The sequence below is a fragment of the Flavobacterium psychroterrae genome (genome assembly GCF_018380615.1).
GTDB classification, from domain to species: Bacteria; Bacteroidota; Bacteroidia; order Flavobacteriales; family Flavobacteriaceae; genus Flavobacterium; species Flavobacterium psychroterrae.
On the sequence record NZ_JAGYVZ010000025.1, the window covers coordinates 1 to 56,362 of the forward strand.

Sequence of the window (56,362 nt, forward strand, 5' to 3'; positions counted from 1 at the left end):
TTTTAAAACAAGAATATTAGCAAAAATAGCAGCACTTACATTGGTTCAATATATTAACAAATTTATATTTGACAGACCAATTAATAATATTAAAAATCAAATAATTTAATTTCACCCAACGGGTTAATATTAATATTATCCATAAAGTTTTTTTCATAATTAATTCGTTTAAGTTCTACTATTGTTTTAGTGTCAAATATAGAAGCTTAAAGTATTGTAGTATTACGGAAATCCATAATATAAATTAAAGTGACTAATCTTTGTCAAAGTTTAAAACTTTGACAAAGATCTACACGAACAGCTTTGTGTCCCGATAGCTATCGGGATTGCATTTTAAATCTCACATAAAATTAAATCTTAGCGAACTTTGCGGTAAAAAAAAACTACAAAACCCTATAAACAGGATATTGCAAATGCGCCTTTTCATAATGTGCTGAATTTTTATAAATCCAGTTTAATTGCGCTTCAGAATTCTTAGCAAATTCGCGGTCATTTTGTTTTTTAGATTCTAATTCGGCTTTTAATGCTTGATTATCTTTTAAAAGTTTCGCCGCTGTATCTTCAAAAATATATTCTGAATAATGTTCTTTTTGCTGTAAAATAGGATCGAAGAAATTCCAGTTAAAGAACGAATCAACACCTTCCGGTTCAAAAGCTTCTACTAAATATTTTACGCCTTTTTGGTTTGTTGGAACTAAGTAATCACCTTTGGCGAAAGCCATTTTGATAATCTTAGAAGTTACAGTTGTATTTTGGTGTAAATAATGTCCTTCATAAGCATTCGGAACCGTTTTAAAACTCGCAATTTTATAACTTTCAACCTCAATAATCGTATCTTTTTTAAGTTGAGAATAGGTAATATTGTTATTCTTTAAAAGGTCAATAATATTCCAATAACCACGCGGAATGATATAAGCAGATGGAATCAAAACATCTTTTACAGATTTGAATTCCTTAATGTACGGAACGTCTTTTTTATACGGTTTGCTTCGGTCGTAATACAAACGATTTCCTGTTGTTGCTTCACTTTTTTTATAACCCGCTTCATATCCTAAAAACGAAAAAGTAGTGGCTTTTGTGCTGTCTAATTCCCATTTAAGGGTATACGGTTTTTTGGGTTGAAATTGCTCCAGATTTTTCACACGAAGCTCTTTGATTTTTTTATAATTCGCATCAGTAAAATCCAATGTTGATTTTGTGTATTCGTAAGTCATTTTTACACGTTCGGCATATTTTTTCAGCATATGCGTTTCAACTACAAAACCAATCGTATTAAACAACGAAGTATAACCCGTTGTATATCGCGGACTATCAACAAACTGACCAAAACCTTTGTCCGGAGTATCTTTAAATGAATCTACATAAGGCGTTGTTTCGATTTTCTTTTGCTGTAAATCTTTAACCAAAGCCGGCATCATTTCGTTATTCAAAAAATCGCCTAAAACAGTTCCTAACTTGTTATGCTGCGTCATAATATACGTTAGTTTATATTGATAATCAGATCCGTTGCTTACATGATTGTCAATGAAAACATCCGCATTTATCTTTTGGAAAATCTCCACAAAACTCTTCGTATTTCTGGTATCAGATTTCATTAAATCACGATTCAAATCATAGTTTCTGGCATTTCCTCTAAAACCATAAATTTCGGGTCCGTCCTGATTCGCTCTTGTGGTTGAATTTCGGTTTAATGCACCGCCAATATTATAAACCGGAATCGTAACCAAAACGGTATTTTTAGGCGCTTTTAGTTTTCCAATGGCTAAATCTCTATAAAATTGCATTGTTGCGTCGATTCCGTCCGGTTCTCCGGCGTGAATTCCGTTATTAATAAACAGAACCGCTTTGTTTTTCTGAATCTTTTCAAAATCAAATTCTTTGTCAGGATTGTAAACCACCATATGCAATGGTTCTCCGGAATCTGTCAATCCCATTTCCTTGATTTGAATTGTTGGAAAATCTTGCGCTAAAAGTTTAAAATACGCAATAGTTTCTTCATACGATGCCGATTGATTCCCGTTTCCTTTCTCAAAAAAAGTATCGTATTTTTTATTGTTTTGCCCGAAAATTGTGATTGTGAAAAGTAAAAAGAAAAAGGTAAAAAGCTTCATGGTTTTGGGTTTTTAATAGAAAAGTCAAATATAAAGTTTTATTTGTTTGCTTCGCCTATTCGACTTTCAGTCTCGGGTCAGGTTTCATGTTTCAGGTTGAAATGAGAGTAGAGTTGCTTTGGCATTTTAACGCAGAGAACGCAAAGTTTTTTATTCGTAAGATGGTATAAAAACACAGAGTTCACAAAGCCTTGTCTTTTATATACTTTGAGAGTGAAATTTTCCTATTTCTATTTGTTCGCAAAGCTTTGTGAACTTTGTGTTTTCTCAGCACAATCAAAACACAATCTTTTATAAAAACTTTGCGCGCTCTGTGTTAAAAACATTTCTATTTGTTCGCAAAGCTTTGTGATCTTTGTGTTTGTCAACATGATTTATATTAAAAAACTTTGCGTTCTCTGCGGTAAAATGCCAAAGTTGCTCTATTCTCATTTCAACTTGAAACCTGACCCGAGACTGAAAGTCGAATAGGCGAAGCAAACAAAGAAAACCTGAAACAACTTTTTTTGACTACTTTTGCAAAATGAATAAAAATCACCATTCCAATAACATACTTTCGAACTTAGGAATTGAAACCCTAAACGAAATGCAAGAAGTTGCGCAAGACGCAATTTTAAACGATAATAATGTATTACTGCTTTCTCCAACAGGATCAGGAAAAACATTGGCTTTTTTGTTACCTATTTTAGAATTATTACAGCCTGAAATTCTTTCGGTTCAATGTTTAATTCTAGTACCATCGCGCGAATTAGGTTTGCAGATCGAGCAGGTTTGGAAGAAAATGGGAACGCAATACAAAGTAAATATATGTTACGGAGGTCACTCGATTGATACTGAAATTAAGAATTTGAGTAATCCGCCCGCAGTTTTAATAGGAACTCCTGGAAGAATCGCTGATCATATTGACAGAGATACTTTCCGCACAGATAAAATTCAGACTTTAATTCTTGATGAATTCGACAAATCATTGCAATTAGGTTTCCATGAGCAAATGTCTTATATCATTGGAAAATTAACCAAACTAAACAAACGTGTTTTAGTGTCTGCAACTTCAGATATTGAAATTCCGAGATATACAAGAGTTGTAAATCCTACGATTTTAGATTTTATTCCTGAGCACGAAGAAAAAACTAATCTTTCGATGAAAATGGTGGTTTCTCCGGCAAAAGATAAATTAGGAAGTTTATATAATTTGATTTGTTCTTTAAAATCACAATCGGCTATTATTTTTTGTAATCACCGTGATGCGGCAGAACGTATTAGTGATACATTGAACGAAAAAGGAATTTATTCTACTTATTATCATGGCGGAATGGATCAGGACGAACGTGAACGTGCTTTGATTCAGTTTAGAAACGGAAGTATGAGCTATTTAATCACAACTGATTTAGCGGCTCGTGGATTAGATATTCCTGAAATGAAACACGTAATTCATTATCATTTACCTCTTAAAGAAGACGAATTTACACATCGTAACGGACGTACTGCACGTATGCAAGCTTCCGGAACCGCATATATTATCACTCACGAAAGTGAAAAACAACTCGATTATATTGACTACGGAATGGAAGTTTTGAAAGTCGAAAATTCAACTACTTTACCAAAACCACCAGAATACCAAACTATTTATATTAGCGGAGGAAAGAAAACTAAACTGAATAAAATTGATATTGTTGGATTCTTTTCTCAAAAAGGAAAATTGGAGAAAGGCGATTTAGGTTTGATTGAGGTTAAAGATTTTATTTCGTTCGCTGCCGTAAGATTTAATAAAGTGAAAGATTTACTGGACAATATTAAAGAAGAGAAAATGAAAGGCAAGAAATTTAAAATTGAAGTTGCCCGAAAAGTGGTTAAGAAAGAAGAAGAGAAGTAAAATTTTTACCATTTTCTGTATCTAAAAGCTTCAAAATACCGAATTTTTGACTGTTTTTTGATAATATGAAAGCTTTTGAGTAAGTTTTAAATATTTGAATTTCAGTATTTTACGTTGTTGTTTTTATGATTTGAACAAGATTCTTAATTTATTGTTAATAAATTAAATGATAAGGCTTTAATTTATCATATTTTCTGCGTTTCTTGCGCCCGTAAATAATAAACCCCAAATTAATTATGAAAAGAATTATTACGATTGCCATTTTGATGTTTAGCTTTGTTTCTTTTGCACAAATTAAAGTTATTGAAACTGTACCAGTTGAAAGATTAGGAAAAGTAAATAACAATTATATTCAAAAAATTGGAGATGAATATACTGTTTATTATACAAGTATCCAGAATGATGATGAATCATCAAGCTTGAGAAAATTTACATTCAAGAATGTAAATAATGATTATAATAGTCTTTATAGTATTATTGTAAATGGTTTTACTGCAAATCCTTTGTATGATATTAAATTAGAATTGCCAAATAACTATATTTGGTTGCATTACACAGGAAGTGTTCTTCCTGAGAAAGCTACAGTTCAGTTTATGGTTTCAAGCAAAGATGCATCTTCTGCTGCAAGCAACGTTTCTGAGCCACTTTTAAAAGATCAGATTAATAAATTATTTCAAAAATAATTTTTTTAGTTTCAGGTTTCAGGTTTTATTTGTTTCAAGTTAAAAATCTGTGGTTAGGAAATTTAAATATATTAAAAAAGGCTATTCAAGAATTTGAATAGCCTTTTTTTAGTTTGCAGCTTTCAGTCACAGTTTTCGGTGAGTAAAATAACTGAAAACTGTGACTGCGACTGAAGCTATATCTTCTTCACGTATTGCGTGATAATCACAATTTGTTGACCATCGACTTTTCCTTCAATATATTCAGCATTTTCATGGTCTAAACGAATGTTACGAACGGCAGTTCCTTGTTTGGCAACCATACTTGATCCTTTTACTTTTAGATCTTTTATTAAAACTACAGAATCTCCGTGTTCTAAAATTACACCATTACTATCACGGTGAATGATTTTATTTTCGTCTTCTTCGCCTTCTCCGGTTGCTTGCGCCCATTCCAGCGTATCTTGGTCTAAATACATCATGTCAAGTAATTCCTGAGGCCAGCCTGCAGAACGTAAACGGCTTAGCATTCTCCACGCTACAACTTGTACAGCAACGTTCTCGTTCCACATGCTGTCGTTTAGACATCTCCAGTGATTTAAATCGACATTATCAGGATTTTCAATCTGGTCAATACAAGTCGCACACGCCATTATGCTTTCGTCAAGTCCGCCTTTTTTAGTTGGTAATACCTCGTATACTTTTAGGTTTTCTTCAGCTGCACAAAGTTCACATTTTGATCCGCTACGTTTGTTTAATTCTCTTTCGATGCTCATTGTTTGGTGTTTATTTAAAATGCGAAATTACTTATAATAAGTCTGGGGTGCAAATTTATATTAAGACTTAAAATTCTAGTTTTTGAATATTATTTGGTCAAGGTTAATAATTGAAGTAGGATATGGAGAATATTCGTAATATTTTACTTCAATGCTGTTTTCAGTAATAAATTTTATTTTTTTATCACAGCCAGTCACGCAAGTTTCAGTATAAATTGGAAAATACATTTTTTTATTTTTATCAAATGCTATGATGTTGCCTCGAAAATAGGATACAATTTTGAAATTATTATTCTCTATACTTTCTGATTCTTCGTAGTTCCCTGTGAATTTGAATAAATTATCTTTATAATAAGTACTATATGTAGTATCCGAAACTTCGGAATGGCCGTTTGCTAAATGATTAGAAACATTATTGTCAGCCTCCCATTTTTGCACATAATTGGTGTAATGATCCTGATCTTCTGAAGTGTGAAATACCCATTTACTTTTATGAGCAAATTGATAAAGAACTTTTTTAATTTCTGGTTTTGAATTTAGGCTTTCATTTTCAATAAATTCTCCATCTATCGCTTCTTTACTGCGCAGAGTTGGTTCACCAGTATAGTCTAGTTTATAAAAATGGAGTGTTTTAATATCCAACATTATAAAAGCTACGTTTTCCTCTGTAACAGCATTTCCCATCTCAGTTTGATTGACAGATAAAAGAAGATATTCTTTATTATCAATGGTTGCTTTTTGGAAGCTTTCGTTGCCAATTCTAGTATAGGTAAACTTATTAGAAAATAAAGTGTCTTTTTTGACAAGTGTAAAATCGTTTCCTTTTTTTAAATATTGTGAAACTAGAATAAAATTCTTATCTCCGGCTAAAAAATATTTATCGTTTTCTATAGAACCGTATGTGGTAATTCTTATTTCCTCTGTGTTGTCTTTATTATTTGTTTTGTAAAGTACAGCCAGACTATCCAATTTGGATTTCTTATCAATTTCAATTTTGTCTTTAACTTTTGTTACTTTTTCTTCTTTTTTACAGGAAACCAGAACTGAAACGGAACAAATTATAAGAATAATAATAGCTTTTATTTTCATCTATGATAATGTCTGTGTACTTTTAAAAACCTTATTTTTTTACTCTTACTGCATCTGGAACCAGCATTTCATATTCTCCGCCATTGCGCAATACATCGCGAACAATACTTGAACTTATATAAGATGTGCTTGCAGCGGTTAATAAAAATACCGTTTCTATTTTAGAAAGTTTTCTGTTGGTATGTGCAATGGCTTTTTCGAATTCGAAATCGGCGGGATTGCGAAGACCTCTTAATATAAAATGGGCTTTTTGTTTTTTTGCTAAATCTATCGTCAAGCCTTCATAAGTGATAACCGAAATTTTTGGTTCGTCTTTAAAAGTTTCTTCTATGAATTGTTTTCTTTCTTCGAGTGAAAACATATATTTTTTTTCGGCATTTACACCAATAGCAATTACGATTTCATCAAATAAAGAAATTCCTCTTTTAATTATATCTTCGTGACCTAAGGTAATTGGATCAAATGATCCCGGGAATATGGCTTTTTTCATTTCTTTTCTTTTTGAGGTTCAAAGGTTCAGAGTGATAAAGGTTCAAAGTTTGAATATTTTGAAGCTTTTTGGGATTTGGAATTTAAATTTTGGAATTTATTTTTACGTTATTCTGAGTGTTTTTAAAGCCGGAACCCATTCGTCTTTTTTGCAGACTTCGCATTTTGCAGTTCCTGATTTTTGTTCTTCGGTATGACCACAAAATGTGCAGGCGTGAATACCATCTGAAGAAATTATTTTACTTTTTTTATTGAATGCTGCGGGTAGAATAGGAAGTCCGTATTTTACTTCATCGTCTTCATAAAAAAATACACTTATTTCTCCGCTGGTTTCTATAAAGGCATGTTTTACTTGACCGAGATGTTCAATAGATTTTATTCGAAGTTCAGAGAAAAATTCGTCTTGTGCTAAACTTTCTTTTTTGAAAGTGGCAATAGAAAATTTTCCGTTATTGATTAAACATTCTGTTTTGCCTTCTATAAATTCTTCAAACTTCTTGCTTTTTCCGGTAAGCCAGGTTACTGATCGGTATAAAATGATAATTACGGTAAAAACGATTGCTGCAGGAACAATACCTACATCTTCATAAAACATAGGGTCTCCGGCAGCAGAACCTAACGCAATAATAATTACAGTTTCGAAAATTGACAATTGTTTTACACCTCGTTTTCCAGCTAATTTTAATGTCAGCAATAAAATGATGAACATAACTGTTGAACGAAATATTACTTCCAATGCAAAGTTTGCGGGAAGATTGTTGTAAAAAAGTCTATTCCATTCAAAGATTTCTTTCATTTTTTTGAGGGACTAAGTTGCTAAGGTTCTGAGTTGCTAAGTTTTTTTTAGGTTAAAGGGCTCAGAGTTGCAAAGGTTTTTGTTTAGGGGCTAAGTTATTGAGTTTGACTCCGCTCAGTCTGATAATATTAATACATTAAAAAAGGCTCTGAGATCTTATTAACTTAACATCTCAGAACCTTAGTAACTTTTTAAGCCAACGCTAACTCAATTGCATTGGTGAATAAATCTTCAAGAGATATTCCGGCGGCTTTGGCTTGTTGCGGAATCAAACTTTCGGTTGTTAGACCTGGAATTGTGTTCATTTCAAGCATATATGGTTCGTTGTCTACAATGATGAATTCACTTCGTGAAAAACCTTTCATTTTCAACACTTCGTAGGCACGTTTTGCCGTTTCTGCTACTTTTTGTGTTAATTCATCAGAGATTCTGGCTGGTGTGATTTCTTGTGATTTTCCTTCGTATTTGGCTTCGTAATCAAAGAAATCATTGTCAGAAACAATTTCGGTGATTGGTAAAACTTTTATTTCTCCCTGGTAATTGATTACTCCAACAGAAACTTCGGTGCCGTCAAGGAAACTTTCTATGATGATTTCATTGTCTTCTTTATAAGCTACTTCAATTGCAATTGGCAATTCAGCTTCTGATTTTACTTTTGAAATTCCGAAACTTGAACCTGCTTTATTTGGTTTTACGAAACATGGTAGCCCTACTTTTTTGACGATTTCGGCTGTATTGATAACGTCACCTTTATTCAGGTAATAAGAGATTGCTGTTTTGATTCCGTATGGTTTTAAAACCGATAATAAATCACGTTTATTAAAGGTAAGTGCCGCTTGGTAATAATCGCATGACGATTGCGGAATACCTAATAATTCAAAATACGCCTGCATTAACCCATCTTCTCCCGGAGTTCCGTGAATTGCATTGAAAACACAGTCAAAAGTAATTTTTTGGTCATTTACGGTTACAGAGAAATCATTTTTATCAATTGAAAATTCGGCGTTGTTTTCGTCTACATAAACCCATTTTTCTTTAAAAATATGAATACGGAATCCGTTGTATTTTGTTTTGTCAAGATATTGGTGAACGACGTTTCCGCTAATAAGTGAAATTTTATATTCGCTTGAATATCCGCCCATTATGATGGCTATGTTTTTCATTGATTTTGATGTTTAATCGTTTATTTGTTTAGTTGCTTAACCGTTTATTTGTTTAGTTGTTTTTTTGCCACGAATTTCACTAATTTCCGCGAATTTAAATCTGTGTCTATCTGCCTTAATCTGTTAGATCTGCGTGCCATTTCGTTCAGTTTGTCATTTCGACGAAGGAGAAATCAAATCCAGAGAGCACGCACTTTGCATGAGTTAATAGTGTGATTTCTTCTTCGAAATGACAAAAAGAAAAATAATTTTTTTATGAAACCTAAAGTCCTAGCCCTGATGGAAGCGGCATCCTTTTTAGGGCTTCTTTAGCCGGGAAAAGATATAGCGTACAGCAGGAAATAGCTCCGGAAAATTTAAATTCCAATTTTGAAATTCCAAATTCCAAAAATCATCCTTGACTTCGCTCAGGATGACAATCAGAATACTTTCTTGTTTAAAACAAAATTATCATTTTTTTTGAAACGAAATAGGTTTATCTTTGCCACAACTAAAAATAAATTTATGACTTTACGTAAGTATTTAACAAGCCGTGTGTTTTTTGTACAAATCTTGATTGCGGCTGCAATTATTGCAGTTTTGGGTTATTTGTTTATGCATTGGCTGACTTTTACAACTGATCATGGACATGAAATTGCTGTTCCTAATTTATCTAAATTGACGGAGGAACAGGTTGAAGCAAAATTAGACGATTTAGACTTGGACTATGTGCTTTTGGATAGTGTAGATTACCGAAGTGAATTTCCTAAATACAGTGTTGTTGAGCAAGATCCGTTGCCGGGAACGATGGTAAAAGTGGGAAGAAAAATATATATTAAAATTAATGCATCAGGATTTTCATCTGTAAAAATTCCTGATTTAATAGAGAAAACGTATCGTGAAGCGGTTCCAACTTTAAAGGCTTTAGGGCTTGAACAGGGAACGATTACTTATATCCCTAATCTTGGAAAAGATATGGTTTTAGAGATGCGTTATAAAGGTAGAAACTTAAAAGTAGGAGACCGCGTGCTGAAAGCGTCTAAAATCGATTTGGTTTTAGGTGACGGAAAAGCAAGTTATGTAGATGAAAGTCAGGCGACAGACAGTACAGCTGCGCCAACTACTGAAACCCCAAAAGATGAACAATAATATTGAAAATTTAGATCTGGAAGACGAATTATACGAACATTTTAGATTTGAAGTCCCTAAAGGTCAGGCGTTTTTGCGTATTGACAAGTATTTAATGAATTTGATTCAAAATGCGACACGAAATAAAATTCAGAATGCCGCTACTGAAGGAAACATTTTTGTAAATGATATTCCTGTAAAATCAAATTATAAGGTAAAACCACTTGATGTTGTGACGGTTATGTTAACGCATCCGCCATTTGAAAACCATATTCTGCCGGAAGATCTTCCGATAAATATTGTGTATGAAGATGATGCTTTGTTGTTGATTAACAAGGAACCGGGAATGGTTGTTCATCCGGGTCACGGAAATTATACTGGAACTCTGGTAAATGCTTTGGCGCATCATTTTGATAATTTGCCAATGAACAGCAGCGAACGCCCAGGTTTGGTTCACCGAATTGATAAGGATACGTCCGGACTTTTGGTTGTGGCAAAAACGGAAGCTGCAATGACGCATTTGGCGAAACAATTTGAAGCTAAAACTTCTGAACGTGAATATATTGCTCTTGTTTGGGGAAATGTTGCCGATGAGGAAGGAACGATCGAAGGAAACCTCGCAAGACACTTAAAAGACCGTATGCAAATGGCTGTTTTTGCTGATCCTGAAATTGGAAAACCGGCAATTACGCATTATAAAGTATTGGAACGTTTTGGTTATGTTACTTTGATTTCCTGCAGATTAGAAACGGGAAGAACACACCAGATTCGTGCGCATTTGAAACACATCGGGCATCCGTTATTTAATGACGAGCGTTATGGCGGTCATTTAATTTTGAAAGGAACTACGTTTACAAAATACAAACAGTTTATCGAAAATTGTTTTAAAGCTTTACCACGTCAGGCTTTGCATGCTAAAACACTTGGTTTTGTGCATCCTACAACTGGCGAAATGATGCGTTTTGATACTGAATTACCGCAAGATTTTCAAAATTGTATTGAGAAATGGCGTAATTACGGAAAGACGCATAATATGGAAGAGGAAGAGAATTAATTAGATAATTTGTCAATTAGATAATTTCTTATAATTAAAAAGCTCCTGTCGGAGCTTTTTTTGTTTTTACCATTAAGATATTAAGCTTTGAACTTATTTTTCTTAATTTCTTAATGGTTTAAAAACTTTTATTAAAGACTTTTAATTGTTAAGTCGGTTATTTTGACTTCGCCGTTTGTGATGAAACCTAGTTTTCCCTGTTGGCTTAAGTTGCTTTTTTCAAGGGAACATTCTAACGTGGTTTCGTTATTTACAGAGAAATGTAATTGGTTATTCAGCACTTTAATTTTTACCGTGTACCATTTGTTATTTTCTAGTTTCATTGGTTTTTTAAATAGAGTAGGACCGCCACGTTTTTCATATTCGTCACTTCCTTTTTTGTAAACTCCTCTGCCAATCACGATATTCTGATCAATTTGATAGAGATAAGTTCTAATATATTGTTCTTTTTCGATGTTCAACATAATCTCGAACAAGGATTCTTTTGTCATGTTTACTTTAAAATCAATTTCATAATTCTCAGGAAGTTCCTTTTTAGATTCTATGACTGCCCAATGCATTGGGCCGCCAATTCCTTTTAATGTATCTTTTTCAAGAAACCATTCTTTTGGATTTGATTTCCATTCTGATTTTAATGTGGCATTTTCGTTTATTTTGTATTCTTTTTTGGTGGTTGAAATTGTCCCGCAACACGAAATAAGTATTAGCGGAAACAATAATAATGCGAGATATTTAATTTTCATTTTTATGTTTTTAATTTAACTCCGAATGGTATTTTATTTTACCAATTGATCCTGTTGCAGTTGGCAAAAGTTCAAAAACCGAAGTAGGAGCAAGACCATTTTCCATGCGATGTGACACATATAAAATAGTAACATTTGTTTCTTGTTTGATGGTATTGATTAGCTGAATGACCAAATCGACATTTTCATCGTCTAAACCTTCTACAGGTTCATCTAAAATCAATAATGGAGGATGTTTTAAAACGGCACGAACAATTAGTGCAACTCTTTGCTGACCAATAGAAAGATCGATAAAACGTTTTTTACGCAAATGGCTCATTTCAATTACTTCAAGCCATTGTGCAACAGTTTGTTTTTGTAAAGTTGTAGGTTAAATATATAAACCTATAGAATCGAAAAATCCTGACAGAATCATTTCTTCTAAAGTATGCCCTTTTTGAAATAAGTCAGTCATGGAAGTCGCGAAAATTCCAATTTGCTTTTTAATATCCCAAACGCTTTCACCGGTTCCTTTTTTTCTTCCGAATAAATGTAAATCCTGTCCGAAACCTTTTGGATTATCTCCTGTAATCAAAGATAGGATTGTACTTTTTCCGGAACCATTTGGACCAATTAACTGCCAGAATTCGCCTTGCTTAATTGTCCAGGAAATAGTATCAACAATTTTGCGATCATCGTAGCTTACCGAAACATTTTCCATTTTGATTAATACACTTTCGTGGAAGGAATGTAGTTCAACCGCTTTTGGAATTGCCGATGTATTTAAGGTTTTAAAATGACTTTCGGTTTTTGAAATAGGATGTAATTCAAATGTATTGTCTTTTATTTGCGCTTTGTTTGGAACAAAATGAAGCACATCTGTAACACGATTTACGATCTGGATAATGGCAATTTCATCTGTTAAATCTTTTAAAGATTCGGCTAAAATTACACGCGAAGCCTGATCTAAATGATCAAACGGATTATCGAAAATAATGAAATCAGGTTTTTGATTAATGCAGTATTTCAGAAATTCTTTTTTGCGTTCGCCGGACGAAAAAGTTCTCAATTGTCTGTGTGATTCCGGTGATGCTTCTACAATATCGTATTGGTATTCTTTTTTGATGAATTTCTCAATTGCAATGTCTGAAAACAGAATTCCTTTCTGGTTATTAAAAACGGCTAATTCTCCTTTGGCTTCGCCGGAAATTAAAGTTTGTATAAAAGCTTTTTTATTTACCTGATTCGATAAAAGTATATCCCAATGCTGCATTTTAAGGTATTTTTAGTTTTGAATTTTTTCTGCCACAGATTAAAAGATTAAAAAGGATTAATCATTCTAATCTGTGAAATCTGTGGCAAAAAAGTATTTTAAGCAGACATATCTTTGAGGTATGTTTTGCTGTTTATTTGGTTTCTTTTGTTGCCATTTCGCGATCATTTCTCGACCATTCGCTCCAGGATCCTACATATAATTTAGGAATAGGAATTCCGGCGTAATCCATCGCTAATAAAGTATGGCAGGCGGTAACTCCGGAACCGCAATGCACGATTATATTTTGTGGTTTTTTATCACCTAAAACTTCAGAATATTTTTTAGCTAAAACTTCTGCTGATTTGAAAAATCCATCTTCATCTAAATTTTCGCTAAACGGAACATTTATTGCGCCCGGAATATGTCCGGCAATTAAATCCAGAGGTTCTGTCAAACCATCAAACCGATTTTTATCTCTAACATCAATCACAATATTTTGGTCATTATTTCGGGCTTTTTCTACTTCATCTATATGTGCCTGAGATAATTTCCATTCTGATATTGGATAATTTTCTGTTGGTTCAAAATCTTCAATTTTTGAACTTACAGGAAAACCAATTTTTATTGCAGCTTGCAAACCTCCATTTAAAACCTGAACTTTTTCGTGACCAACGGCACGCAACATCCACCAAAATCGTGCAGCTGCATTTGATCCGTTTTTGTCGTCGTAAATTATAACGTGACTTGAAGGTGAAATCCCGAGGTTTGAAAGTACATTAGAAAATTTCTTGAATGCTGGCAAAGGATGTCTTCCTCCGCTTGACGGATCATTTTCTACTGCTGCTAAATCCCGATTTAAATCGACATAACGGGCACTTTTTAAATGTTCGTTTTGATAATTTTCTTCAGAATTAATTCCTGCTCTGGCATCCACTAAAATAATTTCAGACGAATCTTTTAATTTTAGTAAATCTTCAGGGTTTATAATTGGTTCCATTATAGTGTAATTGAATTGTTTTGAGAAATTAACCCGGAATTTTCTCGATCAATATTTCGTTATTTGCTTTGTCGAAATAGGTACAAGTCATTTCAAGAATATCAATACGCCATTTTGCAATTCCGGATTGTGCGGCATGATTGCAAAACGTTAAATAATCAGTTTGACCGTCCTGATGCATTACTAAAAATTCGATAAAACGTTCTTTATTAGCGACTGGCGCAATCTGAATTTCAGGATATTTTTCGTCTGATGAAACCGTGTAACCATTTACGCCGTAATATTCTACATTTCCATTATTGACAAATGTGTCATATCCTTTTACGCCCAGAATTATAAGGTCTTGTATATAATTTGGAAAATCTGCACCGCTTTGTACTTTCGCATGTGCTTCTTTTATTTGTTCGATTGTAAACATGTGTTTTAGTTTTTAAGTTAAAGTTTGCCACGAATTTCACGAATTATAACATTATACAAATAAAAATTCGCGTTAATTCGTGAAATTAGTGGCTAAAAAAAATTATTGTTTTAAAAATACGATTAATGGTTTTATAAACTGGTCAAAAGATTCTATATGCGGTAAATGTCCGGTGTTAGGAACTTCGACTAATTTTGAATTCGGGATTGTCTTTTGAGTTTTTTTGCCTAGTTCGAGATAGTTACCCATTGTTTTTCTAACTTCTTCAGATACCAGAGGTTTTCCTATTGCGGTTTTATCTCTTGTTCCGATGATTAAAAGCGTTGGACTCTTGATGTTTTTGAATTCGTATAAAACAGGCTGTGTGAAAATCATGTCATACATCAAAGCCGAATTCCAGGCTACTTTTGCATAATCCGGAGCTGTTGTCCAGCCTGCACCAAGTTCAGCCCATTTTTGAAAATCGGCGTTCCATTTTCCATCATAATAATTCGCCATTTGGTAGCTTTTTATGTTCTGATAATTTTGCTTTAATTCAGATTCGTACCACCAATCTACGGGTTTATAAGGCACAACAAGTTTCCAGTCTTCTAAACCAATTGGGTTTTCAAGAACCAGTTTTTCGGTAGTTTCAGGATACATCAAGGCAAATCTTGTCGCTAACATTCCGCCCATAGAATGCCCTAGAATGGTTGTTTTTTGAATTCCTAAATGGTCGAGTAATTTTTTAGTATTTTCTGCTAATTGCTGAAAAGTATATTGGAAATTATCCGGTTTAGATGATTTTCCAAAACCTATCTGATCCGGAACAATTACTCTGAAACCTTCTTTGGTCAATGCTTTAATTGTAGTTTCCCAATAAGCGCCATTGAAATTTTTACCATGCAGTAAAACGATATTTTTGTTGTTATAATTATCCGGTTTAATATCCATATACGCCATTTTAAGATATTGGCGCTGATTGCTCAATTCTAGAAACTGAACGGGAAACGGATATTCATAATTGGTTAAATTAATATCCAGCGCTTTTACATTTTCCTGCTGCGAAAAGCAAAAAAACGGAAGCAGTAAAAGAATAAGTTTTATATTTTTCATTTTTTGAATGTATTTCGTTTTTCGAGTATTTATAAAATTAAAGTTAACGATTTTAAAATCAAAAAATAAAATCTTAAAATTATCAGAAAATATCTACTGGGAATTATGCCATTACGGCTATAATATTCAAAGCAATTTCAGCTAATTTTCTATCTCCTGAAATTTCAACTTTTTCTTTAGCTTCAGCCGGAGCCATTCCTTTTGAGAATAATAGCCACGCATCAATTGGATCAATTTTAATAGTTGCAGTTGGTTTAATATCAGATTGTTCAAAGAATCGCCAATGATCTTCTTCTTTAATGATATTCCATTGACCGCCAATTTCAGTATTTACAATTAGCGTAACAATGGTCCCTTTTTCTGCTTCTGTATCTTTATAAGTATGTGGTAATGCATACATAAATGTACTGATGAAAGGATGAAATAACTCTTTTGTTAAAAGCGCTTGTTTACCCACGGCATTCCTAATTTGCTGTTGATGAAGGAATTTTTCAGTGTATTCCCTTGCGGTATGAAACCAGTTTAACGACGTTTCTTCACCAGCCCATGCAACTGAAAATAAAGCATTTTCTAAAGGATTTAATGTTTGTAAATGGTCTGAATATTGCTTTCCTGTAGTTTCTAATAACTGTGTCAAAACAATAGGACTAAGTCGTTTTGTTGCATTTGTCCATGTCATATTAAGCTGATTTAAAAAAGCAACTAAATCTTCGTAGGAATTTATATTTTCAGGTTTTTCTCCAAAATAATGATCTTTGGATATCGACAAACCTCTTAAATTTCCGTCGAGTAAATGGGAAGCAATGTCTTTTACGGTCCATTTTCTGGCAACAGTTTGCATATTCCATTCTTCCTCAGTTAATGATTTTAAAAGTTCGATTAACAATTTATCTAATATCGCAAAAAGATGTAAAGTTTTAATAGGTACAATTTGCAAAGCTGCCATAACAGAATTATTTTTTAGAAATGTTTGTGTCGTTATTTTTTATAGTCACGACTTGTTGCGGATACGGAATATCGATCTTGTTTTCGTCAAAACGTTTTTTGATACTTTGTAATAAATCACAATACATTACAAATCCATCTGTAGAATTTTTTGCCCAGGCCCAGGCTTTCAATGTTACGCTTGAATCTGCGAGTGCAACAACACGAGCGATTACTAAAGGCGTTTTTTGCTTTTTATTTTCGGCAGTTCTGGTGTCAATAAAAAACGGATGTTTGGCAACTTCATCTTTCATGATTTCTAATGCATTTTCGACATTAGATTCATAACCAATTCCAATTTCAATTATTTTACAGCATTTTGTATCGTGCATATTCGTATTCACAATAATCTGATTGCTAATAACCGAATTTGGAATTATGATTCGGTTATTTTCAGCATCTTTTAGAACCACTTGTCTTAAATTGATATCTTCAACTGTGCCAACAAAATTGTTGATGGTGATTTTATCATTGATTCTGAAAGGTTTGAAAATTACCAGAAAAATTCCGCTTACAATATTGCTTAAGGCTTGTTGAGAAGCCAAACCCGCCACTAACGAAATAACTCCGGCTCCGGCTAAAAACGAATGTCCAATGATTTTAAATTCAGGAATTTGAATCAAAGCAAAGGCAAATCCTAAAATATAAATTACGGTTATGATTAAGTGTTTTAAAAATCTAAAACCCGTGGCGTCATATTCCTTATTACTTAATTTCCTGTACAAAAAATAACGCAATACTTTATCTGTAATGGCGCCTAAAACTACAGTAATAACCGCTATTATGGCAATGAAAATCCCAATTCTAAAGTCTTTAATGTAATCAATCATACGTTTTAATTTTTAAGAAAAAATCCGAAAATAGCTATTATAATTTTGGATTAGTAATTTATATGAAATGACTCTTTGATTTATAATCTATTTCAAAGTTGGAAAAGCTAATTTACGAAGTTTAGCTGTTTCTAGGATTTATAATTGTTACAATCAGTAAATTATTATGTAATAAGATTTTTTGTTACAATCTTTAAAGTAAAGTATGCAAAAAGACATATTCTCTGATTTTAAATTGATTTGAGTATTTAATGATTCAGTTTCATTGTGGAATGTTTAACGTGTTGATATTTAGAATTGTAAATCAGGATAGGACAGGACGGTCTCTTTTGGGCTTATGGCTAATTTGGTTATAACTATTTAACCATTATAACCGTTTACTATGAAAAGAATTACCTTAAGGTTTAAGCATTTGCTTAAAATTTTTATGATTTTTGGTTTACTCACAACCATTTACGATTTAAAAGCGCAAACGTTAGCTTTTCCTGAAGCTACAGGTTTCGGACGTTTTACTACTGGCGCACGAGGTGCTGCAAATCCACAAATTTATTTAGTGACAAATTTAAACGATAGCGGAGCGGGTTCGTTTCGGGATGCTGTGAGTCAGGAAGGCAGATTTGTGATTTTTAAAGTTGGTGGTATTGTCAATTTGCAAACTCAGATTGCTGTAGCAAGCAACACCACTATTGCGGGTCAAACTGCAACCGGTGAAGGAATTGTATTTTTAGGACCACGCGTTTCATTTTCAGGAGCGAGTAATACAATCGCAAGATATCTCAGGATTCGTTACGGCGGAACTGCTCAAAATCAAGATGCATCAGGAATTTCAAGCGGTGCTAATTTAATTTTGGACCACATGACTTTTACCTGGGGAACTGATGAAGTTTTCTCTATCAATTGGGATAATAAAGGTATAAGTCCGGATAATATTACGATTCAAAATTCAATTATTGGGCAGGGATTGCATCGTCATAATCATTCGGCTGGAGGATTGATGCAGCCTTCCGGCGGAAAAATAAGTTTGATTGGAAATTTGTACATCTGCAATAAAACCCGAAACAACAAAATAAAAGGAATCAATGAGTTTGTAAATAATGTGGTTTACAATTGGGGGAATTACGGCAATACTTACGGACACACTGAATCTGGAGACGCTTATATTATGGGCGGAGATTCCGCAGGAAGTTCTGATGTTAATATCATCAATAATTATTTTATTGGCGGACCAAATACCAGCACAACGATTACGACGCCGTTTAATAGAGGAAATGATAATTTCTCTTTGTACGGTGCCGGAAATTATTTTGATAATAATAAGGACGGAATCTTAAATGGGACTTTGGTTCCGGCAGATTTAACGGGATATCCTACGGGAAGTGCATCGACGATTTTGTCCACGCCATATGATTATCCTATGAAAAATACAACCCTTTCAGCTGTAGATGCTTATAATAAAATTGTGCAAAATGTTGGCGCTTCTTACCCAAGACGAGATCAGGTTGAAGATTTAATGATTACTGATTTAATGTCTAAAGGAACAACTGCGACTTATGTTTACGTTCAAACGGATCTAACGCAGAAATTTGGTTTTATAAACGGTGGCGCAGGACATGTTTATGGCGCTCCGGCTCCTTTAGATACTGATAATGACGGAATTCCTGATGCCTGGGAAGATGCAAATGGTCTTGATAAAAATACTGCCGATGCTTTATTGGTAAGTACAAATCATGCGCCTTATTTGAATATTGAAGTCTATATTAACGGATTGACAAATGAAACTCCTCCTGATTTTATTATTCCGCCATCTGATATTACTTTTACGAATTTGGTTTCTACCGAAATTCCGGCTTCAAGTTCTTTGACTCTGAATTGGGGAGATAATGCCACAAATGAAGAGAATTATGTTTTAGAACGTTCTTCAAACGGAACTGATTTTACTTTAATTGCAACTTTAGGAGCTAATACGACAAGTTATGTCGAAACAAATTTGATCCCCAATACTCCATATTATTATCGTATTAAGGCAACAAATAGTTCAGGATCCTCTGTTTATAATACAATTGCAACGATAACTACACCGCCAATTCCGTCAGCGCCAACAAAAGCAATTTCTCCAACTCCTGCAATGGGATTTAATAATGCTGAATTATCAAACGGAAATGTAACTTTAAAGTGGAGTGGAAGTTCAAATACGATTAATTACGCTGTATATTTTGGAACAGATGTTTCAAATTTAACCAAGTTGGCTGATGTTTCGTATGTCGCTAATCCATCATATCAGGTTACGGGTTTAAATCCGGCAATAAATTATTATTGGAGAATTGACGCTTCAAATACTAAAGGAATTGCAACGGGCGATGTTTGGAGTTTTCGTGCCATAACGCCAAGTCTTGTTGGTCATTGGCCGTTTAAGGAAACAGCATTACAAGGCGAACAAATTGAAGATATTACAAGGTATGCGAATCACGGTTTATTAGATGCAAATTTTGATAATACAACTGTAAGAGTTCCCGGAAAGGCAAATAATGCGATTGATTTTTCGACATCTTTAAATAATAAATCAATGGTCAATATCCCGAATCAGGATTATTTATTATTTGATAAAAATTCGTTTACGGTTTCATTCTGGATGAAAGCTGCTCCGGCTTTATTGCCAGGTTCTTCATCAACGAGTATTTATTTATTATGCAAAGGATCATTTACCAAAAATGCCACAACTGGTGCAACTGGAAAAAGATATAATATAGAAGTTAAAGGCGGTTTATTGCGTTTTGCAATTGATGATGATGTCACAAAAAGAGAATTAACCACGGCTGCAGCAAAATATTTTACGGGAGATTGGGTCAATGTGGTTATTATGAGAGATGTAATTGCACATAAAATGAGAATTTATACTAATGGCATTTTTTCGGCTGAACTTGATGAATCGACAGTTACCGGAATTGCTGAACCAACTGATTTGATAATAGGAAACATTGGTGAACTTGAATTATCATCCGGTACGGCTCCGGCGCCATATAAAGGTCAGTTTGATGAACTTCAACTATTTAATTATCCTTTGAATGCTAGCGAGGTTTTAGGTTTGTACACTCAGGTTTTTTTGAGTACGGATGAATTTAGCCAAAACAAAAACAATGTAATTGTTTATCCTAATCCTGTAAAAGATCAAATTTTCATTAATATCCCGAATCATAATTTATCTTTTGCAACGGCTACTTTGAGCGATATGACAGGAAAAATTATTATTAAGGAAAAAATATATTCTGATGGAAATGGCGTTTTTTCTCTAAATATTGCCAATAAAAAAGTGAGAGGAATTTATATGCTTACTATTTCGGGCGAAGGTTTAAATCGCAGTTTTAAAATTGTGACTGAATAAGAAATAATCTGTTTTTATAAATAAAAAACCGTTACAAATTAATGTAACGGTTTTTGTATTTGTAATCATTTTGATTTAGTTTAAAGCCCTACAAAATCATCACTTTTTGGGAAGATACTCAACGCTTCAATAGCAATTTCAGGAGTGGGAGAAGCTAATTTTCTAAGTTTTGTGTCCATCCATGCTCCGTCAACGGTGATAACGGCACAAAGTGTATCATCTTCTTTTCTAAATTCGTGAATGATGGACCAGCGTGAAGCATCGGCTTTCATTTTTGAAGTTTTAGTGTGAAGAAATATCTTATCAGAAAGTTTTAATTCTTTTCTAAAAATACATTCTTCTCTAAATAAAACAGGTCCAAAGCTTTGTGTTTGCATCACTTTTAAAGTTAAACCTAATTCTTCAAGGATTTCGATACGATGTTGCGCACCAAAATCGTAATAAGCGCTATGACGAACGTGAAAATTTGGGTCAAGATCTGACCAGCGAAATGATAATTCTTTAATAAATGAAGCCATTTTATATTTTGTATTTTAAATTCTTTAGGAGAGATAATTTTCTTCTAATGAAGTATTAATTTTAATAAAAATCGAAATTACAAATAAAAAAGGAAACTGTTTGTTAGAAAACTTGAAAGAGTTATTTAAGTCGGATTGCATTAATATCCTTTTTCAGAATAAATGTTGAATTGCTGAAATGAAATTTCTCCAAAATCCTTAACTGTTTTGAGTTTATCAACATCCGTAATTAAAGCTTCGGCATCTGGTGCAGAACTTGGATTGAGAATATAATTTATAAAATGATCTTTATATAAATACCAGTTATTTTTGGATTTATTGAATTTAAAAGTTGTGATGTGTTCCCAATGATGTCCGCCAGAAATACGATGTTCAATAGAAAAATAGCCGTTTTTGATGGCGATTGCATTAAAAGGATCTCCAAACAAACCACCGCAATCAATGCAATAAGCCGCATTTTCATTTTTGTAAGCGAGTTTAAAACTTCCGTCTTTTTGACCTAATAAAAGCAATACAGGTCTCTTGTCCGGTTTATTTTCATCCATATTTGACGTTGTTTCTTCGGTTGCTTTGCCCAAAACTAAAATACAATCACCTATTTTGTCCAGATTTAAATCACCGTTTTGCTGCGCAATTGCTTCGTAACCTTTTGGAATAAACAATAGGAGTTTTTTATTGGTTATTTTAATTGTTTCGTTGAAAGTATCGTGTTTTCGGATGGCTTTTGCCGATTTATTATTGGTAGTTTTACTGATTGATTTTTGCTGTGAAAAAGTCAAATTTAGACTAAAAAGGAAAAATAAGAATAAGACAGATTTTTTCATTTTGGTTTATTATTGGGTTAGAATATTAGTTTACAGACTTTCTAAATTATCCCATTCATATTCAATTTTGTTTAATCTCATATAATAAGGAATAAGAAGTAAAATTTCTATGCGTAATGAAAAATGACCATTTTCAGTAGTAAAAGGGAGCACAAACATTGAAATAATACAAATTACGACTCCACAAACAGCATCCATTTTGCCAATTGAAATTGCGTTGGGCTTTTCAAACCAAAGGGAATATGCGGCAAATCCTTTTAAAAGCATAACCGCAATTATAAATATTCCAGTTCCTGAGAAAGCAGTATCGCTTGAAAAACCATAAAGCGATACGTTTATATTTGGTACAAAAATGTTTGCGATAACGGCACAAATAGCACAAACGGTCAAAATCATAAATATCCAACAAAAAGTTTTAATCCACCATGGCAAAAGTTGTCTTCTGATTATGAGTTCTTTATCAAATTCATCAAAATGACTTTCTAATTCCTGATTCATATTATTTGTTGGATATTTTGATTGTTTAAAATTCTAAATTATATAATCTGAGTAAAAATCAAAATTAAAATAGTGATTTGTATCCCCAGAATAATCCAGAAAAAGTTTCTGCTTGGTTGTGAAACATTTTTTAAACCTGTTATGATTTTTTCTTTAATAATATCTGAAAAGCTTACTTTTTCATCTGAAAAATCAACATCGTCCAGACTTACTTTTTTAAAACCATAGATAATGATTTTCTTTAACCATTTGTTCTCTTTAGAATCTTTGATTTCCTGTAATACTTTTAGTTTCAGTTTTGTGCTATCAGTTCCTTTTTTTAATAAATCAGGTTGGTTTGTTTTTATTTTGCTGAGAACTTTGTCAATGATTGGATAAAGTAAAACTTCGCCTTTGTCTGAGATTAATTTATTTATGGTTTTTGATATTATGTATTTATTTCCAAGTGAAAACAATAGAAAAGGAAGTGCGAAAATACCAAGAACAACTAAACTAAATCCGATAGGTCTAAGAGCAAATAACACTAATACTACCGCGATTCCGTTTACATGACCCAATCCGGGACCAGAAGATGATTGATAAATAATGGCTGATAGACTTAGGACGGATATTAAAGCAATTAATATTTGTCCGATAATATTAATTTTAATAAAACTAAATGTTGCGGTGCTGAATAGTTTAGTAATGTATTTTAAATTGTCATTCATTGATTGTGGTATTTTTTTGATTGGTTATTATTACGGGTAAAAATATAGAAAAAACATTACAAAAAACGGAATGATTTTATTTATTCAATAATTAAAATAAATGCTTTTTTAGGGAAGTAAATTTTTTGAAGATGAAGATTCTTTTTCTTCTCTAACATTTAGTTTTTTTACAATCCAGGGCAAAGTAAGTCCCTGACCAATTAAGGTTAATAAAACGACGGCTACAGAGATAAATATAATTACGTTTCGTTCCGGAAAGGGAGTTCCGTTTTCTAATTCCTTTGGTATACCAATAGCAATTGCCAGAGAAACTATTCCGCGCATTCCGGACCAGCTAAGAATTACACTGTTATTGAAATCTAATAAAGCATGTTCACTGACTTTTCGCTTTCCTTTTATAAATGCTTTTTGAAGATTTATTTTCTGGATAAAGATTCTCACCATTCTAATAAGCAAAGCGACAATGGTTATGATAATAGCATATCCTATATAGGGTAAAATCATATGGGTATCGATATTTTTTAAGATATATCTAAAGTTGAGTCCGATTAAAATGAAGATTAAACCATTTAACAGAAAAATCAAAATGTCCCATAAACTTCTGGATTGGTTTTTTAGACTTTCGGGAAATATTTTTTTGCTGAAACGAGCAATCGCAAGTCCTAGAATAACTACGGCAATTACGCCGGAAACATGCAGTTGTTCTGCAATTAAATACGTTACAAATGGCATTAATAACATAAAACTAATAGTAACGTTTACATTTTTATGTACTCTGGTTAATATAAAGCTCAGGATTTTTGCCATAACAAAACCGACCAAAAAACCGCCGCCTAATAATAGTAGAAATTGTAAAGTTGCTTTCCAGATTACAAAAGCAGAACCCATTACGGCAGCAACTGCAAAACGATACGCAACTAATGCCGAAGCATCGTTAATTAAACTTTCGCCTTCGAGTATGGTAATGGTTTTATGTGGAATTCCAAGTCCTTTTGTGATACTTATGGCTGCAACAGCATCAGTTGCAGAAAGTATTGCGCCTAATAAAAATGCTAAAGGCCAGGTAATATTAGGGATCATATAATGAGCAACTACGCCAATCCAGAATGTAGTCAGGAAGACCAATGTTATTGCAAGTGTGCTAATTGTATTAATATTGGTTTTGAAATCTTTAGGAGATATATTGAAAGATGCGTCGTATAATAATGGCGGAAGAAATATCAGAAATATAATTTCAGGATTTATTTCTATTTCGCCCATTGTTGGAATAAAACCAATTGCAATTCCTACTATCACAAGTAAAATAGGCTGGGGAAGTTTTATTTTGTCAGCAAAAGCTGAAAGACCAATTACGATGGCAAGTATAAAAATAATGATGCTGTAATTTTCCATTTTGGCTGATATTGAATTTTTAGGAAGTGGCTAATGTAAGTATTTAATTGAAAATTTTGAAAGACATTATGCTATCAAATTAAGATAAACTTATAATGAAACCTAAAAGACTAGCCCTGATAGGAGCGGCATCCTTTTTCTGGCTTCTTTAGCCGGGAAAAGATATAGCGAATAGCAGGAAACAGCTCCTGATAATGACACGTAAAGTGCTGATATGCCACGAATGTCAGGTTTTGAAAATGTCATGTTGTCAGATAGTTTTAAATGTGCGGACAGTAAAACTGACAATTTACTTTGGTTTTTTATATTGGCACAAAGATTGACTTATGCCACGTAAGTTATAAATGTATATCAAAATTAAATATATAAAAAATGGGTAAAATAATCGGAATTGACTTAGGTACGACGAACTCTTGTGTTTCTGTAATGGAAGGTAACGAAGCAGTTGTTATTCCTAACGCAGAAGGAAAAAGAACAACGCCATCTATCATCGCTTTTGTTGAAGGTGGAGAAATTAAAGTAGGTGATCCTGCAAAAAGACAAGCGGTAACGAATCCTACAAAAACGATTGCTTCTATTAAACGTTTTATGGGACACACTTTTGCTGAGACTACAAACGAAGCAAAAAGAGTTTCTTATTCAGTTGTAAAAGGTGACAACAATACTCCGCGTGTGGATATTGACGGTCGTTTATATACTGCTCAGGAATTGTCAGCAATGACTCTTCAAAAAATGAAAAAAACTGCTGAAGACTATTTAGGTCAAACTGTAACTGAAGCGGTTATTACTGTTCCTGCTTACTTTAACGATGCTCAACGTCAAGCTACGAAAGAAGCTGGAGAAATTGCTGGTCTTAAAGTTATGCGTATCATCAATGAGCCTACTGCTGCGGCACTTGCTTACGGATTAGATAAAAAAGGAACTGATCAAAAAATTGCTGTTTACGATTTAGGTGGAGGTACTTTTGATATCTCTGTTCTTGAATTAGGAGACGGTGTATTTGAAGTATTATCTACAAACGGTGATACTCACTTAGGTGGAGATGATTTTGACCACGAAATTATTGACTGGTTAGCTAATGAATTTTTAGCTGAAGAAGGTATTGATTTACGTCTTGACCCAATGTCATTGCAACGTTTGAAAGAAGCTGCAGAGAAAGCAAAAATTGAATTGTCTTCTTCTTCAGAAACTGAAATCAACTTGCCATACGTTACAGCTACTGCTTCAGGACCAAAACACTTAGTGAAAAAATTAACAAGAGCTAAATTTGAGCAATTAACTGATTCATTAGTTAAACGTTCTATGGAGCCAGTTGCTAAAGCATTAAAAGATGCAGGTTTAACTACATCTGATATTGACGAAGTTATTCTTGTTGGAGGTTCTACTCGTATGCCAAGAATTGCTGACGAAGTTGAAAAATTCTTTGGTAAAAAAGCGTCTAAAGGAGTTAATCCTGATGAGGTTGTTGCTATTGGAGCAGCTATTCAAGGTGGAGTTTTATCTGGAGATGTAAAAGATGTATTGTTACTTGACGTTACTCCTTTATCTTTAGGTATCGAAACTATGGGTGGTGTTATGACTATATTAATTGAGTCTAATACAACTATTCCAACTAAAAAATCTCAAGTATTCTCTACTGCTTCTGATTCTCAACCATCTGTTGAGCTTCACGTATTACAAGGAGCAAGAGCAATGGCTGTTGATAACAAAACTATCGGACGTTTCCACTTAGATGGTATTCCACCAGCACCAAGAGGAGTTCCTCAAATTGAAGTTGCTTTTGATATTGATGCTAATGGTATCATCAAAGTAACTGCAACTGATAAAGGAACTGGAAAATCTCACGATATTCGTATCGAAGCTTCTTCTGGATTAACATCTGAAGAAATCGAAAAAATGAAACAAGATGCTGAAGCTAATGCTGAATCTGACAAAATCGCAAGAGAAAGAGCTGAGAAATTAAACGAAGCAGACGGTATGATCTTTCAAACTGAATCTCAGTTGAAAGAGTTAGGAAGCAAATTAGCTGACGACCATAAAGTTGCTGTTGAGTACGCTTTAACTGAATTGAGAATGGCTTACCAATCTCAAGACATTCCAGCTATTCAAACTGCTCTTGACAACATCAATGCAGCTTGGAAAACAGCTACAGAAGCTATGTATGCTCAAGGTGGTGATCAACAAGGTCAACAAGCTGCTCCACAACAAGAGCAATCTGGAGACAATGTTGAAGACGTTGAATTCGAAGAAGTCAAATAAGTACTGATTAACATCAGTTAAGAATAAGTGCTAAAGCGCTGTAAACATTATGTTTACAGCGCTTTTTCTTTTGGCGTCATTTTTAATGGTGCTGTTTTTTATTCGTTTTTTATCATATATTTGTACCATATTTGTACCTGTCACTTAAAAGGAGACAAAGTGGGACTTGTATACCCTTGTGGTACCTTAATTAGGAGACAAAGATGATGAAAAGAGCTAATAAACAATGTCTTAACTGCGGGAAGGAATTTCTGCCTAAAACCGTGACTTCTGTTTACTGCTCGCATGTATGCAGTAAAAAAGCATACAAACAGAAGATGATACGGCTTAAAAGTGAAGGGGAGCTCAAAGCTATTACGGATAAAATACCCGATAGCAGGGTATTTATTTCTGTTCCTGAAGCTGGCATGCTTTTTGGCATTCACATTAAGTCCCTTTACCGGCTTGTCGGTCAGGGAAAAATTCCTTCAGTTAATCTGGGAACCCGCCTTATAAGAATAGACCGCAGAGTTATGGTAGGGATGTTCGGCCCTGCTCGCAGCCTGCCGCAGGCTGCGCACCGAAGAAAAAACTATACAGCCTTGAAAAAGAGGACTGCTATTCAATCGGTGAAATAGCTGATAGATTTCAAATATCTGAAGGTTCTGTCTACAGCCATATCAGGAAATATTCAATTCCGACCAGACAGATTGGAAAGCATGTATATGCTCCAAAAAGTGAAATTGATAACTTGTATAACGGAAATGATTTCATATGAAACAATTAGCAAAAACCAAGGTTACTGTTCGTCTACGAAAGGCACAAGACCGAAAAGAATGGTATGTTTACATAGAAAGTTATCCTGTTGAGGTTTCTGGAAAGAAAACTCCACAGAGAATCCGTGAATATTTGAACAGAATCGTAACAACAGTGGAGTGGGACAAAAAAAGATCTTCCCGCACAGATGCAGAGGGAATAAAATCCTATAAACCCAGACGCAGCGATAACGGAATTATAATGTGCAGAAGCGAAAGCGACCGGGAAATAATGCTGTATGCTGACGGAGTGCGCAAAATCAGGCAGAAAGAATACGATAATACAGATCTGTACAGTGATGTTGAGAACCTATTGGCTGAACAGAAAGAGAAAGGAAAAGAGGATTTTATTAAATACATTGATGCAGTGGCGTCTAAAAGACACGCTCGCAGTTCAAAATCCATTCAGATCCATTGGGAGCGGACTAGAGAATTTTTAAAAAGCTATTCGACAGGCAGCCTAATTTTTTCCCAGATTGACAGCAGAATGGCTGAAGATTTTAAAATGTTTTTACTATCAGCTCCGTGCGGAGGAAGTAAAAAAGGAACCATTTCCCGCAACACTGCAGGAACCTATTTTGCCATATTTAAAGCAGCTTTGAAGCAGGCCTTCATCGATGGATATTTAATAGTTGATTTATCTTCAAAAATAAAAGGCATCCCGGAGCAGGAGTCAAGACGCGAATATCTCACAATTGGAGAATTGAATGTCTTGGCAGCAACGCCTTGTGAAAAAGACGTCCTTAAACGGGCTGCGCTTTTCTCCGCGCTTACAGGTCTGAGGCATTCCGACATTCAGAAGCTCCGATGGAAAGAGATTAGTCTGGAAAATGATATAGCGAAACTACATTTTACGCAGAAAAAGACAAAGGGAGTTGAATATATGCCTATTTCTCAGCAGGCTTTACAGCTCTGCGGAGAGCCGAGGCTTCCCGCGCAGCTTGTTTTTGAGGATCTGCCGGACCCGTCATGGATTTCACGCCCGCTGAAAAAATGGGTTGAATCGGCAGGCATTAAAAAAAATATTACTTTCCACTGCTTCCGCCATACGTTTGCAACGCTGCAGCTATCAAGCGGGACAGATATTTATACGGTCAGTAAAATGCTGGGGCATACCAACATAAAAACTACTCAGATCTATGCAAAAGTAATAGATGAAAAGAAGAACAAAGCATCAGAAGCTATACAATTGGTATCTTTAAAGAAAAAAGAGAAATGAAAATAAAGTACTTCGAATATATTACAGTTTACCTGTCTGTATTTTTAGTCTGTGTCTTTGTCGGCATAATCGGAAGACTAGTGCTGCTGGAAAAAGGTGCTGATGATTATACTGCCGGCGTTTTCTTTTGGATCAGCACTGGATTTGGAGTTTTAATGTTTGCAATTCTAAGTTTATTTCTAAACGAATTGGCCGCCCGCGTACTGAATCGTTTTTTGAAGGTTAAAAAAAATGAATCGGCTGAAAACTATATTCCAAGTGAAGACCTTGAAAAGATGGAAGAGGAGCGGCAGGATGTTTTAATTAAGCCCGAATTGCCTGAGAATAAAAATTTAGCCAGAGATATTGAACAGATAAGGGAGGAGCGGCAAAATGCAGTCAAAAATCAAAAAGAGGCCAGAATTGATGCTGCCATTAGTTATGCGCATCAGGAGTTCGCGCTTTATGCGTCGGATGATGATCTGAAACAATTAGGCAATAATATAATCATATATGCTGAAGAAATGAATTTAGAGAAGATTAAACCGGTAAAAGTAAAGGATCTGTCTAATCTCGATCTGTATCATTTTGGCTGGAATATCTGGAATTGTTTTAAAGTCAGCAGACAGGACAGAGCCGCACAATTTTTAAAACTGACTTTTGCTGACGCTTTAAAAGATGTTGAAGTGAAGAGTATTAAAACGCATCTGAAAGATGACGAACAGAAAGGACTTATAAAGATAATAGAAGATTTTACAGATTTGTAAATACCAAAAGTTATAAAGCACTGTGTTTTTCAAGTGTTTTTGTTGTGAAGAAAGACACAGCAGAAACACTTTTTTCATTTGCACCATAACTATTAAAAACAATAGAAATGGACACAAACGAAATCTCTTTTGAGAACCTGCCCAAAGCAGTAGCACACTTAGTGAAAGAAATTGCTGAGATTAAACTTATGATTCAGAATGTACAGGTATATGAATCTAAAGAAAAAAGTATTCCTATTGGTATTGAAGAAGCAAGCCGGCTGATAGGAAAAGCAAAGCCTACAATTTACGCTCTTGTAAGGCAACGAAAAATTCCGTGCTATAAATATGGTAAAAAGCTGTACTTTTTTGAAGAAGAACTTTTAGAATGGATCTCTAAAGGGAAAAAGAAAACAATACAGGAAATCGAATCAGACGTATTGAATTATAATCAAAATCGAAAAAAATAGAGGAATAACAGCCGGCAAAAATACTAAAGATAAGTAGCTGCCTGTTTGAGAGGAAGGATTACTATAAATTCAGCACCATTATCTTTCTCCCCAATAGCAGTTATAGTACCGTTATGTCTCTTTGCTATTTTTCTGCAAAGTGCAAGACCAAGGCCATTTCCTTCAAACTCGTCCTTGGAATGCAGTCTTTCAAATGCATTAAATATCTTCTCGGCATAAATAGGATCAATTCCAATGCCGTTGTCCTTGATTTTTATTTCAAGTAATTCAATCCCGTTCTCATGATTTATAACTTCAGCAGTAATTATTACGCGTGGTGGCTGATCTGCTTTCGAAAATTTAAGTGCATTATGAATCAGGTTATAAAAAAGCTGATGGATAAGTATGGTAGCTCCTTCTATCTCAGGAAGTTCACTTATAACCAATATAGCGCCTTTTTCATTTATTATGAGTTCCAGATCTGTTTTTATATTTTCTATAATCTCGTCAAGATTTATTTTTTCAACAGGCTGTGTTTTTTTATCCAAAGTTGAATAGGCAAGTATACCTTCTATGATTGTCTGCATTCTTTGGGCGGACTGATCTACTTTACTTAGGTATTTTTTTGAATTTTCATTAAAAATGATTTCAGAGTCATTTCTTAAAAAACTGTTGAAGGTTTTTATTTTTCGCACTGGTTCTTTCAGATCATGACTGACCACATTGGCAAAATGCAGAAGGTCATCATTGGACCTTTGCAATTCCACTGTGCTTTCAGCAACCTGTTTTTTTAATTCCTCCTCAAATTCTTTCTGCTCGTGGATATCCTGTATAATTCCAATAATAGTGATTGGGTTTCCATTTTCGTCTTTGATGATTTTACCGTCAATTTTTACCCAACGAATGGAACTGTCATCATTTACAATTCTTGCCTCATAAGAGATTTTTCCTGTAAGCTGTGCTTCTTCATGTGCTTTTTCCCGCAAAGCATGATCTTCGGGATGAAGTTTTGCAATAAGCTGTTCATTGGATACTTCCCCTTCAATGGACCAGATAGAATTAAAATTTCCGCAGGTTTTTATTTTTTTTGTTGCAAGATCTATTTCGTATGTACCCATACCGGAGGATTCGATTGCCAGTCTAAGCCTGTCATCTGAATTTTGCATCTCTTGTTTGGCCCGATGCAGATCTGTTACATCGGCTCCTGTATTCATTACCCCGTAAATATTTCCTTTTGTATCTGCAAGAGGTATAAAACTATAATTAAAATAATGGGATTTGATCTCACCATTGATCAACAATTCAATTTTTTGGTCCTTGGCGTGAAAAGTAATTCCGGTTTGAAGTACCGCAAGTGCCTGATCAAAAATCTGCTGGTTTTGAATTTCCGGAAGAATATCAAAATAATTTTTCCCTATTACACCTTCTCCTTTTCCCCAAGTCAGGATCATGGCGGGGTTTGCAAATTCAATTTTCAAGTCTGGACCGGTATATACTGCGATAGGTAACGGAGTATTGTCCACTATATTTTTTAAAAGGTTTAAATCGTGGTACATGGCAATTTATTTATTACGCGAAGCTAATTTATTATTTTGTGGATTTAGTTATACTAATATCCGAAAGACTTTCACAATTCCAATTCGTGAATTATCTTTTAGATATTTTATTATTAGTGATGGAACGTTGTAAATTGCATTTAAAGCGTTCAATACCCTGCACACGTGTTGCCGAATGTTTTGTTTTGCAATTCTCAACTCGTTTTCGCCATAATTTATAACTGCTGAATTTTAGTTCCTTTTTCATTAAAACCTTGACATCAGCTTCAGATAAATTAAACTGAAACTTTATGGCGTCAAAGGTTGTTCGGTCTTCCCATGCCATTTCAATAATGCGATCAAGTTCAATATTAGAGAAAATAGTTTTTTCTTTTTTCATAACCATTCGATTTTTCATACTAAAGTAATAATAATTATATTTTCTGTTTAATAATTTTAAGAATTCGTTAAACGGTTTTAAATCTTTAACAGAGATTGCAACAGAAATTGTATTTGCAAATAAATTCTGCTAGCCAATTAAACAATAATAGCAAATTCATTGATGTGATAGGGAATGGGGCGTTTAATTTTAAAAGCATTTGGGAAAAATAGTTAACAAATAAAGAAAATAAGACTAACTACAGCCTCATCTTATAAAGCAACTTTGTACTGTAGCATAAATTAATTATTTAATGGGAGATAATTATGCCAGTAATAACCAATGAACTGAATTATGATAGTCAATAACAATATTGAGATCCAATATTCTTCCCTAGGGGTAAAAGAAATAATAGACAGACTAGAGTCATTGCTTTTGGTAAAAGGAGTCACAATTTATGCGCGAATTGACCAGCAGGCAGAAGCAGCAATGGCAGGATTAGAGTTACCAGAGTTGGAATTTATTTTGTTTGGAAATCCTAAAGTAGGCGGCGCATTAATATCTTTAAATCCTTTGGTAGCACTGGATCTTCCCCTAAAAGTAGTTGCTTGGAAGGAGGATATAGGTAGAACAGCCATTGCATACAATACTCTTGATTTTATATCAAACAGATATGCTTTTGCCAGGGAAGTTTTAGGCGCGGTCGACCTTTCTGGACTCATAAAACAAATATTGTAGGCAGCTTTTGGTCTTATTAAATTACCCAAGGATGCCTGTATTAAGCTTTAAAGTGCTTTTTAATTGACATATTAGATCGTTGAAAGCAGACCAAATGTGTTGCACAAAAACAATTGTTGAGATAGAGGCAAAATTTATAATAGTAAAAGCCAGATGACTTTACAGTATCATCTCCGGATAGAAAAACATATTAAGTAATAATAAGCATTTAATTATGGTAACAGTAGAACACAATCCAGCCCTGTTTAAAGAAGGGGATGTGGTAAGAGTTGACGAGAAGTTTCCGATTGGCCATTATAGGGTGCCCATGTATTTACGAGGGAAAACCGTTACTATTGTCAAGAATTTAGGAAGGCATATTAACCCAGAGCTCGAAGCTTTTGGGAAAAATGCTGGTGATGAAACCTGGTATTACCAGGTAAGGATATTACAAAAATTGCTGTGGCCGGATTATACCGGAGAAGATTGCGATAGTTTGGAAATAGAAGTCTTTGAGCCTTGGTTAAAATCAATTAAAGAAAATGAACATGAGTAAAAATCACCACCACGATCATGCACATGATCATACGCCAATCATAATACAAGAAAAGCCTGGCTACTATGAGATCCTTGAAATTAGTGTTCGTGAATTACTGATCGAAAAGGGCTTGATTGGAGCCGACGAGGTAAGAAAACAGATAGAGCTTTTGGATTCCCGTTCACCAGCTCTGGGATCCAAGCTCGTTGTAAAAGCCTGGCTTGAGCCTGAATTTAGATCCAGACTGTTAAGCAATGGTAATGCAGCGGCAGAGGAAATGGGGATAACTATTTATGATAATACGGAGTTTACGGTATTAGAAGATACTGAAAAATTACATTATGTTATCGTATGCACACTTTGTTCTTGTTATCCAAGACCGATTTTAGGACTTCCGCCCGACTGGTATAAAAGTAAAGAATATCGTTCCCGCACAGTACGTGAGCCGCGGGCCGTTTTAGCTGAATTTGGCACCTTGATCCCTGATGATGTAGAAGTTCTGGTTCAGGATTCAACAGCAAGCCAGCGTTATATGGTACTTCCCCTCAGGCCTTCAGGTACTGAAAGTTTTTCAGAAGAAGAGCTTGAAGCTCTAGTAACAAGAGATACAATGATAGGAGTGTCAATACCTAAAATTAATCAAAACTAAAACCTAAGTTATGTCAAGTGAAAACCTAGTTAAGCATTTGCCCAATGACATCGGTGGTACCGGATGCAGCGGGGATAAAGTAAACATTTTTGAGAGAGATTTATATCCATGGGAGAAGCGTTGTCATGCTTTATTGGATGTTTTGGATTATCATAAAATTGTTAATACTGAAGAAAAAAGAAGAGGGACAGAGAATATTGGAACAGAGATGGCAGGTAAATTATCTTATTATGAAAAATGGATCGTTTCTGCTTCAAATCTTTTGCTTCAAAAGGGATTATTAACGCCGGATGCTATTGCACAAAAAACTAAAGAAGTTGCAGCCAGGTATAATGTAATACTTTAAACTATGGAATTTTCAGGAATTATGCTAATGTTTCTACTAGGGTTGCGGCATGGTTTTGATCCGGATCATATAGCAATAATCGATGCGATGAGCGTAAGGCTTTCTGATTCTCATAAAAAATTAGCGCAATGGACCGGAACTCTTTTTGCCATAGGACATGGTTCGGTAGTGACCACAATAGCAGTTATGATAAGTTTATATAGTCATGCATGGAATTTTTCAAATGATATCTGGAAAATTTTGGACTGGTTACCTGGACTTGTATTGGTTATAGTAGGGCTAATGAACTTGAGAATCTTGCTCAAAGCAAATGATTACAGACCTAGGGGCGTAAAATTTATGTTTATACCAAAACGTCTTAAAAATAGCAGCAGCCCGTTTGCCATTATCCTGATCGGTATTTTATTTGCCATGGTTTTTGATACCAATACACAGGCTGCAGCCTGGGCTTATACAGCCTCCAGCGAGCTAAATGTTTTAAGTGCATTTGCATTGGGCATATCATTTTCAGCGGGAATGATTCTTACCGATACTATGGATAGCAGAATAATGTTTCTTCTTATGAAACGTTCCGTTAATGAAAGTTCTGTATTTGATTACCGCAGAAAGATTGGATGGATAATTGTAATTCTATCATTAATTGTGGGTTCGTATAAGATTCTTTCATTACTTATCCCTGGACTTGCTCTAGGGGAAAATATGCTGACCCTGATTGGTATTGTTTTTTTTACTCTAATAGCGGCATTCTATTTTTACATCTATTTTTCAAAACAAGTACAATTAAATCAGCAGCGAAATGGCAATTAAAGATTTGACTAAAATTAATGTTCACCTTTTTATATGTAATGGGGGAAGCTGTAAACAAAAAGGTGCCGAACAAAGTACTGCTCTTATTCGCTCTGCGCTTGAGGAATTTGGTTTTTCGGAATCCGTATTTACAACCAAAACACTTTGTAACGGCAGATGCAATGATGGGCCTATACTTATAAGCCAACCCTGCGGAATCTGGTTTAAGCAAATTACCGTTGAGAATGCCAGAGAATTTGTAAAATCTTATATTGTGGAAAGGGAAGAACCTAAAGCCAATAGATTGTATGCTTATGGAGAGCAGTCAATAAACAGTATATAAAAAGTGGCTTTTTTTTTTAAGGTTAGCAATATAAGGATTTGCTTGAGCTTCTTAGTATGATAAAATGAATTTGATTTTGTTTAATGAAATTTAATCTAGTGAGTTGAAGCAACATTTAAATGAGTAATACCAAATTCTTTACTGAAGGATCTGGAAAAATTGGGGATATCTTCAAATCCTGCTTCGAGACAGATTAACTATTACGATCAATTGTAACTTTATAGATGCACTAAATTAGCTTTTTCATTCAGATCGATACCAGAAAGATTTAGTTTTTTCAAGAGAGACTTTGTTTTATTTTTTGCATGGTAATTATCACCTGAAAAGAAAATCCTTGATTTTAATTCGTGATTAGTTATTGGAACGTCCGTGATCGTCGGCATTTCACAGTAGAGATTTACAAGGTGTGCTTTTGGAAGAAGTAATGCAGTCTTTTTTGCTGCTGCTGAATTTTCGAATATCTGTGCGTAAGGAGATGATGCGTAAAAAATAGGATTATTGGGCTTCAAGATAATCTTTCCGGTCATATCTGGTAGACTTTTAATGATGTTCTCTAAGTTATCATATGGGACAGAAAATATTATGATTTCAGGAACGACCGCTTCGAGTGGTCCTACCAATTTTATATTCTTTTTTGTGGAAACAACCTCTTTGAGCTGATGATTTCCATAGGGATTATTCATATATACTTTGCAGCCTGAATTTGCTGCATCGATTGCAAAATTTAAAACATTATTTCCAGTTCCTATTATACCAATATTCATAAATTAATAAAATTATATCAGGTTAAAATTTGACGCAAAATCCTATTCAAGAATTAAAGCGGATATTCTAATGAAAACTATTTTGATAAGTTTACTTTATTGTAGTTTTAATTTTATTTAAGTGTTGTTGTGAAATTAATTATTAGGTAAGATTTTACTACAGGTATTTCCGCCTGTTTTATACGCTATTATTTTTTTGCTGACATATGATCATGATTTTTACTGACAATTTACTGAGAATATAAGCAGTTGGAAACTGAGTGTTAGTAGCCATAATCTGTATGAATACTCTAAAATTATTATCATATATGATGCTTACTTTATTACCTTTATTTTATGGATTTGAAAGTATTTTTGAAGGGGCAACCCCAAATTCCTTGCTGAAGGAACGTGAAAAATGAGAAATATCCTCAAATCCGACTTCGAGGTAAACTTCTGATGGCTTTTGGCCTTTTTTAGTTATCAGGAAGTAAGCCTGTTGAAGCCTCTTTTGCAAGAGCCATCTCCCTGGAGAAATTTTAAAAATCTTTTTAAAATCTCGTTTGAAAGTAGTTAAACTTCTGCCGCTCATATAGCCAAAGCGTTCCATTGAGACATTAAATTGAAAATTGCGGTTCATAAAAGCTTCTAGGTCTATTTTTCCAGGTTCGCTGAAATCAAATAATATATTTTTCAATTCGGGATTTGTTTTAAGCAGCAATAAAACAGCTTCCTTTGTTTTTATAAGCAGCATATGATCATTTTTCCCATCAGTAAGATCGAAGTAGGGAGAGAGTGATTGAATATAATTTAGCAAAATTGGCTGCGCGTTTATCTTTATAACGGCATCGTCTGTAGCTGGTGCATCTGCAGTGTATCCATACTCTTTGCTAAAATCCTTTAAAAAAGACTGGTCAAGACGCACTGATATAGTCTTATATTCTCCATTTGGCGGCGGAATCTTGATGTATTTAGCCAGCCGGTTTCTTCTTGCCAGACAGAACTCGCCTGTTTGTACCGAATATTCCTTATTCGCATCATTAATGGTCAGAGATCCTGAAAACTGGTAGAGAAAAATATGTTCAGGAATAAACTGCTCATTGGATAAATTTCGGGTTACATAGCAGGAATACAGTATGTTGGTGCTTATCATTTTTTAAATATTATTTTGTAATGCTAATTTCAGCAGAATTGAAACTTATAATGAGTATCAATTCTGCTTACTACTTAATTTTCTTTTATTATCTCAGCTACCGTTTATCAGACGTTGCACAGTTTGGCAAATGCCTGGTTTGGAAAAAGAAAACTTTTGGTTTATTATAACGCAATGACTTTAGGTTCTACGTATTCTTCAATGCCGTATGACCATGAAGTTCTGCCTATGCCAGATTGTTTAAATCCTCCAAATGGAGATTTTGACTCCCTATTTAAAGCGGTATTAATTAGTACCCGACCTGAGATTACTTTGCGTGCCATCTTTTTCGCCTTTTCTACATCTCCCGAGCTGATATAGGCTGAGAGTCCATAAATTGTATCGTTTGCAATTTCTATGGCTTCATCTTCTGTTTTGTATGTTATAACACAAAGTACAGGACCGAAAATTTCTTCTTTAGCAATGATCATACTCTGATTTACATTCACAAAAACCGTTGGCTTTGCATAGAACCCTCCAAGTCCTTCGGGATGACCCAGTCCTCCTACAAGTATTTCAGCCCCTTGATCCCAGCCAGACTGAATGTAGCGCTGAACAGTATCATATTGTTTTTGGCTTACCATTGGACCAATATAAGACTCGGCATTCCATAAATCACCGATCTTAATATTTTTCACATTTTCTATTATAAGGCTTTTTATTTCTTCCAATTTACTTTCCGGAACTATGATTCTTGTTCCCGCATGGCAGGCTTGTCCGCTGTTGCTGAAACCTATTGCTAAGGCCAACGGTATGGCTTTTTGCAGATCTGCATCTTCCAGTATGATATTAGGGGATTTTCCTCCCAGTTCCAGAGTGACCCTTTTCATAGTTTCTGCAGCTTTGCTTCCTATAACTCTCCCTATCTGAGTAGAGCCTGTAAAGGTTACAACTGCAATATCAGGGTGCGCCGTCATTACAGCCCCAACTACAGGCCCGGTTCCATTGACAATATTAATTACACCATTAGGAACCCCTGCTTGATCAAAACACTCAGTTAGAATCTGTGTCTGGATTGCACTTATTTCACTTGGTTTAATAACAATCGTACAACCTGCTGCAATGGCTGGAGCAAGTTTTCCGCAAATGTGCGTATAATCCGCGTTCCAGGGTGTTATTGCTGCTATAACTCCCAAAGGCTCATTTACAATAGTTGCATATTCCAGCTGTTTTTCAAATTCGAATCCTTCCATGGCAGCTTTGGTATCGAGAAATATCTGTGCCGCATATCTAGTTCTTCCCTTAGTTGCTGAGATTGGAGATCCATATTCTTCCACTGCGGCTTTATTGAGCTCATCTTCATTAGCAAGAATCGCATCATGAAGACGCTGCAGAATTTCGCCGCGTTCCTGTAGTGTAGATTTTGAAAAGGTTACAAAAGCATTTTTTGCAGCTTCTATTGCCTGTTCAGTGTCTACCTGGTCACCTAAGTGCACTAGTCCGATTTTTTCACCAGTTGCAGGATTGAAAAGATCTAAAGTTTCTGTACCGTGCGGTTCTAAAAATGCACCGTCTACGTAGATTTTATCTATTAATTTCATGTTGTATTTTTATTTATTTAACAATGCAAAATTAGATTGAAAATTGTGTTTCAAGTTGACTCAGAAGTCCAAATTAGTTGTCTCTAAGGGGCATCTGCAAACAGGACTCTGCTTAAAAGTATATATGCATCTTATGCTACAAATTTTATAATCTAATTTATGTAATGGTAAAGTTGCATAATTGCTGCTCGTAGAATGTTGGCATCTTTTCCCTAATAGTTAACGATTTTTCCCTTTATACCAAAAAAAGTTTTATTAATTAAAAGTATAGTAGAAGCTTAATGTTTAACAAAATCTCAAATTTCTCATTCCGTTGCAGGAAGTATGAATTTAATGTAGTCAAAATGGCAACTTTAAATTAACGTAAGGATAGATGTTAACAGCCACAGATTCATACGATTATTTCTATAGTTTTAGTAGTTAATCTTTCGCTGATTGCAATTGAACTTTCTGTAATCAGACCTATGATTTTTAATGGTTTAGTTGGAGGTTAGAGAAGGCGCAATTCCAGATTTTTATTCGGAAGTTATGAAAAATATAGCCATTGCAATGATCTGTCCAAGAATGCTTTACTGCTAAAGTATTAAATCTGACCAGTGCTGCTAAAATGTTAATTATATACTATTTTTCAGTTTTGTAAATGCAAAAGCAAAGGAATTACTTCGTAATCGACTCTCAAGAAGGGTATTAAATTTCATTTAAAAAAAAATGATAAATGACCGATAAAACGTATCTTTAATCTTGGCGATATCTTTGCATCGAATTTTTGTAAGAAAAAAACAATTCAGGAAAATAATTTTTGTGTAATCATAAACAATCTGCATTATGGTGTTACAAACTCATAAAGTTTTAAATGGAAATAATGTCAAGGGAAATCCAGCCCTGGAGCAGTTCAGCAAAGATGTCATTCAAGGGCTGCGCGGAACACCAAAAAAACTACAGTCGAAATATTTTTACGATCAGGCGGGTGATGCCCTGTTTCAGAAAATAATGTTCATGCCCGAATATTATATCACAGATTGTGAGATGGATATATTTAAAAATAAAACCCATGATATTGCTGATCTAATAATGGAAGATGGAGCATCGTTTGATCTTATAGAACTCGGGGCGGGAGATGCTACTAAATCTTCCCATCTTTTAGAATATCTTTTAACTCTAAAAGCTGATTTCACTTATATGCCTATTGATATATCAAAAAACATCCTTTCCTATTTGGATAATAAGCTAGGGAATAATTTTCCGCAGCTGGATGTAATTGGTTATGAGGGTGAATATTTTGATATGCTTTCCTTAGCTGTTTGTTCCTCTCCCAAAAGGAAAGTCATTTTGTTTTTAGGAAGTAATATCGGGAATATGGAAAAAGAGGAAGCATATGCTTTTTGCCATACCCTTAGGAATTACCTCCAGCCTGGAGATATTGTCCTGATGGGGTTTGATCTTAAAAAAGATCCACAAGTTATACTGGATGCCTACAATGACAAAGCAGGAATCACTGCAGCATTTAATCTCAATTTGCTTTCGCGCATAAATCGCGAGCTCAATGCGGATTTTATAATTGAAAATTTCACGCATTACCAGACCTATGATCCTATAGAGGGAGCATGCAGAAGTTATCTGATCAGTTCTGAAAAATCAATTGTAACGGTTAGCGGGGAGCCTGTTCATTTTACAAAAGATGAGCCTATTTTTATGGAACTTTCGCAAAAATATTCATTGGGCGAATGTGAGCTGCTAGCCAGGAATTCAGGTTTTACTTCACTAAACTATATAATGGATTCTAAATCATGGTTCACAGATGCGGTATGGCTGGCGGTCTGATCATTAAAAATATATTTTATGCAACAATACACAGCAAAATTGAACCCAGAGGGATTAAAAAGTAAATATAAAGAAGTCAGACAACACTCTCAGACAATATGTAAACCGTTGGAAGTTGAGGATTATGTTGTTCAGCCCGTGGTAGACATCAGCCCTCCCAAATGGCATTTAGGTCATACTACATGGTTCTTTGAAACATTCATCCTCAAGCCATACAGTAGCGGATATGTTGCGTTTAATGAGCAATATGACTATGTGTTTAACAGCTATTATGAAAGTTTAGGTGCTCGGGTAGTCCGAACCGACCGGGGTAATTTAAGCAGGCCTTCCGTCACGGATATCTATCAATACAGAGCCTATGTAGATCGACATATGGACTCTTTTCTTAAGAGTGCTCTTCTGCCGCTTGATGTTATCACTGTACTGGAGCTTGGACTAAACCATGAGCAGCAACATCAGGAATTGCTCTACAGCGATATAAAGTACATACTGGGACATAATCCGCTTTTTCCGGTCTACCAGCCCGATACTGTATTCATAGAAAGGAATAAAACAAATACTGAATTTATTAAGGTGCAGGGTGGGATTTATGAGATAGGGTTTAAGGGTGAGGGATTCTGTTTTGATAATGAACTAAACAGACACAAAATATATCTGGAAGATTACCAAATTGCTGTTGAGACTGTTACAAATCAGGATTATCTTTTATTTATGCTTGATGGAGGATATACCAATTTCAAATACTGGCATTCAGAGGGATGGGAATGGGTAAGACAAAGTGGCGCGAGAGCTCCGCTATACTGGCATTATATCGATCAAAAGTGGATGAATTACACTTTAAGCGGACTGCATGAAATTGATCCTGCTAAGTCTGTATGCCATGTTAATTTTTATGAGGCAGCAGCGTACGCTGCATGGAAAGGTATGCGTCTTCCCACTGAAGCAGAATGGGAAGTGGCCTCATCAGAAATTAACTGGGGAGAACGATGGGAATGGACAAATAGTGCCTATCTTCCATATCCCGGGTTTAAGAAAGCAGATGGCGCTATCGGAGAGTATAACGGAAAGTTTATGATCAACCAAACGGTACTTCGTGGCGCTTCGGTTGCCACTCCCAAGGGGCATAGCCGCAATACGTACCGAAATTTTTTTCATCCTCATCACAAATGGCAGTTTATGGGCATACGTCTTGCCAGATAATTAATATAATTTTTATATGATAAGTTTAAAGGGGGTTTCTAAGAATTTTGGCGAAATTAAAGCTGTCGATTCTATATCCATCGATGCATATGATAAAGAAATCCTGGTTCTGCTTGGAATAAGCGGTTGTGGCAAAACCACAACCCTTAAAATGATAAACAGACTTATTGAAACAGACGGTGGCACTATTACTATTGATGGCAAAAATATTAGAAGTGGTAGACCGGAAGACCTTCGTAAATCTATCGGCTTTGTAATGCAGCACGCAGGCTTATTTCCACATTACACCATTAAAAAAAATATAGCTATTGTTCCAGATCTTTTGGGATGGAACACAAAAAGGATTCATGACAGGACACAGGAGCTGATGCAAAAACTGCGCCTTGATCCATCATTGTTGAATCATTATCCCCATGAACTCAGCGGAGGGCAGCAGCAGCGAGTAGGAATAGCCAGGGCTATAATTGCCAATGCGCCCATACTTTTGATGGACGAACCATTTGGTGCGTTGGATGCCATTACAAAATCAGCAATTCACAGTGAGTTTAAAAATCTTGATGAGCTTCAAAACAAAACTATAATTTTAGTGACACATGATATTATGGAAGCCTTTGAACTAGGACATAGAATTTGTCTTATGGATAAAGGACACATTGTTCAGATAGGCACTCCAAGGGAGATGCTGTATAACCCTGCCAATAATTTTGTGAAAGATTTTTTTGCCCACAATCGTTTACTATTAGAATATAAAATTGCGGATGTTACAGATGTAATTGTTTTTATAAAAGAGCCCCTCTCAGTGGCGGCGCAAGACCAATTAAGCAAGTCTGTAACAGTATTGCAGGCTCTTGAGATTTTTGGTTCGGACAATAAATTTAACAAAGATTATGAGCTGCTTTCGCAGGCTTTTAATCATTACAGAAAATTAAAAAAGGCATGACATAACAACAAAACCTTTGGCAATTTATACTGGAACATCATCAAAAGCTCCTAATTCAGGTTGGGCAGCACCTTTGGCTTACCTTTATGTCACTTTTGTTGGCCATTGCCATAGGAGTTCCTTTAGGAGTGCTTATTGCAAGAAAAAGGGGGCTGGCAAGACCCTTGCTGGGTACTGCCGGTGTCTTGCAGACTGTTCCCAGCATTGCGCTATTGGGCTTTATGATACCAGTTTTTGGTATTGGTGCTACTCCGGCAATTGTGGCGCTGCTTATTTATGCACTGCTGCCTATACTGCGTAATACCTACACCGGAATAACAGAGGTAAATCCTGTCGTTACAGAAGCCGGCAAAGCTATGGGAATGAATAATAACCAATTGCTTTTTAAAGTCGAACTCCCCCTAGCTTTGCCATTTATTGTAGCAGGCATTCGTACTGCAGCGGTTATCAATGTTGGTGTTGCAACACTTGCTTCCTTTGTTGCCGCCGGAGGTCTTGGTGAATTTATTTTCGGAGGCATCTCCCTAAACAACAGCAACATGATTCTGGCCGGTGCAATACCTGCCGCATTACTAGCTATAGCTGTGGGCATGGCTATCGGTTATTTCCAAAAGTCGGCAATTGAGTCACTGCGCAAAGGGATGTAATTTCAGGCATAGTTATCGTTTTTGGTCTGTATTTTCTCTTTGAGCCCAAAACGCAAAACAAGCTTACTGCAGGATTTACCCCTGAATTTATGGGGCGTCAGGATGGTGATCTTGGGCTGAGATCTGTCTATAACCTAAAAATGAATCCACTGGTGGTCTCTGATGCTATAATGTATGATGCAGCTTTTAAAGGCAAGCTTGATGTTATTAGCGGTTATTCGACTGACGGGAGAATTAATGCATTCAGCCTGGTTGTATTAAAAGACGATAAAAAAATATTTCCGCCTTATTATGCAGCTCCAATAATCAAAAGTAAAACTCTGGAAAAATTTCCGGGACTTGAACAGACCCTAAATCTGCTTGCCGGTAAGATTAATGACAGTATTATGACCAAACTGAATTATAAAACAGAGATGCTTCATCAAACACCTGAAAAGGTAGCAGAAGATTTTTTGCTTTCCCAGGGACTTTATAAAAAACCAAGAAGTGGTATTCGGGGAACTGTGCGTATTGGATCCAAGATTTTTGGCGAGCAGTATATATTGGCGCAGCTATATCGAATGCTAATCGAGGGTTTTACAGATTATAAGGTCGTTACCAAAACGGGGCTAGGCGGGACAAAGATCTGCTTTGATGCCTGATGAGCGACGCAATTGATTTTTATCCCGAGTATACCGGGACGGGACTTTTAGTACTGCTTAAGCCTTCAGCCCAATTAGTTGAAAAATTATCTAAAGATGAGATCAAAACTTATAACTATGTCCAGGCAGAGTTTCAAAAACAATATGCACTGCAGTGGCTGAAACCCATTGGCTTTAACAATACTTATGCGCTGATGATGCGAAAAAAACAAGCCCAGGAACTCAATATTACCACAATTTCTGGACTCAAAAAATACATTGATGAAAATCCTTAGCAGCAATTCTCTTTGATACTGCTATTTTTGTCCCTCTACTGTCAAGCCACATAGATAAAGAATAATTATTATCGAACAAAGAAGAGCTTGATAATTTGCTGATTTCAAACTTTAGCTGCTCTTAAATGTAATAGTTGAATCATTGGTGCCCATAATTACCTTTTTAGCCAGATTAATAAATAAACCATGTCCCACAATCCCATCAATCTGATTTAGTTTATCAGAGAGCATAACAGGATTGTCTATTAATCAAAATCAGCATCAATTATATAATTTGCCTGATCGGTCAGAAATGGAATGTTTGAACTTTTTCGTATCTCTGAGGATCCATTTAAAGATTGAATTTCTTTCATAACGTTTTCACATGCAGAACAGCTAACCTCAATGGGGAGCTTAAATTTTCCAAGGGTATCTACCTTTTTTGAAGAATCAGCAATAATTATCAAAAGTGTAGTTATTGAGGCAACCATTTTTTCCTGAAATAAAGCACCGCCGCCACCTTTAATTAATGTCAAATCTTCGGTGAACTCATCCGTACCATCTATCGTTATATCAATTGAACTGACTGACTCAATGTCAAGCAAAGGAATATTTAACGATGCTGCGAGATGCCTGGTTTTGCTGGATGTTGGTACGGCCTTGATTTTTAGGCCAGTATTGATCAGTTTACCAATTTCAATTATTGCATAATAAGCGGTGGAACCTGTCCCCAGTCCGATTATTTGATTATCTGTTATAAACTTAACAGCTTCTTTAGCGGCAAGCTGCTTTTCCATTTCTAAATCTGTTCTCATTTCCCTGCTAGTTTAAAAGTAATCTTACTACTCACTGCATTATATAAAATCAATCTCCACAGTATTAGATTTCTAAATTTAAGAAGAATTGCATATTTGAATACTATTTAAGCCTCCTTACTAAAAAATGCTTTTTAGATAGCATAATCCGCCCTGTTGGAAATGCAATATAAAGATCGTGTCGTTTAATTAAAAATAAAAAAAATAAACGATAAATTTAAAAGTCCGGAGAAAATTTAGTTTAAGCAGCACTTTTATTGCTGTTGAGTTAATTTAGAAAAAAGGTTAACAGCTTTGGAAAATCTGTCTAACTTTTTTCATTTTTATCTCTGCAAATTTGAATTCAGTATTGATCGTACCAATAAAATAAGCTTTTAAACGTAAAAATTCTTAATTTAGTGGAAACAGGTATAATGGTGATCTTCTATTATAATTAAATGCATTTTTTCATCCCAGCCTTGCCGTACTGTTTATTTGAGACTTAAGGTTATTGGCTGTCAAAGCAATTACTCATACCAATTTTAACTATTAAAAATTAGATTATTATGGAAAACTTTGATTACATAGTCATAGGCAGCGGACAAGCAGGTATTCCTTTGGTGTTCAGCTTAGCAAAACAAGGCAAAGTTGCTCTTGTTGAAAAGAGCTTTTTAGGGGGAACCTGTGTTAATAATGGGTGCACTCCAACTAAAGCATATGTCGCCAGTGCACGAAGGATGTGGGATGCTTTGCATGGCGATGAGCTGGGCATTGAGATTCCTTGCGGAGCGAAGGCCAATCTCGAAAAAATAAAAGCAAGGAAAGACAAACTTGTTCACGAATCGCGATCCGGTATTGAAAAGGGCATCAGTAATAATGAACAAATTACTTTGTATAGAGGCGAAGCTCATTTTTTGAGTAATTATCAGGTACAAGTAGGAGAAACAATCCTGACGGCAAAAAATATATTTATCAATGTAGGGGCAAGGGCAGTAGTTCCAAGTGAATATCAGGATATTCCCTTCTATACAAATGAAAATATTTTGGAACTAACCGATCTTCCCGAACATTTGATAATTGTCGGAGGAAGTTACATCGGTTTAGAATTTGGTCAAATGTTCAGCAGGTTTGGCAGTAAAGTCACTATCGTAGAGCGTAATGGAAAATTGATTAACAGAGAAGATCAAACAGTGAGTGATGCAGTAGCTGAAATAATGAGCTCAGATGGTGTAAATCTTCTTTTTAATGCAGTAGATATTAAAGTAAAAGGCAGTGCAGGAGAAATATCTCTCACAGTGGATGGCAGTGAAATTAAGGGATCTCATCTGTTGCTGGCTATTGGTCGCTCTCCAAATACTGATACCTTGCAATTGGGGAATACCAGTATTGAGGTCAATAACAAAAATTATATAAAAGTCAACGATTATTGCCAGACAAATGTAGAGGGTGTTTTCGCAATTGGGGACTGTAATGGAGAAGGGGCTTTTACCCATACCTCTTACAACGATTTTCAAATTGTAGAAAGCTTTTTATTGAAAGAGAATAAACGGAAGATTAGCGACAGGATTTCTACTTACGGGTTATTTATTGACCCGCCATTAGGAAGAATAGGGATGACCAAGAAAGAAGCTATTGATAAAGGATACGAAGTTCTGGTGGCCTATCGTCCCATGTCAAAGATAAGCCGTGCGAAAGAGAAAGGGGAAACCCTGGGTTTCATGGAGGCAGTAATTGATGCCAAAACAAATCTGTTTTTGGGAGCTTGCATTATTGGGGTTGGCGGAGATGAAATTATCAATGGAATAACCAATTTAATGTATGCTAAGAAACCTTATACTATGCTTCGCGATTCTGTTCATATTCATCCTACTGTAAGTGAACTTATTCCAACAATGTTGGAAAATTTAAAACCTATTGATAAATAGCAAGTATTTTGCTTCATAATTTTGAGCGATTTTTACGGCAAGTTTATTGGTTTTTATCAGTCAATGCTACCATAGAATTGAGATATATCAATTGATTTCTTATTATATATCAAGTTAAATAAAGAAGTGACGATGTAATTTTGTATTGTAAAAAAATAAAAACATGACAAATTTCACAAACATCATTTTTGGTTTCAAAAAAACCGCAATGGCAGTATCGATGCTTTTTTTATTTCAAATCAGTATGCAGGCTCAACAAGCAAAGGGGAAGCCAGAAATAACTAAAGATCAGTTAGTACTAAGTATAAAATTTAAAACGACTCCTGAAAATGCCGCAAAATTTAAATCTGTCTTAACTAACCTTTTTGACACTATAAGCCACGAGAAAAATTTCGTAGAAGCGACCCTGCATCAGGAATTGGGAAAACCGGAAGAGTTTTTAGTGTATGAGGTATGGAATGACAATATCGATCACTTTTTGAATGTACAGATGAAAAGCCCATATGCTGTAGAATATGAAAAGGTTTTAAAAGAAATGAATGTAGAACGTTCTCCAGCAGCATATACTGCCTTTGGCCATTGGACAAAAAAATAAAAAAGCTTAAATTTTTATACCTCAGTGCAGTTAAAAAGCGCTGAGGTATAAATCTAAATTATCTACAATAAAAATGGGCACATTTAAAACTCCAAAAGAACTGCTTTTAAGCTATTTGGAAAACATCAATAATCCAGAGATTGCAATAGAGTTATTTGCTGATGATGCAGCTATCGAACTTCCCTATCTCAACAGTCTTGGAATGCCATGGCAATGGCAGGGAAGGGATGCAATATATAATTTTTTAAAGGATGTTCCTGAAATATTTCCCGGCTTTGAATTTCAAAATATAAGAATACTTATTGACACTCCAGATCAGACATTTGGAGAATATGATGTTCGCTGCACTACAGCTGCAACTGGCCTCCCATACCATCAGGCTTATATGGGCAGGCTTGAAGCAGTAAATGGTAAGATAAAATTACTCCGTGAGGCTTTGGATATGGTGGAGGTTGCGAAAAGCTTCTTTCCTCAAGCCGCGGCTAACCTGCCCTTGAAATTACACTAAAGGGAATAATCCTTAAAAATATAAATCCAGATCATCCTCGATAAACGGATGTTTAAAAAACAGAGAAGGATTATTACCGCAGCAATTATAGGAAGGATCCGTGCATCAAAGGTTTCTTTAAAGAACTGATGTGCTATAGCATATGTTATCAAAGATTCAGCAACCGTCAAGCCGTAATTTATAAACATAGCACCAAAAAAATATCCAGGCTCTTTCTCGAAGGTGTAACCACAATTGCTGTAGTGATCATACATTTTAGGGAACCCCATGCTGAAATAAAAGCTTTTATCTTTAAATACTTTGCCTTTATAGCAATTAGGACAATCATTTTTCAATATGTGAACTATTTCTTTTAGCATGATATACTTTTTAAGGTTTGATTTATTTTGGCATATTCATGGAAACTCCCGATTCGCGCACAAAGGAAAGCAGTTTTCTTGCATGGCTGTAAGTCCAGACATCCGATCCTGAGAGTTTGTCTTTCCATTTTAATTCTACTTTATCGGAAGCATATTTTGCTACAGCGTCAAAGTAGGTCTCCATCATTAGATTGATATTGGACGTGTTTACTTTGGAGACGGTGCTGCCGAAATCAACTTTAGCAAAACCTTCCTGCAGTGCTGAAATGATATCATTTATATAATTCATATTATCAGTTATATCCTGTTTTGTGCCGAGTCTTGACCAGTGACCTGCTACAAGTGTATCAAAATCAAGATTTAGTAGGAATTTATGCAGTTCCAGGTATCCATCAATATTCTGTGCATAGGCTACCTGTTCGAATGGGACCCATCCTGGAAATATGATATCAACAGCCATAACAATCTTTTCCTTAGGAAGAAAAATGATTAAATCATCGGCACTATGAGCTGACTGATGAGTGTGCAGAATTTTAATTATCCTATTGCCCGCATTAAGTGTAAAACTGTCTTTAAATACTTTTGTCGGCTGGGGAACCGGCTTGCCTCCTACAAAAGCCCCAAAAGGAATCTGACTTTTGCCTTCATTATGTTTTTTTAATTCATCTGCAGATGTAGTACTGGAAATATACTGTGCGGTTGCAGGATACAATGATGCCGATCCAATATGATCGGGATGACTGTGTGAATAAATAACATATTTTACTGGCTGGTCAGTAACTTCTTTTATGGCAAGCAATATGTTATTTCCAATGGAAGGGGGTGCGTCAACCGCAACCACGCCATCGCTTGTAACAATGAACATCATTTGGTAAATTCCGTCTGTAACATAATATACTTTGTCCTTTATTTCGGAAACAAGGTAGCCTTTGGCCGGATCAATTTTTACCGATGAATTATTTAGTACCGGTAAAGCAACCGGTTTATCTGCCCTTACATTTATCTGTGCTGTCGCTATATTAATAATAAATAGTAAAAAAAATGATAAGGATTGATTCACATTGATGTTTTTAATTCTTGTGTGAAATAGAGTGGTCATAGCTTAAAATTTAGAACTGCTTTTAGTTTGGCAGTATGTTTATATTAAGTGTAAAATTGCGAATTGGCTTTAAATTCGCAGTAGTCATCTTTTCCTTAATTGTTAACTATTTTTCCCATCCTAAAAACTTCAGGTAAGCATACCAATTAAATATTTGTGGGTGATAAATCGGATCACTGTAATAAGCCGTTGGAATTTTAAATTATGGAATGACTTTCTATGCTGGTATTTATAGCATTGAGGTCCAAAATCTTGATCTAGATCAATTTATTTATTATCATAAATCAATGTGGAAAGACCAAGTTTTAGCTGAATTTTGTACTCAACATTAAACCAATAAGACTTTAAAATTTTCTTTAGAAATAATAAATACTTACAAAGGAAATATTTAGTCTATTGAACAACATTAATTAAAAAAGTATGGACAATTCAAAAACAATATTTTTAGCTGGATCCGAGAGGGGAATTTATGGAAATGAGTTCTTTAGGATTCAGTCGGTTATGAGTAACGGCACACCTGGAACAGGAAGACCAGACAATTTTGGACCTTTAGTGGTATTTAACGATGATATTGTAAGTCCAGAAGGCTTTCTAGGACTTCATCCTCATCAAAATATTGAAGTTATCGCTATCGTACTCGAAGGAAGTGAGTTTCAAAAAGATGACAAAGGAGCCGAAGCAGAGCTAACAGCAGATGATGTTCAATTAATCAGCAGCGGAACAGGAATAAGGCATTCCGCAGGGAACCCATCAGACATAAAGTTTGCCCGCAATCTCCAAATATGGATTGAGCCCAGGGAAAAAAATACTACGCCCAATATACAGACAAAGACTGCATCTGATAAGCTGAAGAGAAATGAATGGATACTACAGATTTCGCCGGATGGTGCAAAAGAGTCGCTTATTGTGCTGCAGGATGCATGGCTGTCTAAAGGCAGGTTTGATGCTAAAACAAAACCTGAGTATAATTTATTCAGCCACGGCCACGGTGTTATGGTATATCTTATTGATGGAAAGTTAGAAGTGAACGGTATTGTGCTCGAATCCCACGACACAGTACTATTTTTTGAAACTGAGAAGCTTTTATTTCATATCATCGAAGATGCACATATTCAATTAATCGAAACGACCGTAAAGAAAGGATAATGTTAATGTATCGCAAAGATGCATGTAGTTTTCATTATTGAGACAATCCATTCAGCTTTCAAAATAATTACAAGTTTGCTTTTTTACTAAGGATAATCATAATTCAACTGTATTTAAATGCAGCTGACTCCGTCGTAGAGCTAAAACTCGAGAGATATAATAAAAAATAAAATAAACGTATAATGGACAACAAATTATTTTCCGATTACACACTAGGTGATCTATTTTTAAAAAACCGTATAGTTATGGCTCCTATGACAAGGGGGCGGGCCACAAATCCTGAACTTCTTGCCAATGATTTAATGGTTACTTATTATAAGCAGAGGGCATCCGCAGGCTTGATTATTACTGAAGGAACATGGATCAGCCCGGATGCAATAGGATACATTAATGTTCCTGGAATCTACAATGATAAGCAGACCCAAGCTTGGAAACCGGTGGTTGAGGCCGTGCATAAAGAAGGTGGAAGAATATTTCTGCAGATTTCGCATGTTGGGGCTGTATCTCATCAGGATCATCTGAATGGGAAACTTCCTTTGGGGCCTTCTGCTATCAATCCTGGGGAAAAGACTTATACGTTAGACGGTTTTAAGGATACACCCGTACCTCGCGAAATGACGGTAGAAGATATTAAAGGAATTGTTGAAGATTTTCGACTGGCTAGTCTTAATGCAAAAAAAGCGGGCTTCGATGGTGTTGAAATTCATGGCGGCTATTTATATCTTCTACCCGAATTTCTGAGCTCCGCTACAAATAAGCGAACGGATACTTACGGGGGATCTCCTGAGAACAGAAGTCGTATTGTACTTGAAATTATAGAAGCGGTAACAAGTGTATGGGGAAAGGGAAGGGTAGGATTGAAGATCAGTCCTGCAACAAGTTCTGGCACATTAAAGCCTAATGCCGATACAGAGCCAACATTTAGGTATTTAGCTGAGGCTTTAAATCAGTATGATCTTGCTTATCTTCACGTATGGGGCCCTGTGGGATCAGTTGCAGGAACGCATGCGGAGGCATTTGAGGATGTTGCTTCTTATTTTCGTCCACTATTTAAAGGTACGTTAATGATTGGTGGAGGTTTTGATTCTAAATCTGGTGATGCTCTGCTGCGCAGCGATAATGCCAATCTTATAGCCTACGGCATGCCATTTATTGCTAATCCAGATCTAGTTGAAAGATATCGAACGGGAGCTGATATAGCAGTTCCAAATAGTGAATTTCTTTACACTGGAGCGGCTGCAGGCTATACCGACTATCCTTTAGCTGGAGAACAATAGTCAGGTAATAGAAAATTGAATCTAATGCAGCTATTTGATTTATAATTAGCTGTTAACTTGACCGTGCAGCTTTGGATACTTTAATATAAAACTCTCAATACTTTTTGAGAGTTTTTTTTTGGATAGAACCAATTTAGTAGCCATTTTTTTTATACATCAAATTATTTGGGCATAATTTTTTTTGTAAAATAAAAAATTAATCACGATAAATGTGAAAATAATATCAACAGGAAAAATGGTTAACATTTAAGGAATATATGCCTAACACTGCCTGAGGTATGAGTCGCAACTTTGCAGAGTCAACATTGACAAAAAGAATTTAACAATAAAAACATATGAAAATGATTCTATTTAAATCTGTAAAAAGTTTGATTGCAGTTGCAATCTGGACTTTGAGTTTCTCGGCGGTTCAAGAAGTTGCGGCCCAGGTGGTGGTAAGTAAAAATATACTTCTGGTACACGGTGCCTTTGCTGATGGATCGGGCTATAAGAGTATATATGAAATTCTGAGCAAAAAAGGATATAACGTCAGAATTGCACAGCTGCCCCTGACCGGGCTTGCTGATGATGTTGCGGCTGTTCAAAGAGTATTGGATAAGCTGGAAGGACCTGTGGTCTTAGTTGGACATTCATGGTCAGGTGTTGTGATCTCAGAGGCAGGTATCGATCCAAAAGTTGTCAGCCTTGTCTTTATTGCAGCTTTTTTGCCTGACGTTGGAGAGAGTGCTGCAACGTGGGCATCGACTTATCCTCCGGCACCAGAAAATGGGATTATCGGCCCGGATAAACAGGGTTATCTGTGGTATGACAAAGCAAAATACCATGCGGGGTTTGCGGCTGATGTAAGCCAGAAAGAAAGTGATTTTATGGAGGCATCACAGGTTCCTATAATTGCATCATCATTCGGAACTGTTCTTTCTAACGCAGCATGGAAAACAAAACCCAGCTTTGCTGTGGTGACACTGCAGGATAAAAACATTCATCCTGATCTACAAAGAAAAATGTATAAAAGGGCAAACAGCAAAATTATTGAGATTCAGTCAAGTCATGTGGTTTATATGTCTCATGCACCTGAGGTTTCAAATCTAATAATTGAAGCTTCAAAAGTTAAAAAATAAAGAGCTCCATATTAGATAGTAATGAATCTATTGACTCAGTAGGCAAGGATTGTTATGTTTAAATTTTTGTTCAAAAAACAGAAATATCATAAAAAAATCAAATTTTCCTCGCCTTGGATCAGTAGATCCATTTTATTTTGGAAGGAAAATTTGATTCTCAGTTTATCTGTCTTTGAAATAAACATCATGCTTTTTGAAGAAACTGTCTCAGTACATATTGCAGGATACCATCATTTCGATAATATTCGATTTCTATTTTAGAATCCAGTCTTGCTATGACTGTAAAATTAATGATCTCTGCATTGTCTTTTTCTGCGGTAATTGAAAGTTCTTTTAAAGGGCTGATATCATCCTGAATTCCTGTTATGCTAAAAATTTCCCTGCCGGTCAGTCCAAGGCTTTTTGCATTTTGGCCACTTTTATACTGTAAAGGCAAAACACCCATACCTACCAGATTGCTTCTGTGAATTCTCTCGTAACTCTCAGCCAGGACTGCCTTAACGCCAAGCAGGAAGGTACCTTTTGCAGCCCAGTCTCTGGATGATCCGCTGCCATATTCTTTTCCGGCAAGTATAATCAAAGGAGTTTTTGATTCTTTGTATTTGACAGAAGCTTCATAAATACTCATTTCTTCTCCTGTTGGAAGGTAAGGTGTAAATCCTCCTTCTTTTTCTGCTATTGCATTTTTTATGCGCACATTGGCAAATGTACCTCTGACCATGACCTGATCATGACCGCGTCGTGAGCCGTAGGAATTAAAATCAATTTTTTCCACACCTCTTGCCAGAAGGTACTTTCCCGATGCGGAATTTTCTTTAAATGATCCCGCAGGAGAGATATGATCTGTTGTTATACTGTCTCCAAGAACCAGCAGTGCCCGGGCATTGCTGATATTCTGTATTGGATTTGGTTTTTCAGGAAGATCTTTAAAAAAAGGAGCTTCTTTAATGTATGTTGAATCATCATTCCAGAGATATAATTTTTGCTCTGGCACTACTAATTTCTGCCATGTTTGATTTCCTTCAAAAATAGATGCATAGCTCTCGGAAAACTCTTTAGCCGAAAGAACTTCACTTAGCACCTTTTTGATTTCATCATTTGAGGGCCATAAATCTTTAAGGTACACTGGAAGCAGATTGGCATCATAGCTGACCGGCTCGTTGATTAGGTCTATATCGACACGTCCTGCAAGGGCAAAAATAACCACAAGCATCGGCGACATTAAAAAGTTCATTCTGATCTGTGGATGTATTCTGGCTTCGAAATTTCTGTTGCCTGATAAAACTGATGCAAGAACGAGATCGTGTTCCTCTACTGCCTTGGCAATATGAGCAGGCAGGGGACCGGAATTTCCTATACAGGAGGTGCAGCCATATCCAACAACATGAAATTTCAGCGCTTCAAGATCTGCCAGCAGATCTGCTTTTATCAAGTAATCTGTTACTACCTTTGAACCTGGTGCAAGTGAAGTTTTTACCCATGGTTTAACATTAAGCCCTCTTTCTCTGGCTTTTTTCGCCACCAGGCCCGCGCCAATCATAACAAAAGGATTAGAGGTATTCGTACAGGAGGTAATAGCAGCTATAGCCACTGCTCCATCGGAGAGTATAAACTGTTCGGAGCCTAAAGTAACAGCTACGCTTTTTTCGCCATTTTCTATCTTTTCTTCAATTTTCGCATGGGCAGGAATTGGAATCTCACCCTGGATTGGCTGTGAACCGCCCTCCCCAAACCATCGTGAAATCTGTTTTTGCTGTTTAGAATATTTTCGGTTAAAATTCTTGTCCATAAGATCAGCGTAAGAATTTTCAAGGTTTCTTAGGAGAATTTTATCCTGTGGCCTTTTTGGACCGGCAATGGTGGGCTCCACTGCAGAGAGATCAAGTTCAAGAACATCTGTATAGGTTATGGATTCATCACCCGTACGCCAGAGCAGGTTTGCTTTGCAATATTCCTCTACCAGATTAACCTGCTCCTCAGAACGGTTGCTAAGGCGCATATATTCCAGTGTTTTGTCATCGATAGGGAAATAGGTTACCGTGCAGCCAAACTCCGGGGACATGTTCCCAATGGTAGCACGGTCCGGTACACTTAAACTGTCTAGTCCCGGTCCAAATACTTCGACAAACTTGCCTACAACTCCGTATTTTCGAAGCAGCTCTGCAATAGTAAGCACCATATCGGTTGAAGTCGATCCCAGCGGTATTTTACCAGTCAGTCTCAGTCCTATTACTTCAGGCATTATAAAATAAATGGGCTGTCCTAATATCGCCGCTTCAGCCTCAATACCGCCAACACCCCATGCTATAACCCCAATACCATTTACCATAGGAGTGTGACTGTCTGTTCCAACTAAGGTATCGGGAAAAACTTCACCATTTCGCTCAATTACTCCCTTGGAAAGATATTCCAGATTCACCTGATGGCAGATTCCCATTCCCGGCGGCACTACGCTGAAGTTGCTGAAAGACTGCTGCGCCCATTTTAAAAATTCATAGCGCTCGGAGTTCCTTTTATATTCTTGCTCCATATTGCGTGAATAGGAATATTCTGTCCCAAAATAGTCAACCTGAACCGAGTGGTCAATGACAAGGTCTACTGGTATAAGCGGATTAATTTCATCAGGATTTTTACCTCTTCGGGCTACTTCTGCTCTTAGTGAAGCTATGTCGACCACGGCTGGAACACCCGTAAAATCCTGCATCAGAACACGCGCGGGTTTAAAAGGGATATCTTTATCGGAAGGCTCAGGTTTCCATCCCAGAAGTGTTTCAATATTTTCCCTAGTAATGGCAAAATCATCAAAATTTCGCAATCCATTCTCCAATAGAATTCGAATGGAGAATGGCATTTTTTTTATATTGAATCCTTGATTCTCCATTTCCTGAAGGCTGTAGTATGAAAAAGTGCCGCTTTTTGTAGTGAGCAGTCTTTTAATTTGATAAATGTCGTTTTGCTGCAAATTCTGGCAAAAGTGAGCATACCATTCCGGTAAAAGAGATCAGTTGATTCCGGTTTAAAGTGACCACCCTATTCTTGTAAAAGAGATCAGTTGGTTCCGGTTCAAAGTGACCACCTCAAAAA

56 protein-coding genes and 2 pseudogenes are annotated in these 56,362 nt (G+C 35.5%); 30 read left to right on the plus strand and 28 right to left on the minus strand.

The window, feature by feature from the left end:
- Window positions 1–109: pseudogene (locus KHA90_RS20550) on the plus strand (IS982 family transposase); the annotation flags it as partial.
- 274 nt (window positions 110–383) lie between these two features.
- Here KHA90_RS20550 and KHA90_RS20555 read toward each other — a convergent pair.
- Window positions 384–2,111, minus strand: a complete 1,728-nt coding sequence (locus tag KHA90_RS20555; RefSeq protein ID WP_213305784.1) for a M14 family metallopeptidase — start codon at window positions 2,109–2,111, stop codon at window positions 384–386.
- Window positions 2,112–2,634: 523 nt separating this feature from the next.
- On the opposite strand from KHA90_RS20555, the gene KHA90_RS20560 reads away from it, so the two are divergent.
- Window positions 2,635–3,984, plus strand: coding sequence for a DEAD/DEAH box helicase (locus KHA90_RS20560; protein ID WP_213305786.1), 1,350 nt, complete (start codon window positions 2,635–2,637; stop codon window positions 3,982–3,984).
- A 236-nt stretch (window positions 3,985–4,220) separates the two neighbouring features.
- Window positions 4,221–4,667 carry a hypothetical protein gene (locus KHA90_RS20565; RefSeq protein WP_213305789.1) on the plus strand — a complete coding sequence of 149 codons (447 nt, stop codon included), beginning with the start codon at window positions 4,221–4,223 and terminating at the stop codon, window positions 4,665–4,667.
- A 176-nt stretch (window positions 4,668–4,843) separates the two neighbouring features.
- Here the strand turns inward: KHA90_RS20565 and KHA90_RS20570 are convergent, their stop codons facing one another.
- The 5 genes from KHA90_RS20570 to KHA90_RS20590 all read right to left on the minus strand — a co-directional run bounded on the left by KHA90_RS20570 (window position 4,844) and on the right by KHA90_RS20590 (window position 8,959).
- Window positions 4,844–5,422 carry a PhnA domain-containing protein gene (locus KHA90_RS20570; RefSeq protein WP_213305792.1) on the minus strand — a complete coding sequence of 193 codons (579 nt, stop codon included), beginning with the start codon at window positions 5,420–5,422 and terminating at the stop codon, window positions 4,844–4,846.
- A gap of 75 nt (window positions 5,423–5,497) precedes the next feature.
- Complete coding sequence (locus tag KHA90_RS20575) at window positions 5,498–6,511, minus strand: hypothetical protein (protein WP_213305795.1); 1,014 nt, start codon at window positions 6,509–6,511, stop codon at window positions 5,498–5,500.
- A 31-nt stretch (window positions 6,512–6,542) separates the two neighbouring features.
- The gene (gene coaD / locus KHA90_RS20580; protein ID WP_213305798.1) at window positions 6,543–7,001 is read right to left on the minus strand and encodes a pantetheine-phosphate adenylyltransferase; all 459 of its coding nucleotides are present in this window, start codon (window positions 6,999–7,001) and stop codon (window positions 6,543–6,545) included.
- Window positions 7,002–7,103: 102 nt separating this feature from the next.
- Window positions 7,104–7,796 carry a DUF421 domain-containing protein gene (locus tag KHA90_RS20585; protein WP_213305801.1) on the minus strand — a complete coding sequence of 231 codons (693 nt, stop codon included), beginning with the start codon at window positions 7,794–7,796 and terminating at the stop codon, window positions 7,104–7,106.
- Between the two features lie 191 nt (window positions 7,797–7,987).
- Window positions 7,988–8,959, minus strand: coding sequence for a D-alanine--D-alanine ligase (locus KHA90_RS20590; RefSeq protein ID WP_213305804.1), 972 nt, complete (start codon window positions 8,957–8,959; stop codon window positions 7,988–7,990).
- 504 nt (window positions 8,960–9,463) lie between these two features.
- Between KHA90_RS20590 and KHA90_RS20595 the strand changes: the two genes are divergently transcribed.
- A complete protein-coding gene (locus KHA90_RS20595; RefSeq protein ID WP_213305815.1) occupies window positions 9,464–10,087 on the plus strand; it encodes a PASTA domain-containing protein in 624 nt (207 codons plus the stop codon).
- Window positions 10,077–11,120, plus strand: coding sequence for an RluA family pseudouridine synthase (locus tag KHA90_RS20600; RefSeq protein ID WP_213305817.1), 1,044 nt, complete (start codon window positions 10,077–10,079; stop codon window positions 11,118–11,120). Before KHA90_RS20595 ends, KHA90_RS20600 begins: the two co-directional genes overlap by 11 nt.
- Before the next feature lie 131 nt (window positions 11,121–11,251).
- Here the strand turns inward: KHA90_RS20600 and KHA90_RS20605 are convergent, their stop codons facing one another.
- The 7 genes and pseudogenes from KHA90_RS20605 to KHA90_RS20635 all read right to left on the minus strand — a co-directional run bounded on the left by KHA90_RS20605 (window position 11,252) and on the right by KHA90_RS20635 (window position 17,421).
- On the minus strand, window positions 11,252–11,863 hold the full coding sequence (locus KHA90_RS20605; protein WP_213305819.1) for a family 16 glycoside hydrolase: 612 nt from the start codon (window positions 11,861–11,863) through the stop codon (window positions 11,252–11,254).
- A 10-nt stretch (window positions 11,864–11,873) separates the two neighbouring features.
- Window positions 11,874–13,115 (minus strand): annotated as a pseudogene (locus KHA90_RS25745) (ATP-binding cassette domain-containing protein).
- Between the two features lie 133 nt (window positions 13,116–13,248).
- Window positions 13,249–14,094 carry a sulfurtransferase gene (locus tag KHA90_RS20615; RefSeq protein ID WP_213305821.1) on the minus strand — a complete coding sequence of 282 codons (846 nt, stop codon included), beginning with the start codon at window positions 14,092–14,094 and terminating at the stop codon, window positions 13,249–13,251.
- Between the two features lie 28 nt (window positions 14,095–14,122).
- Window positions 14,123–14,512, minus strand: coding sequence for a DUF1398 domain-containing protein (locus tag KHA90_RS20620; RefSeq protein ID WP_213305824.1), 390 nt, complete (start codon window positions 14,510–14,512; stop codon window positions 14,123–14,125).
- 102 nt (window positions 14,513–14,614) lie between these two features.
- A complete protein-coding gene (locus KHA90_RS20625) occupies window positions 14,615–15,607 on the minus strand; it encodes an alpha/beta fold hydrolase (RefSeq protein ID WP_213305827.1) in 993 nt (330 codons plus the stop codon).
- A 103-nt stretch (window positions 15,608–15,710) separates the two neighbouring features.
- On the minus strand, window positions 15,711–16,553 hold the full coding sequence (locus KHA90_RS20630; protein WP_213305830.1) for a maleylpyruvate isomerase N-terminal domain-containing protein: 843 nt from the start codon (window positions 16,551–16,553) through the stop codon (window positions 15,711–15,713).
- 7 nt (window positions 16,554–16,560) lie between these two features.
- Entirely contained in the window at window positions 16,561–17,421 is an 861-nt protein-coding gene (locus tag KHA90_RS20635) for a mechanosensitive ion channel family protein (RefSeq protein WP_213305833.1), read from the minus strand.
- Between the two features lie 382 nt (window positions 17,422–17,803).
- On the opposite strand from KHA90_RS20635, the gene KHA90_RS20640 reads away from it, so the two are divergent.
- A complete protein-coding gene (locus tag KHA90_RS20640; RefSeq protein WP_244860484.1) occupies window positions 17,804–20,800 on the plus strand; it encodes a LamG-like jellyroll fold domain-containing protein in 2,997 nt (998 codons plus the stop codon).
- Window positions 20,801–20,880: 80 nt separating this feature from the next.
- Here the strand turns inward: KHA90_RS20640 and KHA90_RS20645 are convergent, their stop codons facing one another.
- The 5 genes from KHA90_RS20645 to KHA90_RS20665 all read right to left on the minus strand — a co-directional run bounded on the left by KHA90_RS20645 (window position 20,881) and on the right by KHA90_RS20665 (window position 24,739).
- Window positions 20,881–21,318, minus strand: a complete 438-nt coding sequence (locus KHA90_RS20645; RefSeq protein ID WP_089479560.1) for an acyl-CoA thioesterase — start codon at window positions 21,316–21,318, stop codon at window positions 20,881–20,883.
- Between the two features lie 140 nt (window positions 21,319–21,458).
- The gene (locus tag KHA90_RS20650; RefSeq protein WP_213305836.1) at window positions 21,459–22,142 is read right to left on the minus strand and encodes a hypothetical protein; all 684 of its coding nucleotides are present in this window, start codon (window positions 22,140–22,142) and stop codon (window positions 21,459–21,461) included.
- A gap of 30 nt (window positions 22,143–22,172) precedes the next feature.
- Window positions 22,173–22,640 carry a hypothetical protein gene (locus KHA90_RS20655; protein ID WP_213305839.1) on the minus strand — a complete coding sequence of 156 codons (468 nt, stop codon included), beginning with the start codon at window positions 22,638–22,640 and terminating at the stop codon, window positions 22,173–22,175.
- Between the two features lie 38 nt (window positions 22,641–22,678).
- A complete protein-coding gene (locus tag KHA90_RS20660; RefSeq protein WP_213305842.1) occupies window positions 22,679–23,347 on the minus strand; it encodes a hypothetical protein in 669 nt (222 codons plus the stop codon).
- Window positions 23,348–23,455: 108 nt separating this feature from the next.
- Window positions 23,456–24,739: a Na+/H+ antiporter gene (locus tag KHA90_RS20665; protein WP_213305845.1), complete on the minus strand. Its 1,284-nt coding sequence runs from the start codon at window positions 24,737–24,739 to the stop codon at window positions 23,456–23,458.
- A gap of 372 nt (window positions 24,740–25,111) precedes the next feature.
- Here KHA90_RS20665 and dnaK point away from each other — a divergent pair, with 372 nt between their 5' ends.
- The 6 genes from dnaK (at window position 25,112) to KHA90_RS20690 (ending at window position 30,206) form a co-directional block, all read left to right on the plus strand.
- Entirely contained in the window at window positions 25,112–26,998 is a 1,887-nt protein-coding gene (dnaK, locus tag KHA90_RS20670) for a molecular chaperone DnaK (RefSeq protein WP_213305859.1), read from the plus strand.
- Window positions 26,999–27,201: 203 nt separating this feature from the next.
- Window positions 27,202–27,615, plus strand: a complete 414-nt coding sequence (locus KHA90_RS20675) for a helix-turn-helix domain-containing protein (RefSeq protein ID WP_244860486.1) — start codon at window positions 27,202–27,204, stop codon at window positions 27,613–27,615.
- A 41-nt stretch (window positions 27,616–27,656) separates the two neighbouring features.
- Window positions 27,657–27,755 (plus strand): hypothetical protein, encoded by a 99-nt coding sequence (locus KHA90_RS25505; RefSeq protein WP_317197408.1) that lies wholly within the window; start codon window positions 27,657–27,659, stop codon window positions 27,753–27,755.
- Window positions 27,752–29,011, plus strand: a complete 1,260-nt coding sequence (locus KHA90_RS20680) for a site-specific integrase (RefSeq protein WP_180908241.1) — start codon at window positions 27,752–27,754, stop codon at window positions 29,009–29,011. Before KHA90_RS25505 ends, KHA90_RS20680 begins: the two co-directional genes overlap by 4 nt.
- Complete coding sequence (locus KHA90_RS20685) at window positions 29,008–29,757, plus strand: hypothetical protein (protein ID WP_213305862.1); 750 nt, start codon at window positions 29,008–29,010, stop codon at window positions 29,755–29,757. The genes KHA90_RS20680 and KHA90_RS20685 overlap by 4 nt, the downstream gene beginning before the upstream one ends.
- A 107-nt stretch (window positions 29,758–29,864) precedes the next feature.
- Window positions 29,865–30,206 carry a helix-turn-helix domain-containing protein gene (locus KHA90_RS20690; RefSeq protein WP_213305865.1) on the plus strand — a complete coding sequence of 114 codons (342 nt, stop codon included), beginning with the start codon at window positions 29,865–29,867 and terminating at the stop codon, window positions 30,204–30,206.
- A 23-nt stretch (window positions 30,207–30,229) separates the two neighbouring features.
- Here KHA90_RS20690 and KHA90_RS20695 read toward each other — a convergent pair whose 3' ends face one another.
- Together KHA90_RS20695 and KHA90_RS20700 are read right to left on the minus strand one after the other, a co-directional pair.
- Window positions 30,230–31,741 (minus strand): PAS domain-containing sensor histidine kinase, encoded by a 1,512-nt coding sequence (locus tag KHA90_RS20695; RefSeq protein ID WP_213305868.1) that lies wholly within the window; start codon window positions 31,739–31,741, stop codon window positions 30,230–30,232.
- A gap of 91 nt (window positions 31,742–31,832) precedes the next feature.
- Window positions 31,833–32,120 (minus strand): TIGR03643 family protein, encoded by a 288-nt coding sequence (locus KHA90_RS20700; RefSeq protein ID WP_213305871.1) that lies wholly within the window; start codon window positions 32,118–32,120, stop codon window positions 31,833–31,835.
- Between the two features lie 414 nt (window positions 32,121–32,534).
- Between KHA90_RS20700 and KHA90_RS20705 the strand changes: the two genes are divergently transcribed.
- The 6 genes from KHA90_RS20705 (at window position 32,535) to KHA90_RS20730 (ending at window position 35,478) form a co-directional block, all read left to right on the plus strand.
- Window positions 32,535–32,837: a DUF302 domain-containing protein gene (locus tag KHA90_RS20705; protein ID WP_213305874.1), complete on the plus strand. Its 303-nt coding sequence runs from the start codon at window positions 32,535–32,537 to the stop codon at window positions 32,835–32,837.
- A gap of 214 nt (window positions 32,838–33,051) precedes the next feature.
- Complete coding sequence (locus tag KHA90_RS20710) at window positions 33,052–33,372, plus strand: SH3-like domain-containing protein (protein WP_213305877.1); 321 nt, start codon at window positions 33,052–33,054, stop codon at window positions 33,370–33,372.
- Window positions 33,365–34,003 carry a nitrile hydratase subunit alpha gene (locus KHA90_RS20715; RefSeq protein ID WP_213305880.1) on the plus strand — a complete coding sequence of 213 codons (639 nt, stop codon included), beginning with the start codon at window positions 33,365–33,367 and terminating at the stop codon, window positions 34,001–34,003. The genes KHA90_RS20710 and KHA90_RS20715 overlap by 8 nt, the downstream gene beginning before the upstream one ends.
- A gap of 10 nt (window positions 34,004–34,013) precedes the next feature.
- Entirely contained in the window at window positions 34,014–34,349 is a 336-nt protein-coding gene (locus tag KHA90_RS20720) for an SH3-like domain-containing protein (RefSeq protein WP_213305883.1), read from the plus strand.
- Window positions 34,350–34,352: 3 nt separating this feature from the next.
- On the plus strand, window positions 34,353–35,156 hold the full coding sequence (locus tag KHA90_RS20725; RefSeq protein ID WP_213305886.1) for a HoxN/HupN/NixA family nickel/cobalt transporter: 804 nt from the start codon (window positions 34,353–34,355) through the stop codon (window positions 35,154–35,156).
- The gene (locus KHA90_RS20730) at window positions 35,146–35,478 is read left to right on the plus strand and encodes a (2Fe-2S) ferredoxin domain-containing protein (RefSeq protein ID WP_213305889.1); all 333 of its coding nucleotides are present in this window, start codon (window positions 35,146–35,148) and stop codon (window positions 35,476–35,478) included. The genes KHA90_RS20725 and KHA90_RS20730 overlap by 11 nt, the downstream gene beginning before the upstream one ends.
- A 218-nt stretch (window positions 35,479–35,696) precedes the next feature.
- Here the strand turns inward: KHA90_RS20730 and KHA90_RS20735 are convergent, their stop codons facing one another.
- The 3 genes from KHA90_RS20735 to KHA90_RS20745 all read right to left on the minus strand — a co-directional run bounded on the left by KHA90_RS20735 (window position 35,697) and on the right by KHA90_RS20745 (window position 38,954).
- Complete coding sequence (locus KHA90_RS20735; RefSeq protein WP_213305892.1) at window positions 35,697–36,242, minus strand: NAD(P)-binding domain-containing protein; 546 nt, start codon at window positions 36,240–36,242, stop codon at window positions 35,697–35,699.
- 334 nt (window positions 36,243–36,576) lie between these two features.
- Entirely contained in the window at window positions 36,577–37,374 is a 798-nt protein-coding gene (locus tag KHA90_RS20740; protein WP_213305895.1) for a helix-turn-helix domain-containing protein, read from the minus strand.
- 164 nt (window positions 37,375–37,538) lie between these two features.
- Window positions 37,539–38,954, minus strand: coding sequence for an aldehyde dehydrogenase family protein (locus KHA90_RS20745; protein ID WP_213305898.1), 1,416 nt, complete (start codon window positions 38,952–38,954; stop codon window positions 37,539–37,541).
- A gap of 825 nt (window positions 38,955–39,779) precedes the next feature.
- On the opposite strand from KHA90_RS20745, the gene KHA90_RS20750 reads away from it, so the two are divergent.
- From KHA90_RS20750 to KHA90_RS25635, 6 genes are all read left to right on the plus strand, one after another.
- Window positions 39,780–40,775: an L-histidine N(alpha)-methyltransferase gene (locus tag KHA90_RS20750; protein ID WP_213305901.1), complete on the plus strand. Its 996-nt coding sequence runs from the start codon at window positions 39,780–39,782 to the stop codon at window positions 40,773–40,775.
- An 18-nt stretch (window positions 40,776–40,793) separates the two neighbouring features.
- On the plus strand, window positions 40,794–41,975 hold the full coding sequence (gene egtB / locus KHA90_RS20755) for an ergothioneine biosynthesis protein EgtB (RefSeq protein ID WP_213305904.1): 1,182 nt from the start codon (window positions 40,794–40,796) through the stop codon (window positions 41,973–41,975).
- A 16-nt stretch (window positions 41,976–41,991) separates the two neighbouring features.
- The gene (locus tag KHA90_RS20760; protein WP_213305907.1) at window positions 41,992–42,915 is read left to right on the plus strand and encodes an ABC transporter ATP-binding protein; all 924 of its coding nucleotides are present in this window, start codon (window positions 41,992–41,994) and stop codon (window positions 42,913–42,915) included.
- An 86-nt stretch (window positions 42,916–43,001) separates the two neighbouring features.
- Entirely contained in the window at window positions 43,002–43,562 is a 561-nt protein-coding gene (locus KHA90_RS20765) for an ABC transporter permease (RefSeq protein ID WP_213305911.1), read from the plus strand.
- 89 nt (window positions 43,563–43,651) lie between these two features.
- Entirely contained in the window at window positions 43,652–44,203 is a 552-nt protein-coding gene (locus tag KHA90_RS20770; RefSeq protein ID WP_213305914.1) for a glycine betaine ABC transporter substrate-binding protein, read from the plus strand.
- A complete protein-coding gene (locus KHA90_RS25635; protein WP_213305917.1) occupies window positions 44,203–44,478 on the plus strand; it encodes a glycine betaine ABC transporter substrate-binding protein in 276 nt (91 codons plus the stop codon). Before KHA90_RS20770 ends, KHA90_RS25635 begins: the two co-directional genes overlap by 1 nt.
- Before the next feature lie 111 nt (window positions 44,479–44,589).
- Here KHA90_RS25635 and KHA90_RS25865 read toward each other — a convergent pair whose 3' ends face one another.
- Together KHA90_RS25865 and rpiA are read right to left on the minus strand one after the other, a co-directional pair.
- Window positions 44,590–44,724, minus strand: coding sequence for a ribose-5-phosphate isomerase A (locus tag KHA90_RS25865; RefSeq protein WP_379785379.1), 135 nt, complete (start codon window positions 44,722–44,724; stop codon window positions 44,590–44,592).
- The gene (rpiA, locus tag KHA90_RS20785; RefSeq protein ID WP_213305923.1) at window positions 44,724–45,272 is read right to left on the minus strand and encodes a ribose-5-phosphate isomerase RpiA; all 549 of its coding nucleotides are present in this window, start codon (window positions 45,270–45,272) and stop codon (window positions 44,724–44,726) included. Before rpiA ends, KHA90_RS25865 begins: the two co-directional genes overlap by 1 nt.
- A gap of 545 nt (window positions 45,273–45,817) precedes the next feature.
- Between rpiA and KHA90_RS20790 the strand changes: the two genes are divergently transcribed.
- From KHA90_RS20790 to KHA90_RS20800, 3 genes are all read left to right on the plus strand, one after another.
- Window positions 45,818–47,176: a mercuric reductase gene (locus tag KHA90_RS20790; RefSeq protein WP_213305926.1), complete on the plus strand. Its 1,359-nt coding sequence runs from the start codon at window positions 45,818–45,820 to the stop codon at window positions 47,174–47,176.
- Between the two features lie 163 nt (window positions 47,177–47,339).
- Window positions 47,340–47,771 carry a putative quinol monooxygenase gene (locus KHA90_RS20795; protein WP_213305929.1) on the plus strand — a complete coding sequence of 144 codons (432 nt, stop codon included), beginning with the start codon at window positions 47,340–47,342 and terminating at the stop codon, window positions 47,769–47,771.
- A gap of 73 nt (window positions 47,772–47,844) precedes the next feature.
- Window positions 47,845–48,279, plus strand: a complete 435-nt coding sequence (locus tag KHA90_RS20800) for a nuclear transport factor 2 family protein (protein ID WP_213305932.1) — start codon at window positions 47,845–47,847, stop codon at window positions 48,277–48,279.
- Here the strand turns inward: KHA90_RS20800 and KHA90_RS20805 are convergent.
- A complete protein-coding gene (locus KHA90_RS20805; RefSeq protein ID WP_213305934.1) occupies window positions 48,276–48,638 on the minus strand; it encodes a DUF983 domain-containing protein in 363 nt (120 codons plus the stop codon). The genes KHA90_RS20800 and KHA90_RS20805 overlap by 4 nt on opposite strands.
- Window positions 48,639–48,660: 22 nt before the next feature.
- A complete protein-coding gene (locus KHA90_RS20810; RefSeq protein ID WP_213305937.1) occupies window positions 48,661–49,737 on the minus strand; it encodes an MBL fold metallo-hydrolase in 1,077 nt (358 codons plus the stop codon).
- A 420-nt stretch (window positions 49,738–50,157) separates the two neighbouring features.
- Between KHA90_RS20810 and KHA90_RS20815 the strand changes: the two genes are divergently transcribed.
- The 3 genes from KHA90_RS20815 to KHA90_RS20825 all read left to right on the plus strand — a co-directional run bounded on the left by KHA90_RS20815 (window position 50,158) and on the right by KHA90_RS20825 (window position 53,278).
- Entirely contained in the window at window positions 50,158–50,883 is a 726-nt protein-coding gene (locus KHA90_RS20815; protein ID WP_213305951.1) for a pirin family protein, read from the plus strand.
- A gap of 182 nt (window positions 50,884–51,065) precedes the next feature.
- On the plus strand, window positions 51,066–52,160 hold the full coding sequence (locus tag KHA90_RS20820; protein WP_213305954.1) for an alkene reductase: 1,095 nt from the start codon (window positions 51,066–51,068) through the stop codon (window positions 52,158–52,160).
- Between the two features lie 341 nt (window positions 52,161–52,501).
- Window positions 52,502–53,278 carry an alpha/beta hydrolase gene (locus KHA90_RS20825; protein WP_244860488.1) on the plus strand — a complete coding sequence of 259 codons (777 nt, stop codon included), beginning with the start codon at window positions 52,502–52,504 and terminating at the stop codon, window positions 53,276–53,278.
- Between the two features lie 184 nt (window positions 53,279–53,462).
- Here the strand turns inward: KHA90_RS20825 and acnA are convergent, their stop codons facing one another.
- Window positions 53,463–56,216, minus strand: a complete 2,754-nt coding sequence (gene acnA, locus KHA90_RS20830) for an aconitate hydratase AcnA (RefSeq protein ID WP_213305974.1) — start codon at window positions 56,214–56,216, stop codon at window positions 53,463–53,465.
- Window positions 56,217–56,362: the final 146 nt, after the last annotated feature.

Coding starts and splice junctions, on each gene's coding strand:
- KHA90_RS20555 (WP_213305784.1), bottom strand. CDS start 2,111: ATGAAGCTTTTTACCTTTTTCTTTTTACTTTTCACAATCACAATTTTC.
- KHA90_RS20560 (WP_213305786.1), top strand. CDS start 2,635: ATGAATAAAAATCACCATTCCAATAACATACTTTCGAACTTAGGAATT.
- KHA90_RS20565 (WP_213305789.1), top strand. CDS start 4,221: ATGAAAAGAATTATTACGATTGCCATTTTGATGTTTAGCTTTGTTTCT.
- KHA90_RS20570 (WP_213305792.1), bottom strand. CDS start 5,422: ATGAGCATCGAAAGAGAATTAAACAAACGTAGCGGATCAAAATGTGAA.
- KHA90_RS20575 (WP_213305795.1), bottom strand. CDS start 6,511: ATGAAAATAAAAGCTATTATTATTCTTATAATTTGTTCCGTTTCAGTT.
- coaD (WP_213305798.1), bottom strand. CDS start 7,001: ATGAAAAAAGCCATATTCCCGGGATCATTTGATCCAATTACCTTAGGT.
- KHA90_RS20585 (WP_213305801.1), bottom strand. CDS start 7,796: ATGAAAGAAATCTTTGAATGGAATAGACTTTTTTACAACAATCTTCCC.
- KHA90_RS20590 (WP_213305804.1), bottom strand. CDS start 8,959: ATGAAAAACATAGCCATCATAATGGGCGGATATTCAAGCGAATATAAA.
- KHA90_RS20595 (WP_213305815.1), top strand. CDS start 9,464: ATGACTTTACGTAAGTATTTAACAAGCCGTGTGTTTTTTGTACAAATC.
- KHA90_RS20600 (WP_213305817.1), top strand. CDS start 10,077: ATGAACAATAATATTGAAAATTTAGATCTGGAAGACGAATTATACGAA.
- KHA90_RS20605 (WP_213305819.1), bottom strand. CDS start 11,863: ATGAAAATTAAATATCTCGCATTATTATTGTTTCCGCTAATACTTATT.
- KHA90_RS20615 (WP_213305821.1), bottom strand. CDS start 14,094: ATGGAACCAATTATAAACCCTGAAGATTTACTAAAATTAAAAGATTCG.
- KHA90_RS20620 (WP_213305824.1), bottom strand. CDS start 14,512: ATGTTTACAATCGAACAAATAAAAGAAGCACATGCGAAAGTACAAAGC.
- KHA90_RS20625 (WP_213305827.1), bottom strand. CDS start 15,607: ATGAAAAATATAAAACTTATTCTTTTACTGCTTCCGTTTTTTTGCTTT.
- KHA90_RS20630 (WP_213305830.1), bottom strand. CDS start 16,553: ATGGCAGCTTTGCAAATTGTACCTATTAAAACTTTACATCTTTTTGCG.
- KHA90_RS20635 (WP_213305833.1), bottom strand. CDS start 17,421: ATGATTGATTACATTAAAGACTTTAGAATTGGGATTTTCATTGCCATA.
- KHA90_RS20640 (WP_244860484.1), top strand. CDS start 17,804: ATGAAAAGAATTACCTTAAGGTTTAAGCATTTGCTTAAAATTTTTATG.
- KHA90_RS20645 (WP_089479560.1), bottom strand. CDS start 21,318: ATGGCTTCATTTATTAAAGAATTATCATTTCGCTGGTCAGATCTTGAC.
- KHA90_RS20650 (WP_213305836.1), bottom strand. CDS start 22,142: ATGAAAAAATCTGTCTTATTCTTATTTTTCCTTTTTAGTCTAAATTTG.
- KHA90_RS20655 (WP_213305839.1), bottom strand. CDS start 22,640: ATGAATCAGGAATTAGAAAGTCATTTTGATGAATTTGATAAAGAACTC.
- KHA90_RS20660 (WP_213305842.1), bottom strand. CDS start 23,347: ATGAATGACAATTTAAAATACATTACTAAACTATTCAGCACCGCAACA.
- KHA90_RS20665 (WP_213305845.1), bottom strand. CDS start 24,739: ATGGAAAATTACAGCATCATTATTTTTATACTTGCCATCGTAATTGGT.
- dnaK (WP_213305859.1), top strand. CDS start 25,112: ATGGGTAAAATAATCGGAATTGACTTAGGTACGACGAACTCTTGTGTT.
- KHA90_RS20675 (WP_244860486.1), top strand. CDS start 27,202: ATGATGAAAAGAGCTAATAAACAATGTCTTAACTGCGGGAAGGAATTT.
- KHA90_RS20680 (WP_180908241.1), top strand. CDS start 27,752: ATGAAACAATTAGCAAAAACCAAGGTTACTGTTCGTCTACGAAAGGCA.
- KHA90_RS20685 (WP_213305862.1), top strand. CDS start 29,008: ATGAAAATAAAGTACTTCGAATATATTACAGTTTACCTGTCTGTATTT.
- KHA90_RS20690 (WP_213305865.1), top strand. CDS start 29,865: ATGGACACAAACGAAATCTCTTTTGAGAACCTGCCCAAAGCAGTAGCA.
- KHA90_RS20695 (WP_213305868.1), bottom strand. CDS start 31,741: ATGTACCACGATTTAAACCTTTTAAAAAATATAGTGGACAATACTCCG.
- KHA90_RS20700 (WP_213305871.1), bottom strand. CDS start 32,120: ATGAAAAAAGAAAAAACTATTTTCTCTAATATTGAACTTGATCGCATT.
- KHA90_RS20710 (WP_213305877.1), top strand. CDS start 33,052: ATGGTAACAGTAGAACACAATCCAGCCCTGTTTAAAGAAGGGGATGTG.
- KHA90_RS20715 (WP_213305880.1), top strand. CDS start 33,365: ATGAGTAAAAATCACCACCACGATCATGCACATGATCATACGCCAATC.
- KHA90_RS20720 (WP_213305883.1), top strand. CDS start 34,014: ATGTCAAGTGAAAACCTAGTTAAGCATTTGCCCAATGACATCGGTGGT.
- KHA90_RS20725 (WP_213305886.1), top strand. CDS start 34,353: ATGGAATTTTCAGGAATTATGCTAATGTTTCTACTAGGGTTGCGGCAT.
- KHA90_RS20730 (WP_213305889.1), top strand. CDS start 35,146: ATGGCAATTAAAGATTTGACTAAAATTAATGTTCACCTTTTTATATGT.
- KHA90_RS20735 (WP_213305892.1), bottom strand. CDS start 36,242: ATGAATATTGGTATAATAGGAACTGGAAATAATGTTTTAAATTTTGCA.
- KHA90_RS20740 (WP_213305895.1), bottom strand. CDS start 37,374: ATGATAAGCACCAACATACTGTATTCCTGCTATGTAACCCGAAATTTA.
- KHA90_RS20745 (WP_213305898.1), bottom strand. CDS start 38,954: ATGAAATTAATAGATAAAATCTACGTAGACGGTGCATTTTTAGAACCG.
- KHA90_RS20750 (WP_213305901.1), top strand. CDS start 39,780: ATGGTGTTACAAACTCATAAAGTTTTAAATGGAAATAATGTCAAGGGA.
- egtB (WP_213305904.1), top strand. CDS start 40,794: ATGCAACAATACACAGCAAAATTGAACCCAGAGGGATTAAAAAGTAAA.
- KHA90_RS20760 (WP_213305907.1), top strand. CDS start 41,992: ATGATAAGTTTAAAGGGGGTTTCTAAGAATTTTGGCGAAATTAAAGCT.
- KHA90_RS20765 (WP_213305911.1), top strand. CDS start 43,002: ATGTCACTTTTGTTGGCCATTGCCATAGGAGTTCCTTTAGGAGTGCTT.
- KHA90_RS20770 (WP_213305914.1), top strand. CDS start 43,652: ATGGGGCGTCAGGATGGTGATCTTGGGCTGAGATCTGTCTATAACCTA.
- KHA90_RS25635 (WP_213305917.1), top strand. CDS start 44,203: ATGAGCGACGCAATTGATTTTTATCCCGAGTATACCGGGACGGGACTT.
- rpiA (WP_213305923.1), bottom strand. CDS start 45,272: ATGAGAACAGATTTAGAAATGGAAAAGCAGCTTGCCGCTAAAGAAGCT.
- KHA90_RS20790 (WP_213305926.1), top strand. CDS start 45,818: ATGGAAAACTTTGATTACATAGTCATAGGCAGCGGACAAGCAGGTATT.
- KHA90_RS20795 (WP_213305929.1), top strand. CDS start 47,340: ATGACAAATTTCACAAACATCATTTTTGGTTTCAAAAAAACCGCAATG.
- KHA90_RS20800 (WP_213305932.1), top strand. CDS start 47,845: ATGGGCACATTTAAAACTCCAAAAGAACTGCTTTTAAGCTATTTGGAA.
- KHA90_RS20805 (WP_213305934.1), bottom strand. CDS start 48,638: ATGCTAAAAGAAATAGTTCACATATTGAAAAATGATTGTCCTAATTGC.
- KHA90_RS20810 (WP_213305937.1), bottom strand. CDS start 49,737: ATGACCACTCTATTTCACACAAGAATTAAAAACATCAATGTGAATCAA.
- KHA90_RS20815 (WP_213305951.1), top strand. CDS start 50,158: ATGGACAATTCAAAAACAATATTTTTAGCTGGATCCGAGAGGGGAATT.
- KHA90_RS20820 (WP_213305954.1), top strand. CDS start 51,066: ATGGACAACAAATTATTTTCCGATTACACACTAGGTGATCTATTTTTA.
- KHA90_RS20825 (WP_244860488.1), top strand. CDS start 52,502: ATGATTCTATTTAAATCTGTAAAAAGTTTGATTGCAGTTGCAATCTGG.